This window comes from Marinobacter sp. EVN1, assembly GCF_000475375.1.
GTDB lineage: Bacteria > Pseudomonadota > Gammaproteobacteria > Pseudomonadales > Oleiphilaceae > Marinobacter > Marinobacter nauticus.
On the sequence record NZ_AXCB01000070.1, the window covers coordinates 570,010 to 627,680 of the forward strand.

General features: G+C 57.0%; 48 protein-coding genes and 3 pseudogenes (2 of these 51 only partly in view). 39 read left to right on the top strand and 12 right to left on the bottom strand.

What is annotated here, in order from left to right:
* Positions 1-966 carry the 3' portion of an HTH-type transcriptional regulator CysB gene (cysB, locus tag Q674_RS39835; RefSeq protein WP_014421354.1) on the top strand. The gene continues 12 nt to the left of window position 1, outside the view, so 966 of the gene's 978 nt are visible here — the last part of the coding sequence; its start codon lies off the left edge, out of view; the stop codon is at positions 964-966.
* Positions 967-1,045: 79 nt separating this feature from the next.
* Here the strand turns inward: cysB and Q674_RS39840 are convergent, their stop codons facing one another.
* On the bottom strand, positions 1,046-1,771 hold the full coding sequence (locus Q674_RS39840) for a phosphoadenylyl-sulfate reductase (RefSeq protein ID WP_023010090.1): 726 nt from the start codon (positions 1,769-1,771) through the stop codon (positions 1,046-1,048).
* A 206-nt stretch (positions 1,772-1,977) separates the two neighbouring features.
* On the opposite strand from Q674_RS39840, the gene thrH reads away from it, so the two are divergent.
* Positions 1,978-2,592 carry a bifunctional phosphoserine phosphatase/homoserine phosphotransferase ThrH gene (gene thrH / locus Q674_RS39845; protein ID WP_011785066.1) on the top strand — a complete coding sequence of 205 codons (615 nt, stop codon included), beginning with the start codon at positions 1,978-1,980 and terminating at the stop codon, positions 2,590-2,592.
* Between the two features lie 40 nt (positions 2,593-2,632).
* Here the strand turns inward: thrH and pabB are convergent, their stop codons facing one another.
* Positions 2,633-3,982, bottom strand: coding sequence for an aminodeoxychorismate synthase component I (pabB, locus tag Q674_RS39850; protein ID WP_023010091.1), 1,350 nt, complete (start codon positions 3,980-3,982; stop codon positions 2,633-2,635).
* A 183-nt stretch (positions 3,983-4,165) separates the two neighbouring features.
* Here pabB and Q674_RS39855 point away from each other — a divergent pair, with 183 nt between their 5' ends.
* Positions 4,166-4,747, top strand: a complete 582-nt coding sequence (locus Q674_RS39855) for a hypothetical protein (protein ID WP_227501047.1) — start codon at positions 4,166-4,168, stop codon at positions 4,745-4,747.
* Positions 4,748-4,906: 159 nt separating this feature from the next.
* Positions 4,907-5,728 carry a DUF6160 family protein gene (locus Q674_RS39860; protein ID WP_023010092.1) on the top strand — a complete coding sequence of 274 codons (822 nt, stop codon included), beginning with the start codon at positions 4,907-4,909 and terminating at the stop codon, positions 5,726-5,728.
* Positions 5,729-5,855: 127 nt separating this feature from the next.
* Here the strand turns inward: Q674_RS39860 and Q674_RS39865 are convergent, their stop codons facing one another.
* Positions 5,856-6,467: a hypothetical protein gene (locus tag Q674_RS39865; RefSeq protein ID WP_022991160.1), complete on the bottom strand. Its 612-nt coding sequence runs from the start codon at positions 6,465-6,467 to the stop codon at positions 5,856-5,858.
* 254 nt (positions 6,468-6,721) lie between these two features.
* Here Q674_RS39865 and Q674_RS39870 point away from each other — a divergent pair, with 254 nt between their 5' ends.
* From Q674_RS39870 to Q674_RS39915, 10 genes are all read left to right on the top strand, one after another.
* The gene (locus Q674_RS39870; RefSeq protein WP_036148520.1) at positions 6,722-7,744 is read left to right on the top strand and encodes a DUF58 domain-containing protein; all 1,023 of its coding nucleotides are present in this window, start codon (positions 6,722-6,724) and stop codon (positions 7,742-7,744) included.
* A complete protein-coding gene (locus tag Q674_RS39875; RefSeq protein ID WP_023010093.1) occupies positions 7,741-9,828 on the top strand; it encodes a DUF3488 and DUF4129 domain-containing transglutaminase family protein in 2,088 nt (695 codons plus the stop codon). Before Q674_RS39870 ends, Q674_RS39875 begins: the two co-directional genes overlap by 4 nt.
* On the top strand, positions 9,821-10,852 hold the full coding sequence (holB, locus tag Q674_RS39880) for a DNA polymerase III subunit delta' (RefSeq protein WP_023010094.1): 1,032 nt from the start codon (positions 9,821-9,823) through the stop codon (positions 10,850-10,852). Before Q674_RS39875 ends, holB begins: the two co-directional genes overlap by 8 nt.
* Before the next feature lie 65 nt (positions 10,853-10,917).
* Positions 10,918-11,268, top strand: a complete 351-nt coding sequence (locus Q674_RS39885) for a PilZ domain-containing protein (protein WP_008171779.1) — start codon at positions 10,918-10,920, stop codon at positions 11,266-11,268.
* Positions 11,269-11,280: 12 nt separating this feature from the next.
* Positions 11,281-12,201, top strand: coding sequence for an alpha/beta fold hydrolase (locus Q674_RS39890; RefSeq protein WP_031210536.1), 921 nt, complete (start codon positions 11,281-11,283; stop codon positions 12,199-12,201).
* The gene (locus Q674_RS39895) at positions 12,194-13,102 is read left to right on the top strand and encodes a DUF4892 domain-containing protein (protein WP_023010096.1); all 909 of its coding nucleotides are present in this window, start codon (positions 12,194-12,196) and stop codon (positions 13,100-13,102) included. Before Q674_RS39890 ends, Q674_RS39895 begins: the two co-directional genes overlap by 8 nt.
* 4 nt (positions 13,103-13,106) lie before the next feature.
* Positions 13,107-14,315: a patatin-like phospholipase family protein gene (locus Q674_RS39900; RefSeq protein WP_023010097.1), complete on the top strand. Its 1,209-nt coding sequence runs from the start codon at positions 13,107-13,109 to the stop codon at positions 14,313-14,315.
* Positions 14,316-14,390: 75 nt separating this feature from the next.
* A complete protein-coding gene (prmB, locus tag Q674_RS39905) occupies positions 14,391-15,296 on the top strand; it encodes a 50S ribosomal protein L3 N(5)-glutamine methyltransferase (protein ID WP_023010098.1) in 906 nt (301 codons plus the stop codon).
* A gap of 37 nt (positions 15,297-15,333) precedes the next feature.
* The gene (aroC, locus tag Q674_RS39910; RefSeq protein ID WP_023010099.1) at positions 15,334-16,428 is read left to right on the top strand and encodes a chorismate synthase; all 1,095 of its coding nucleotides are present in this window, start codon (positions 15,334-15,336) and stop codon (positions 16,426-16,428) included.
* 18 nt (positions 16,429-16,446) lie between these two features.
* On the top strand, positions 16,447-17,601 hold the full coding sequence (locus tag Q674_RS39915; RefSeq protein ID WP_031210538.1) for an MFS transporter: 1,155 nt from the start codon (positions 16,447-16,449) through the stop codon (positions 17,599-17,601).
* On the opposite strand, the gene Q674_RS39920 is transcribed toward Q674_RS39915, so the two are convergent.
* Positions 17,595-18,482: a LysR family transcriptional regulator gene (locus Q674_RS39920; protein ID WP_023010101.1), complete on the bottom strand. Its 888-nt coding sequence runs from the start codon at positions 18,480-18,482 to the stop codon at positions 17,595-17,597. The two genes, Q674_RS39915 and Q674_RS39920, sit on opposite strands and share 7 nt — an antisense overlap.
* Before the next feature lie 512 nt (positions 18,483-18,994).
* On the opposite strand from Q674_RS39920, the gene leuC reads away from it, so the two are divergent.
* The 21 genes and pseudogenes from leuC to cobA form a co-directional block, all read left to right on the top strand.
* Positions 18,995-20,413 carry a 3-isopropylmalate dehydratase large subunit gene (gene leuC, locus Q674_RS39925; RefSeq protein WP_023010102.1) on the top strand — a complete coding sequence of 473 codons (1,419 nt, stop codon included), beginning with the start codon at positions 18,995-18,997 and terminating at the stop codon, positions 20,411-20,413.
* A 17-nt stretch (positions 20,414-20,430) separates the two neighbouring features.
* A complete protein-coding gene (leuD, locus tag Q674_RS39930; protein ID WP_023010103.1) occupies positions 20,431-21,078 on the top strand; it encodes a 3-isopropylmalate dehydratase small subunit in 648 nt (215 codons plus the stop codon).
* A gap of 18 nt (positions 21,079-21,096) precedes the next feature.
* Complete coding sequence (gene leuB / locus Q674_RS39935; RefSeq protein ID WP_023010104.1) at positions 21,097-22,170, top strand: 3-isopropylmalate dehydrogenase; 1,074 nt, start codon at positions 21,097-21,099, stop codon at positions 22,168-22,170.
* A 126-nt stretch (positions 22,171-22,296) separates the two neighbouring features.
* Positions 22,297-23,412 carry an aspartate-semialdehyde dehydrogenase gene (gene asd, locus Q674_RS39940; protein ID WP_031210539.1) on the top strand — a complete coding sequence of 372 codons (1,116 nt, stop codon included), beginning with the start codon at positions 22,297-22,299 and terminating at the stop codon, positions 23,410-23,412.
* Between the two features lie 313 nt (positions 23,413-23,725).
* A complete protein-coding gene (locus Q674_RS39945; RefSeq protein ID WP_023010107.1) occupies positions 23,726-26,899 on the top strand; it encodes a FimV/HubP family polar landmark protein in 3,174 nt (1,057 codons plus the stop codon).
* Positions 26,900-26,983: 84 nt separating this feature from the next.
* Entirely contained in the window at positions 26,984-27,892 is a 909-nt protein-coding gene (truA, locus tag Q674_RS39950; protein ID WP_023010108.1) for a tRNA pseudouridine(38-40) synthase TruA, read from the top strand.
* Positions 27,889-28,518: a phosphoribosylanthranilate isomerase gene (locus Q674_RS39955; protein ID WP_023010109.1), complete on the top strand. Its 630-nt coding sequence runs from the start codon at positions 27,889-27,891 to the stop codon at positions 28,516-28,518. Before truA ends, Q674_RS39955 begins: the two co-directional genes overlap by 4 nt.
* Positions 28,511-29,719: a tryptophan synthase subunit beta gene (gene trpB, locus Q674_RS39960; RefSeq protein WP_198324822.1), complete on the top strand. Its 1,209-nt coding sequence runs from the start codon at positions 28,511-28,513 to the stop codon at positions 29,717-29,719. Before Q674_RS39955 ends, trpB begins: the two co-directional genes overlap by 8 nt.
* A 17-nt stretch (positions 29,720-29,736) precedes the next feature.
* Positions 29,737-30,549 carry a tryptophan synthase subunit alpha gene (gene trpA, locus Q674_RS39965; protein ID WP_023010110.1) on the top strand — a complete coding sequence of 271 codons (813 nt, stop codon included), beginning with the start codon at positions 29,737-29,739 and terminating at the stop codon, positions 30,547-30,549.
* A gap of 38 nt (positions 30,550-30,587) precedes the next feature.
* The gene (accD, locus tag Q674_RS39970; RefSeq protein ID WP_023010111.1) at positions 30,588-31,517 is read left to right on the top strand and encodes an acetyl-CoA carboxylase, carboxyltransferase subunit beta; all 930 of its coding nucleotides are present in this window, start codon (positions 30,588-30,590) and stop codon (positions 31,515-31,517) included.
* On the top strand, positions 31,498-32,814 hold the full coding sequence (gene folC, locus Q674_RS39975) for a bifunctional tetrahydrofolate synthase/dihydrofolate synthase (RefSeq protein ID WP_023010112.1): 1,317 nt from the start codon (positions 31,498-31,500) through the stop codon (positions 32,812-32,814). The genes accD and folC overlap by 20 nt, the downstream gene beginning before the upstream one ends.
* Positions 32,815-32,906: 92 nt before the next feature.
* Positions 32,907-33,587: an SPOR domain-containing protein gene (locus Q674_RS39980; protein WP_023010113.1), complete on the top strand. Its 681-nt coding sequence runs from the start codon at positions 32,907-32,909 to the stop codon at positions 33,585-33,587.
* A gap of 92 nt (positions 33,588-33,679) precedes the next feature.
* Positions 33,680-34,249 (top strand): CvpA family protein, encoded by a 570-nt coding sequence (locus Q674_RS39985; protein WP_023010114.1) that lies wholly within the window; start codon positions 33,680-33,682, stop codon positions 34,247-34,249.
* 34 nt (positions 34,250-34,283) lie between these two features.
* The gene (gene purF / locus Q674_RS39990; protein ID WP_023010115.1) at positions 34,284-35,807 is read left to right on the top strand and encodes an amidophosphoribosyltransferase; all 1,524 of its coding nucleotides are present in this window, start codon (positions 34,284-34,286) and stop codon (positions 35,805-35,807) included.
* Between the two features lie 27 nt (positions 35,808-35,834).
* Positions 35,835-37,058 (top strand): O-succinylhomoserine sulfhydrylase, encoded by a 1,224-nt coding sequence (locus Q674_RS39995; protein WP_023010116.1) that lies wholly within the window; start codon positions 35,835-35,837, stop codon positions 37,056-37,058.
* A gap of 160 nt (positions 37,059-37,218) precedes the next feature.
* Positions 37,219-37,617, top strand: a pseudogene (locus Q674_RS41715) (DNA translocase FtsK 4TM domain-containing protein); the annotation flags it as partial.
* A 552-nt stretch (positions 37,618-38,169) separates the two neighbouring features.
* A pseudogene (locus Q674_RS41720) lies at positions 38,170-39,681 on the top strand (DNA translocase FtsK); the annotation flags it as partial.
* Positions 39,682-39,691: 10 nt separating this feature from the next.
* Positions 39,692-40,342, top strand: coding sequence for an outer membrane lipoprotein chaperone LolA (gene lolA, locus Q674_RS40005; RefSeq protein WP_023010118.1), 651 nt, complete (start codon positions 39,692-39,694; stop codon positions 40,340-40,342).
* Positions 40,342-41,676: a replication-associated recombination protein A gene (locus tag Q674_RS40010; protein ID WP_023010119.1), complete on the top strand. Its 1,335-nt coding sequence runs from the start codon at positions 40,342-40,344 to the stop codon at positions 41,674-41,676. Before lolA ends, Q674_RS40010 begins: the two co-directional genes overlap by 1 nt.
* Positions 41,677-41,790: 114 nt before the next feature.
* Entirely contained in the window at positions 41,791-43,065 is a 1,275-nt protein-coding gene (gene serS / locus Q674_RS40015; protein ID WP_023010120.1) for a serine--tRNA ligase, read from the top strand.
* A gap of 41 nt (positions 43,066-43,106) precedes the next feature.
* Positions 43,107-43,913: pseudogene (gene cobA / locus Q674_RS40020) on the top strand (uroporphyrinogen-III C-methyltransferase); the annotation flags it as partial.
* 16 nt (positions 43,914-43,929) lie between these two features.
* On the opposite strand, the gene Q674_RS40025 reads toward cobA, so the two are convergent.
* Positions 43,930-45,009 carry a 3-deoxy-7-phosphoheptulonate synthase gene (locus Q674_RS40025; RefSeq protein ID WP_011785031.1) on the bottom strand — a complete coding sequence of 360 codons (1,080 nt, stop codon included), beginning with the start codon at positions 45,007-45,009 and terminating at the stop codon, positions 43,930-43,932.
* A 183-nt stretch (positions 45,010-45,192) separates the two neighbouring features.
* Here Q674_RS40025 and Q674_RS40030 point away from each other — a divergent pair, with 183 nt between their 5' ends.
* A complete protein-coding gene (locus Q674_RS40030; RefSeq protein WP_031210541.1) occupies positions 45,193-47,019 on the top strand; it encodes a DUF1631 family protein in 1,827 nt (608 codons plus the stop codon).
* Positions 47,020-47,027: 8 nt separating this feature from the next.
* The gene (locus tag Q674_RS40035; RefSeq protein WP_023010123.1) at positions 47,028-47,444 is read left to right on the top strand and encodes a PilZ domain-containing protein; all 417 of its coding nucleotides are present in this window, start codon (positions 47,028-47,030) and stop codon (positions 47,442-47,444) included.
* 56 nt (positions 47,445-47,500) lie between these two features.
* Here the strand turns inward: Q674_RS40035 and Q674_RS40040 are convergent, their stop codons facing one another.
* The 7 genes from Q674_RS40040 to gloB form a co-directional block, all read right to left on the bottom strand.
* Positions 47,501-48,286, bottom strand: coding sequence for an enoyl-ACP reductase (locus tag Q674_RS40040; RefSeq protein ID WP_011785028.1), 786 nt, complete (start codon positions 48,284-48,286; stop codon positions 47,501-47,503).
* 67 nt (positions 48,287-48,353) lie between these two features.
* On the bottom strand, positions 48,354-49,952 hold the full coding sequence (locus Q674_RS40045; RefSeq protein WP_023010124.1) for an ABC transporter ATP-binding protein: 1,599 nt from the start codon (positions 49,950-49,952) through the stop codon (positions 48,354-48,356).
* A 1-nt stretch (position 49,953) separates the two neighbouring features.
* Positions 49,954-50,976, bottom strand: a complete 1,023-nt coding sequence (locus Q674_RS40050) for an ABC transporter permease (RefSeq protein ID WP_023010125.1) — start codon at positions 50,974-50,976, stop codon at positions 49,954-49,956.
* Between the two features lie 2 nt (positions 50,977-50,978).
* Positions 50,979-52,064, bottom strand: coding sequence for a microcin C ABC transporter permease YejB (locus Q674_RS40055; protein WP_023010126.1), 1,086 nt, complete (start codon positions 52,062-52,064; stop codon positions 50,979-50,981).
* Positions 52,065-52,107: 43 nt separating this feature from the next.
* Complete coding sequence (locus Q674_RS40060) at positions 52,108-53,937, bottom strand: extracellular solute-binding protein (RefSeq protein ID WP_031210542.1); 1,830 nt, start codon at positions 53,935-53,937, stop codon at positions 52,108-52,110.
* A 12-nt stretch (positions 53,938-53,949) separates the two neighbouring features.
* Positions 53,950-55,692, bottom strand: coding sequence for a LysM peptidoglycan-binding domain-containing protein (locus Q674_RS40065; protein WP_023010128.1), 1,743 nt, complete (start codon positions 55,690-55,692; stop codon positions 53,950-53,952).
* A gap of 169 nt (positions 55,693-55,861) precedes the next feature.
* The gene (gene gloB / locus Q674_RS40070) at positions 55,862-56,653 is read right to left on the bottom strand and encodes a hydroxyacylglutathione hydrolase (protein ID WP_031210543.1); all 792 of its coding nucleotides are present in this window, start codon (positions 56,651-56,653) and stop codon (positions 55,862-55,864) included.
* 122 nt (positions 56,654-56,775) lie between these two features.
* On the opposite strand from gloB, the gene Q674_RS40075 reads away from it, so the two are divergent.
* Together Q674_RS40075 and rnhA are read left to right on the top strand one after the other, a co-directional pair.
* Positions 56,776-57,585 (top strand): class I SAM-dependent methyltransferase, encoded by an 810-nt coding sequence (locus Q674_RS40075; RefSeq protein ID WP_023010130.1) that lies wholly within the window; start codon positions 56,776-56,778, stop codon positions 57,583-57,585.
* A protein-coding gene (gene rnhA / locus Q674_RS40080) for a ribonuclease HI (RefSeq protein WP_011785020.1) crosses the window boundary here: on the top strand, positions 57,585-57,671 show its start. It continues 357 nt past the right edge of the window; the window shows 87 of its 444 coding nt (coding positions 1-87); its start codon is at positions 57,585-57,587; its stop codon lies off the right edge, out of view. Before Q674_RS40075 ends, rnhA begins: the two co-directional genes overlap by 1 nt.

Below are 57,671 nucleotides of genomic sequence, written 5' to 3' on the forward strand. Positions count from 1 at the left end.
CAGCTGCGTTATATCTGGGAAGTTGCGCACCACGACCTGAATGTGTCCGCCACCGCCCAGAGCCTGTTCACCTCACAACCGGGCATTTCCAAACAGATTCGTTTGCTCGAGGACGAGCTGGGGCTTGAGGTGTTTGCCCGCAGCGGCAAGCACCTGACCCGCATTACCCCCGGCGGCGAGATCATCATCCGGGAGGCAGGGGAGATCCTGCGTCGGGTCGAGGGCATCAAGAAAATCGCCCAGGAGTTCAGTAACCAGCGTAAAGGCGACTTGAGCATCGCGACCACCCACACCCAGGCCCGCTATGCGCTGCCGCCGGTGATCCGGGGCTTTATCGAGGAATACCCGGATGTGTCCCTACATATGCATCAGGGCACGCCGATGCAGATCTCAGAGATGGCCGCCAACGGGGCGGTGGATTTTGCCATTGCCACTGAAGGCATGGACCTGTTCAACGATCTGATCATGATGCCCTGCTATAAATGGAACCGCTGCGTGATCGTTCCCAAGGATCACCCTCTGGCAAAAGGTCAGGAACTAACGCTTGAAGAACTGGCAGAGTACTCCCTGGTTACCTACGTATTCGGGTTCACCGGTCGGTCCAAGCTGGATGAGGCATTCCAGTCACGGGGGCTGACCCCGAAAGTGGTGTTCACTGCAGCTGATGCCGATGTCATTAAGACCTACGTGCGGTTGGGGCTGGGTGTCGGCATTATTGCCAGTATGGCGTTCGATCCCAAGGTTGATACCGATCTCGTGGCGCTGGATGCCAGCAAGCTGTTCAGGCCCTCGGTCACCCGTATCGGTTTCCGTAAAGGCACCTTCCTGCGGGGCTATATGTACGACTTCATGGAACGGTTCGCGCCCCATCTCACCAAGGAAAAGGTGGATGAAGCCGTGGCCCACCAGGGTAGTCGTTCCGAGATTCAGGAACTGTTCAAGGATATCGAGCTTCCTACCTACTGAGCACTGAGGTTGGGCCAATGAAAAGCCCGCGGGCCGTTAAGGCGACGCGGGCTTTTTTGTGGGCGCAGCTTCGGGACGTTCAGCCAGACTTGCCGATCAGGTTGCCGGCATGCAGACCACATTCCTTGTGTGTGGCTTCTTCCCACCACCAGCGTCCTTCGCGCTCGTGCTGGCCAGGGAGCACCGGGCGGGTGCAAGGCTGGCAACCAATACTGACGAAGCCCTGCTCGTGTAGCCGGTTATAGGGCGCCTCAGACATGCGGATGTAATCCCAGACTTCTTTGGAACTCCAGTTTGCCAGCGGGTTAAATTTTATCAGTGGTTTTGCATCAGTTGAGAAGGCGGTGTCCAGCTGGACCACCGGCACTTCATTCCGGGTACCGGGGCTCTGGTCCCGACGCTGGCCTGTAACCCAGGCATCCAGCGTGGCAAGCTTACGGCGCAGCGGGTTAACCTTTCGGATACCACAGCATTCCGAATGACCCTCTTCGTAAAAACTGAACAGGCCTTTGCGGTTGACCATGTCCTGAACTTCTTTGGCATCCGGGAACAGGACTTCAATATCGATGCCGTAGTGTTTTCGCACCCGATCGACAAACTCGTAGGTTTCCGCGTGCAGTCGGCCGGTATCCAGGGTAAACACCCTGAGATTGTCGGTCAGTTTGTGAGCCATTTCGATCAGCACGACGTCCTCGGCGCCACTGAACGAAATGGCAATGTTGCCATAGTGGGCGAGGGCGGCTTTCAGGATCGCCCTGGGGCTTTGACCATCCAGTTCGGCCCGGAGAGAGTCGATATCAGTCATAATCATCCAGTCTGTACCAATAACTTGTGTGGCTAGCTTAGCAGTAAACCTTTAATGCCCTGAAGGAATGAGGATCTATATCTTTATGCCATCAAAGATGGGCAACACCGGATACACGATGCATTTGGCCGCGCTTTTTCATATCATACGCCCACCAACCGGGGCGCAGGTGCCTCATCTTTTTATTTATCGTTCAGGAGACCGTTGTGGAACTCGCATGTCTTGACCTTGAGGGCGTACTCATCCCGGAAATCTGGATCGCCTTTGCAGAAAAAACCGGCATTGAAGAACTCAAGGCAACCACCCGGGATATCCCTGATTACGATGTCTTGATGAAGCAGCGCCTGCGTATTCTGGACCAGCACGGCTATGGGCTGCCGGAAATCCAGGAAGTCATCGGTACTCTGGACCCGCTGCCGGGCGCCCGGGAATTCCTCGACTGGCTGCGTGAGCGTTTCCAGGTGGTGATTCTGTCGGATACCTTTTACGAGTTCGCCATGCCGCTGATGAAGAAGCTCGGTTATCCGGCGTTGTTGTGTCACAAACTGGAAGTGGCGGAGAGTGGCCAGATCACCAATTACCTGCTGCGTCAGCGGGATCCGAAACGCCAGTCTGTGCGTGCATTCCAGTTGTTGAACTACCGGGTGATTGCCGCTGGTGACTCCTACAACGATACCACCATGCTCGGCCAGGCAGAGGCGGGCATTCTGTTCCACGCGCCCCAGAACGTTATTGATGAGTTCCCGCAGTTCCCGGCGGTGCACAATTTTGACGATCTGAAACAGGAATTTTTGAAGGCGAGCGCGATTCACAGCGCCTGATCCTTCGAATCGCTGATCTGTGCCGCGGCTGTGGTGCAGATCAGAGCTTCAGCTCTTCCAGAAAGTCCATCAGTGGTTTGACCTTCGTGAGTGTTTCCTGATACTCGGCCTCCGGGTCAGAATCCGCCACAATGCCTCCGCCCCCCCAACAACGAATCGTACCGTTGGACTCGCACAGCAGGGTTCGTATTGCGATGTTGCTGTCCAGCCGGCCATCAAGTCCGTAATAGAAGACAGAACCACAATAGGGCCCTCGCCAGTGAGGTTCCAGTTCGCGAATAATTTCCATCGCCCGAATTTTCGGAGCGCCGGTGATGGAGCCGCCAGGAAAGGCATCTAACAACGCCTGAAGTGGGCTGATTCCCGGTTTTAAACTGGCCTTGATATGGCTGACCAAGTGGTGGACATTGGCGTAAGATTCAAGGGCAAACAGCTGCTCAACCTGCACGCTTCCGGCCTCAGCATGGAGGCTGAGATCATTCCGCAACAGGTCCACAATCATCAGGTTTTCGGCCCGATCTTTCTCGGATGCCTGAAGTTCATTTGCCAATTTGATATCGGATTCCGGCGAGGAGCCCCGGGGGCGTGTACCTTTGATGGGGCTGGTCTCGACTACGCCCTGGTCTATTTTCAGAAACCTCTCTGGCGATATGGAAAGAATCGAGTCGTCTCCGGCTCTCAGGAAGGCGCTGTAGGGCGTCGGGTTGGCTTCCGTGAGCTTCTCGAAGGCGAGCCATGGATAGCCGCAGAATTTGCCAGAGAATGCCTGGGACAGGTTGGCCTGATAACAATCGCCAGCTTCTATGTAGCGCTTGACGGCTTCGACACCCGATTTGAATTCTTCTGGCGTTTGTACTGGAACAAACGGGGCTTTCATGTGCCAGCGCATCTGGCGGTTTGCCGGGGCCGACAGCCATTGTTCAATCTGATCCTGAATCGAAGCAGGGCATGCCGGGTGAATCCAGAGCCAGTAGCGACCGCTATTCCGGTCAAAACTTGCGGTCCAGAGATAGAGCCCGGCGTGCATTAACGGAACGGTGGAGGCCTCGTGCAATTGCGCCAGCCGCCGTTCCCGGGCGTAGCCCAGTTCGTACCCCAGATAGCCAATCCAGCCGCCAGTGAGATGATACGGGTCGGTACCGCGCTCTACCTGAAATGGTGCGGCAAGCTCTTCCATTTCCCGGGCGAGACTGGCGGTATCAACGGCGGCCGAACTGGCACCAGGCAGTTCCTGCGAGCATACGGCCATGGCCGAGAAACCACATAAGGTGCCGCGACCGGAGCCATAGCCTGCGCTACCCAGAAAGGCGAAATCTGGTGCCCGGCAGGCATGCATCATAAGCTGGTGGTAGGTCGCCCGGGTAAGTTCCCGTGTTGTTGCCCGGCCCAAGGGTCCTCCGGAATCTTGCTGAAATGATAAACAGGCCACAAAAACAGCGTTGTAGCGTTTGCGGCGGCACTGATCTAATGAAATAGCGTCCTGTTCGGACGGAGAGAAAAAGCCGGTGGCTATTCTAACCGAGATAGCAGGGCACCCCCAGCATAAAAACAATGTGAAAGCCGCGCGCTCCTGTTGCGCGAGCTTTTTGAGGAAAGTGGAGTAGGTATGACACAGTTAAAATCCCGTTTGATGACCTTCCTGATGTTTCTGGTTCCCCTGCTCATGGCACCCGGATACGCCAATGCCCAGCAGCCGTCTGAAACTGAAATCAAGGAGATGATTCAGGAGCAGTTTGTGCGGATGTACCAGAAGGGGGTCGATGACCTTGAAAACCGGATCGTGGTGACTGGCGGGGTAAAACCGTTTGCCGTGGTAACCGACACTGGAGACAAGACCAAAACGATTCGGATCAAGCAGATTGAGGAAATGCCGGCAGATTTGGCAATTGAAGTGCTACGGCGCTCGCTGATTGCCCTGGTGAAGAAAGGCAAGATTGGTGCGACGGCGGTATTTTACACGGCGGCAAACCCCAACAAAGAGTCTGAAGCTGATCGGGTTTTGGTGGTTGAAATGGAACATATTTTCGGTCCAACGCTGGCTCAGCTTGTACCTTTTAACGTCACCGATGGAAAAGCTCGTTTTGGCGAGCAGGTTGTTGTTGAGATGGAGAAAAAGATTTTTAACATCAATGTCGGGGAAGAGTCTGAGGAATAGATGTCAGGTGTCCGACAATCCAGGTATCGATTACGTGAAGGTGGTCACGGAACATTCAGTTACTCCTGCAGTACTCTGTAGCCGTGCAGATACAAAAGTACAGCAAACAGTCTGCACGAGATGGAAATAACAACAAACTGTTCCAATTAGGAGAACGTTATGAAAGGCCTGAAAAAAATCGCACTGGCAACGGCCGTTGCTGCAGCTCCTTTTGCCGCTCAAGCTGATCTGAAAGCGCTTGACGACACCACCATGGGTAACGTGACCGGTCAGGCCGGTGTGACCATCGAACTGGAAACCGAAGTTTCCATCGGTGAGTTCCGCTACACTGACGAAGGTTACCTGGCAGTTAACGACATCTCCATCGGTGGCGGCTCCGTTGAGCGTGATGCCAACGGCGCGGTAACTGGCGTATCCGGCATGCTGGACGACCTGCTGATTGACATCGATGTTGAAGCAGACGGCGATGCCGTGATTGATGTTCACAGCATCTCTGGCGCTCCGATCGACTTCGCCGTGGCTGTTGGCTCTGTCTCTCTGAACGCCACTGACGGCAGCGGCGACTCCACTCTGCTGGCCAGCAACATCGGTATCGAGGGTAACATCGGCCTGCTGAACATCCGTGTGGATACCGCCACTGACGACCTGATCATGAACGTTGGCTTCAACGTGACTGATATGGATATGGACGTGGACTTCCGGGGTGTTAACGTGCGTGACCTGACCGTAATGGGCGCGCAGTTCTATGAGCAAGATGGCCAGCCAACTGATGCAGCGGGTATGTTTGCCCAGGCACAGATCACTGTTGGCAAGGGCACTTCTGCCGCTACTGGTGGCGACGCTCTGGAAATCAGCATTCCTTCCTTCGTAGCTGACATCGGTGTAGGCGCGGTTGAGATCGGCGGTGAGTCCATCGGTTCCTTCCGAGTGGACAACCTGGCTGTGACCAACACCACCATGAAGGTATACGGTCACCAGTAAGTTGACCTGACACCGTAAAATGGTGATAACGCCCCGCGCTGCGGGGCGTTTTTTTTGCGCTGATTCAGTCAGACAAAAAAACGGCGACCGCTCTGGTCGCCGTTTTTCATTCCAGGGGCTGGATCAATTACTGATCGGGTACCTGAATGGAAAGGTCAAACCCACCGCCCGGGCGCGGCGTCAGGGTAATTGGGCCTTCGTTAATCGCTTCCGGGATCTGGATTTGGTCAATGCCCGGCGGATTGCCGATACTGAAATTCAGATTCTGGCCATCGAAGCCAATGCCCAACTGATCGTTCAGGAAAGTCTGGGTGAAGGGGTCGTCCGGAATTTCCGGTTGCTGACCAAAGATAATGGGAAGTGTTCTCGGGGTGAAGTCGGCAGGTGGCTGTGCTCTGGCCAGTTCGTCGACCGGGAGCAGCAGGGCTCTGCGCAGAAACTCCTCCTCGGCATCGGACAGCGCATCTTTCTTGCCCTCATCAAGATAGCGCTGAAGGGCTTCCCGATACGCTTCCTCTTCCGCTTCGCTCAGAACGGGCTCGCCCGGCGAGATGGTGAGGGCGCGGATGATCTTTTCCCGATCCGCTTCGGACTTCTGTTGCTGGCGTGGGACAATAATAACGGCGGAATCCTCCACGTAGGTTTCTACCATCTCGTCGGAGGTCATGGTTTGTACGCCGGCCCAGGCCGGTGTGAATGTGGTGGCCGTGATCGCGGCTGCAAGCAGTGTGCGACGCATTTGTGAATGCCTCATGCTGAATCGGTTCAAAAGAGGCGCTGCTGAGTGTACTGCTTCAGCCAATACGCTTCATACTATCACTTTTCAGTATTCGGTTTGTCCGACAGTTTTTCAACCGTAAAGTGCCTGGTGTGTGATCAGAATCCGGTGCTCGAGGGTAAATAGTTAAGGAACCATTATGTTTATGGTTTTATGTCCGGATTACTTGCAACCACATTCCATGAACTTTTGGGCCTGAACCCAGTCGCAGGAGCATGATGCGAAACTCTTTAAACGCCCGTTGGCGACGATGGATCAATCGCCGAATCCCGAGAGCAGACAGCCAGACCCTCAGCCAGAAGAACATCTTCATTCTGCCCACCGCGGCCGGCGTGGTGTACGGCTTGTTGCTGCTGGTCATGCTGATTACCGGAATCAATTACCAGAACAGCCTTATCTATCTGCTTACGTTTATTCTCGGCGCCTTGTTTGTGGGAGCCATGCACCAGACCCACAGAAATCTGTCCGGTCTTTCTGTTGCCCTGGTCCGTCCCGGTGAAGGTCGGGCGGGTGATGACATTCCGTTTGTGCTGCGGGTGACTGCAGGGAAGGATTCAGGCCTTGGCCTGAGCCTGTCGGTTGAGGATTCATCGGTTGAGAGCGTGCATGTGTCGCCGGGTGAATCCCGGGACGTGGTGCTGCCAGTGCCGTCTGCCCATCGCGGCTATCTTCGTCCGGATCGGATCCGTATCGAAACCCGTTTTCCGTTCGGGCTGTTAAAGGCCTGGTCCTGGTTGCGTCCTTTGTCTGCCGGAGTGGCCTTTCCCAGGCCTTTAGCGGCACCCGATGCTGCCGGAACCGTGCAGGATAGTAGCGAAGCCGCGTCGTCTGCGCCTGTGGCCGGCCAGGACAATGCCGACCTTCGTCCCTGGCGTGAAGGCGATATGAGTCAGCGGGTCATGTGGAAGCGCTTTGCCCGTACAGGCCAGATGATTGTGGCCGACTGGCAGGGCGAGCAGGGCAGCCCGCACTGGCTGGATTTCCAGGCTTTTCCCGGCGTTGATGCCGAGTTGCGGCTGAGTTATCTGGCCTGGATGGTGGCAGATCGGGTTCAGAAAAACGCAAGGTTCGGTCTCAGTTTGCCCGGCGATACCATTGAGCCGGACACTGGTTCACTGCATGGAGAGCGTTGTCTGCGCGCGCTAGCGGTGTGGGGCGAGCAACCGCCGAGGGATCCTGACGGTCAGCCTTTTGGTACCCGTCAGGCCGAGAATGCGAAAGCGGGAGTGTCGGCATGAGCACGATCATGGCCAGAGTTTTCTCCGCAAAACCGGCAGAACAGGCACCGATCGAAGCCATCCCCGGTAACGCGCTTTTGTGGTTGATTGCCAGTTTTGCACTGCTCCTGGTTCCCCAATGGGATCGCCTGCCCTGGTGGCTCATCGCGGCCTGCGCTGTGCTGGCAAGCTGGCGCTGGTTGGCACAAAAGGGCCGGGTGAAACTGCCAGGGCGGCTGCTGCGCACAGGAATCATGGTGACTTTGATTGGTGTTTATGCGGCCACCGTGCAGGGGCGATTCACCGTGGATACCGCCGCGTCGTTCTTTGTGTTGGCCGTTGGGTTGAAATGGCTCGAAACCCGGTCCGCCAGGGATTTCTATGTGCTGTTTTTTATTCAGGTTTATCTTGCGGCCGTGAACTTCCTGTTCAAACAGGACATTGCCTGGGCATTGCTGACGTTCGCCGCCATTGGGTGCCTGATGGTGGGCCTTCAGATTCTCAATGCACCTGATCTACCCGGCAGCCTGAGGGCTGGCTGGAAGCGCCTGGGTTTGCTGCTACTGAAAACCCTGCCAGTGGTTGTCCTGCTGTTTGTCTTTTTCCCACGTATGGCGCCACTCTGGAGTGTTCCGTTGGTGTCCGGCCAGGCCCGCAGCGGGATTTCGGATACCATGCGACCAGGCGATATTTCCAATCTGGCCCAGAGTAGTGAAAGGGCGTTCCGGGTAACCTTCGGGGGCGAGTCGCCACCATATCGGGAGCGTTACTGGCGGGGTCTGATTCTCGATTATCTGGATGATGAAACCTGGCGCCAGAGCGACCCCGACGGTTTCCGGCGGCCAGCCAGGGTAGACAACGACGGTGGTGTCGGGCCGTTGCGAAGTAATGAATACGATATCCTGCTGGAGCCAACAGACCAGCGGTGGGCGTTTGCTCTTGATAACTCGGTAGCAGTCTCGGGCAACGTGGTAAGTACGCCGGAGGATTTGTTCCGCTTTCAGCGCCCCGCCGACAGCCCGGTGCGTTATCGCCTGGCCCGGGTTTCCGCTGTGCCAGCGCCGGCTGAAGCCCTTTCCCCGGCAGAAACTCGGCGCTATCTCCAGCTTCCTCCATCCGGGAACCCCCGGGCCCGGGAGCTGGCACGAGAACTGTCTCAAGATCTGTCCCATTGGGAAGTCGTCAACACGTTGCTCCGCCGTTTTCGGGAGCAAGCCTATTTCTATACGTTGCGCCCGCCCACCATGCCAGACGACGGTGTTGATGCGCTGTTGTTTGATGAAAAACGGGGCTTTTGTGCTCACTATGCCGGTGCGGCGACCTTTGTCTTCCGGGCAGCCGGGATTCCTGCCCGAATTGTGGTCGGCTATCAGGGCGGCGACGCCGGGGCGGGCGGAGATTACCTCATTGTCCGTCAGTACGATGCCCACGCCTGGGTGGAGGTGTGGCTGGAAGGCCAGGGCTGGGTGAGGGTAGACCCGACAGCTGCCATTGCGCCAAGCAGGATTGAATCCGGATTGCGGGATGCGGTGGCCGATGAGGGCTCGTTCCTGGAAAATGATTTGACCTCGCCGCAGCGCTACGGTGATGTCGCGATCCTGCAATGGGCGTCGCTCCAGCTCGATCGCATCAATTATCACTGGCAGCGATGGGTTGTAGGTTACCAGGGGCAGAGTCAGATGGATCTGATGTCCCGGTTGCCGGGCAATTTCGGACTCAAGGAACTTGGCTACCTGGCGGCCGGATTGGTTGGCGTCGCCCTGCTGATCGCAGGTGTCGTCTCGGCTCTTTCGATTCGCCGCGCCCGTAAGGATGCTTTCGGCCGGGTGGTTTTGGCCTGGCATCGGCTGTGCGAACAGGTGGGCGTGCCGGTCCGTACCGGTGAAACCCCCACGACGCTGGCAGAACGCCTAGCGGATGCGCGCCCGGAAGTCGAATCTTCGGCCCGCCTCTTTGCCCGGGCCGTTAACAGCCATTACTATACGGCCTCAACTCAGGAAGTTTCCGCGCACGAAGCGCGCAGGCTTGCCCGGCTATTGAAAACGATGAAACGGCAGTTGCGCCGTAAACCTGAACCCGCTTCACGGACGCTCCGACATGACTGATATTGCGAAGGACATGCCCTGGCTCGGCCGCGCCTGGAACACGGTTCAGCAACGCCTTGCCCAGGATCGGTTGCCTCACGCGCTGCTGGTCGTTGGTGAGCAGGGCGTCGGGAAAAGGGCGTGGGCAGAAGCGGTCGCTGGGCTGCTGTTGTGCGACCAGCAGGTCGGGCTCGACAACGGAGCACCGATTGCGTGTGGTCAGTGTCGCCAGTGTCAGTTGATCGCGGCGAACAGCCATCCCGATGTCCGGGTGTATTCACCGGAAAAGTCCCGGATGGTGAAAGTGGATCAGATCCGCGCGCTGTCGACGTTTGCCGTGGCCTCGCCGCAGGTTGCACACCGCAAGGTGGCCATAGTCGACCGGGCGGATCAGCTCAACATCAACGCCGCCAACGCATTGCTGAAAACCCTGGAAGAGCCTTTGCCGGATGTGACCCTGTTGCTGCTCCAGGAATCCGGGCGGCCGGTACTTCCCACCATACGATCCCGCTGCCAGGCCCTGACCATACCGTTACCTGATGCCGAGGATGCCGGGCGATGGCTGTCTGCCCGGGTATCCGAGTTGGAGGAATCCACCCGCCCGTCGCCGGACACTCTGGCCAAAAGTCTGATGCTGGCGGGTAATGCTCCCAGGCTGGCGCTGGAGTATGCCACTGGCGAGTTTCTTGCGCAGAGGGATGAGGCCTTCGAGGCATTTCGACAGTTCATGAAAGGCCAGATGACGGTAGGAGACGCCGCCCGCCGCTTTAAAACGCTGGGACTGGACGATACATTATGGCTGTTTGAAAGCTGGGCTGCGGACCTGGCCCGGTGTGGTGCCGGGGGCGAAGTTCAGGACCCGGAGGCAGCAGACATGTTGGGCTATCTGGCCAGATCCAACCCGCCGTGGCGCGCTCATCAATTGCTGGAGCGGGTTCGGGAAAGCCGGAGTGCGGGCATATATAACGCAAGCCCGGAGCTTGAGGCCACTCAGCTTCTACTGGCCTGGCGGGAGTTGATGCCCCGGAAGCGGCAGACAACGTGAGCGTTGTTCAGGATCAACTGCTATCATTGCGAAATATCAGTAAATTTGCGTAAAAGGTATTTGATATGGGGCCCGGATTCGGAGCACGCAGCGGTATTCTAACCCTGACGATCAAGGACAAGGCGGTTCTCTATGCGGCGTACATGCCCTATATCCGCCAGGGAGGCCTGTTTATTCCTACCCAGAAGCAATATCAGCTGGGCGATGAGGTGTTTCTGCTGCTCAACCTGATGGATGAGCCGGAGAAAATTCCGGTGGCTGGCAAGGTGATCTGGATTACCCCCAAGGGTGCGCAGGGAAACCGGGCCGCAGGCATTGGCGTGCAGTTCAATGGCGATGACGAAACTGCCCGCACCAAGATTGAATCCTACCTGGCCGGCTCGCTGAGTTCCGATCGTCCCACTCACACCATGTAAGGCCGCTACCGAATGACGGAGACCTCGTTACCCGGTAGCGTTCCAGAACCACAGGCCGGTTGCCATGAAATGCACTGGCCCCTGGATAACATAACTCTTTCGGGTCTGACCTGGCCGAACTCCAGCGAGGAAAGCTCTCGACCACCGGCTATCCTTCTGCACGGCTGGCTCGACAACGCCATGTCCTTTGACCGACTGGCGCCGTTGTTGGCCGAGAACACCACGGTACATGCGGTGGATATGGCAGGGCACGGACACTCGGGCCACCGGCCGCCGGGTTACAGCTACTGGTTAATGGACTACGTTGGGGACCTTTCCGAACTGGTGGAGCGGCACTTTCCGGAAAGCGAGCGTTATCCTCTGGACCTGGTGGGCCATTCTCTGGGCGGGATCGTCTGCGCACTCTACGCCGCCGCATTCCCCGAACGGGTGCGTAGATTGGTGATGATTGACAGTCTGGGCGCTCTCAGTCGGCCAGCCCGTGAGACGATCCCCCAGTTGCGGCGGGCATTACAGAAACGCAGGGCCGGTTCTGCTGCCCCGGCGGTCTATCCGGACGTTCAGAGCGCGGCCCGAATCCGTGAGGGCGGGCTGAGCCCCCTGAGCCCCGAGGCGGCAAGAACGCTGGTGCCCAGAAACATGCGCATGGAAACTGGCGGGTTTATATGGCGCACGGATGCCCGTTTACGCCACCCGACACCGCTGATGATGACCGAAGAACAGGTGAGGGCGTCTTTGTCTGCCATCCAGACACCCACTTTATTCGTAAGGGCAGAAGAAGGGTTGCTGGTTTCCCGCGGCGGGCTCGATAGTCGTGCCGGTCTGGTCCCCAACCTTGAAACAGTAGATGTGCCCGGTGGGCATCATTGTCATCTTGACGGGGAGGTGACTCCCGTTGCCGAAGCGATTAACAGGTTTCTCTTACATGATTGATCGTGGTAATTTCTCGTTGGTCGGTGGGCTGGCCGGCCTTGTGTGGTTATGTTTTACCATTCCTGCAATGGCGGCGTGGCCTGAAGACGCGCCAGCCCCTTTTCCGCAGTCAACGCTTGAATCCACGGTCGAGATACAGTCTGCTGGCCATCTGGTGCTTTTTAGTCCGGTTCGGGAAATCCGTGATGAAATCCGCTCCGAGACCATGGCTCGTTTGCCGGTGCAGGGGCAGGGCCAGCTGTTTGAAATCTCCAGGGATGCGAATCGTCAGGCTGCGCGGGCCCACTACTACCAGCAATTGTCTGCCGGTGGTGCGAAAATTCTATTTGAGTGTGCCGGCATCGCCTGTGGCCGCAGTAATGTCTGGGCCAACCAGATTTTCCAGCAATCCCGCCTTCTGGGGCGGGACGCCACTCAGGATTACCTGGTTGCCGCCACAACGGCAGAGGACGGACAGCAGTGGTTGACCCTTGTCTACACCGTGACAAGAGGCAACCTGAGAGAGTATGTCTGGGTTGAGCATCTGAATGTTGGTTTCGGTGAGGCCATTCCCGGGTATACCATTGGAGTTGGCCCGATTCAGGGGCCTTTGGTGATCCCCTGGTCCGGCGGAGTGACGTTTCGTTTTGAGTGGTCAGCGGATGATCGGCGAACCCTGAATGACTGGGCTGGCGATGATGCCGAAGTGGTGCTGGCCTCGTTCACCGATCTCGAACAGAGTGAGTCGCTCGAGGCAGCTTTGGAACGTTCCCGCGCTGCGGCGGAAAGCCTGGCTGCCTTGCTGGGTAAATCGGGGATATCGGGAAGTCAGATACGCATTGTTCCGGTTGGGCCGGCCGTCCAGATGAATGACCCGGCCCGGCAGGGTAACCGGGTCGAAGTGCTGGTTATCAAGAGGTAAGGAAATGGCAGATAAGGACAACCCGGAAAAGGAATCTTCCGGAAGCACGGCAGCCGCACAGGACGGCGTCACGTCGGTGGTGAGCAGTTCTGGCATTTCTCCGGCATCAGCGCCGGCCAGCACCGAACGCATGGAGCCGTTGCCGGGCAAGGGCAAAACCGTTGCGCTGACCCTTGGGAGCGGTGGGGCGCGTGGGTACGCCCATATTGGCGCGATTGAAGTCCTGCAGGAGCGGGGGTACGAGATTGTTGCCATCTCCGGCTGCTCCATGGGCGCCCTGATCGGTGGCATGTACGGTGCCGGCAAGATGAAAGACTACAAGGACTGGGTGACCGGGCTCGGCCAGTTTGATGTCTTGCGGTTGCTGGATGTGACCTTCACTTCCGTCGGCGCTATTCGTGGAGAGAAAGTCTTTTCTGTGGTGCGGGATATTCTGGGCGATACGCGTATTGAGGATCTGCCCATTGCTTACACCGCCGTAGCAACAGATCTTCTGGCCCATAAGGAAATCTGGTTTCAGGAAGGCCCGCTGGACCAGGCTATCCGCGCCTCCATTGCCATACCCAGCGTGGTGACGCCTCTGGTGCTCAACGGCCGGGTATTGGTGGATGGCGCACTGCTAAATCCGTTGCCTATTATTCCCACCATCTCAGCCCATGCAGATCTGGTAATGGCCGTTAACCTGAGCGGTGAGGATGACCAACAAAGGCGCATTCCAGACGCCGCGTTTGCTCCGGAAGAAACCAGTAGCGATATGGATGAATGGGTCGATGCCATTCGCGAAAAGGCGTCCCGCTGGTTTGATTGGGATACCCTGAAAACCTTGGGTTCACGAAAATCCGAGAGCGGCGAGTCGCCGGAACAGAAAATAAGCCGGGAAATGGCAAAAAAGACGGCGCCCGAGAAAAAGCGTGAAGACGAATCGGGGCGGTCCAGACATCGTGACGAGCACGAGACCATCGACTGGGACAAGCTGGGCATTGGCAAATTCGATGTAATGAACCTGACCATCGAGACCATGCAAAGCGCGTTAGTGCAGTACAAGATTGCCGGCTACCCACCGGATCTGTTGGTTAACATTCCCAAGAATGCCTGCAGAAGTTACGACTATCACAAAGCCCCGGAGCTGATACAACTGGGCCGGGAGCGAATGTTGGCCGCTCTGGACCGGTTTGAACAAAGCCGCAGCAGCTCCGGCCCGTTGGCTCTCTGAGCCACAAGAGCTGCAGCCCGCGCCGCAATGCGCGTATAATGCCGCGCACCATTAGCCAGACCAGGAAGCTAAGTTTTGACCAGTCCCGTTGACGACCTGCACTCCATCCGTGACCTGCTTCGGTTCACGGTTTCCCGTTTTGCGGCTTCGCCAATCTACTTTGGCCATGGCACTGATAACGTCTGGGATGAGGCCGTTCAGCTGGTATTGCGCAGCCTGCATCTGCCGCTGGAAAACAACAATCTGTTTCTGGATGCGCGACTGACCCGTTCAGAGCGGGAACTGATTCTCGAGCGCGTAGAGCGTCGGGTCAACGAGCGTATTCCGATTGCTTACCTGCTTGGCGAAGCCTGGTTTATGGGGATGCCGTTCAACGTTGATGAGCGCGTTCTGGTTCCCCGTTCGCCGATTGGCGAACTGCTGGAGAACGGTCTTCAGCCCTGGTTGGGCGCTACGCAGGTTCAACGAATTCTGGATTTGTGTACTGGCAGCGGCTGTATCGGTATTGGCGCGGCGACGGTTTTTGACGAGGCGGAAGTGGATCTGTCTGATATTTCGGCGGATGCCCTCGCCGTAGCTGAGTCCAATATTGAACTTCATGGACTGGAGGGTCGCGTACGCGCGATTCAGTCGGATGTTTTCGACAACATTGAAGGTCGCTACGACGTGATCGTCAGTAATCCGCCTTATGTGGATGCGGAAGACCTTGCAGACATGCCGGCCGAGTATCACCATGAGCCCGAACTGGGCCTGGCCGCCGGAGACGATGGGCTGGACATTGCCCACCGCATAGTTGCCCAGGCTGCCGATTACCTCACCGACGACGGACTCCTGATTGTGGAGGTTGGCAACTCCTGGGGTGCCATGGATGATGCCTACCCGGATTTGCCGTTAACCTGGCTGGAATTCGAGAACGGCGGCAATGGCGTATTCCTGGTCACTGCCCGGGATCTGCGTGAATGGCAGGCCCGAAAAAGCTAAGATCGTAAATTACAAAACCTGTATAAAGTGCTGAATTATGTCGGGAAATACATTCGGAAAGCTGTTCACCGTCACCACCTTTGGTGAGAGTCACGGCGCGGCCCTGGGCTGCATTATCGACGGTTGCCCTCCGGGCCTGGAGCTGTCAGTAGAAGATATGCAGCGGGACCTGGATCGCCGCAAACCCGGTACTTCCCGGCATACGACCCAGCGTCGTGAGGCGGACGAGGTTCGGATTCTGTCTGGTGTGTTTGAGGGCAAAACCACGGGCACACCGATTGGTCTGATTATCGAAAACACCGACCAGCGTTCCAAGGACTATTCCAAGATTGCTGCCCAGTTCCGTCCGGCCCACGCAGACTACACCTATCACCACAAGTACGGTGCCCGGGATTATCGTGGGGGTGGCCGCTCTTCCGCCAGGGAAACCGCCATGCGGGTTGCTGCCGGCGCCGTCGCCCGGAAGTTTCTTGAGCAGCGTCTCGGGATCAAAGTGCGGGGTTATCTTTCCCAGTTAGGGCCAATCAAGACAGACAAGCTGGATTGGGAGCAGGTTCACCAGAATCCGTTCTTTTGTCCGGATGCAGACAAGGTCTCCGAAATGGAAGCCTACATGGATGCTTTGCGTAAGGAAGGGGATTCGATTGGCGCCCGCATCAATGTGGTTGCGGAGGGAGTTCCCCCAGGCCTCGGTGAGCCGATTTTTGATCGTCTGGATGCCGATCTTGCCCACGCCCTGATGAGCATCAACGCGGTCAAGGGTGTGGAGATCGGTGCCGGTTTTGATTGCATCGAGCAGAAAGGAACAGAGCACCGGGATGAGATGACGCCAGAAGGCTTCCTTTCCAACAATGCCGGTGGTGTTTTGGGCGGCATTTCCTCCGGCCAGCCGATTGTTGCCAGTATCGCCCTTAAGCCAACATCAAGCTTGCGGTTGCCCGGCAAGGGTATTGATGTAGACGGCAACCCGGTGGAGGTGATCACCACTGGTCGGCACGACCCCTGTGTAGGTATCCGCGCGACGCCCATCGCCGAGGCCATGATGGCGATCGTCCTGATGGACCATTACCTGCGTCATCGCGGCCAGAACGGCGATGTAGAAGTCACCACGCCGGTCCTCGGCCAGCTCTGATCCAGGGGAGGCGCTACCATCTACTGGCGGCTGTCGAACCTCTATTTCTGGTTTTTCGCCCTCCTTGGAGGGTTTTTGCCCTATTGGTCCCTCTATCTTGAGGGGCAGGGCTACTCCTATCTCCAGATTGCCACATTGATGGCGACCATCCAGCTAACCAAGATCGTCGCACCCAGCGTTTGGGGTTACATCGGTGACCGGACCGGCCAGCGGGTCCGCCTGGTACGATTTGGTGCTATTTTCGGCTCGCTGTTTTTCGCCGGCGTGTTTCTGGAACCCGGATTCTACGGTCTGTTGCTGGTCATGCTGGTGTTCACCTTTTTCTGGAACGCCATTTTGCCGCTGTATGAAGTCATTACCCTGCGGGTACTCGGCAAGCATCGGGACAAGTACGGCAAGGTTCGTCTTTGGGGCTCTGTAGGATTTATCGGCGCAGTGGCTCTGGTCGGCGGGCTACTGGAGTTGGTGGAGATTCAGTACTTGCCGTGGCTGTTATTGCCGGTATTTGCAGGGATTGCCGTCTCGGCATTTCTGGTGCCTTCCGAGCGTGGCGAGCGCAAGCAGCAATCTGCACCTGTCGGTAGCCTCAAAGCAATTGTCACCCATCCGGCTGTGATCGCTTTTTTCGCGATGAATTTTCTGCTTCAGGTATCACATGGTGCCTACTACACCTTCTTCAGTATCCACCTGGAACAACATGGATACGGCAAACTGGCCATCGGGTTACTGTGGTCACTCGGAGTCATCGCGGAGATCGGCCTGTTTCTGATTATGCACAGGCTATCCCGGCGTTTTAGTGTACGGCAGGTGGTGCTGGGGGCGCTGGTGCTGACGATGATCCGCTGGGGCCTGATTGCCGAGCTTACGTCGGTATTGCCGGTGCTGATCTTTGCCCAACTGTTGCATGCGGCTTCTTACGGCGCATTGCATGCAGTATCCGTCCAATACATTCAGGGCTTCTTCGGTAAGCACCATCATGGCCAGGGTCAGGCTCTTTACAGTGGCCTGACCTTTGGCGCCGGCGGGGCGCTCGGTGCATGGTTATCAGGTTTCCTGGTGGATGGTTTCAGTACCTCCGCGGCGTTCTGGGGTGGTGCCGCCGCAATGGCCCTTGCGATTATCGTAACTTGGCGGGGTTTGCAGCCGCCACCTCAGCTCCAGCACGATCATTGACTGGACTCTGGTCGCGTTTCTTCCTCTTCTACTATCTGCAGCAATGCCTGCGCGGCACTACCCAGTTGTCGGCGGGAGAGCGCCACGGCACCCAGAACCCGGGTAACAGGGTGGGGCACTTCAAGCACTTTCAGGCTGTTATCGAGCATGCTAACCGGCAAAATGCTCCACCCAAGGCCAACGCTTACCATCATTTTGATGGTTTCCAGGTAGTTGGTTGGCATCAGGGGTCTCAGGGTGAGGTTGGCTTCCAGAAACAGACGGCTGACCACCCGGTAGGTGGCGGTACTGGTGTCCGGTAGCAACGCCGGGTGTGGCGCGAGGTCAGAAAGTTCAGGACTCGCCAGTGCTGCGAGAGGGTGTTCTTTCCCAACCACGAAGGCCATTGGGTCTGGCCACTGGGCGAGGATGGAGAACTCCGGATTCATGCTGTCGCTGAGGGTCACAAAGGCCAGTTCAGCATTGCGTTTATTCATCTGGTCGTAGGCGGCATCGGACTCCATGAATTGCAGATGCAGATCTACTTGAGGGTATTCCCGGCGGTAGCGGCGCAGCCAGTTGGGCAGGTGGTGCAGGCCGATGTGGTGGCTGGCGATGGCGTGGAGTTCGCCTCCGATGCTGTCGGCGCTGGTGGTGAGGGCCATGCGGGCGTTGTGGATTTCGTCGAGGATTTTGCGGGCATGGGGGAGGAGTCTTGTGCCGGCTTCGGTCAGACGGATTTCGCGGTTGCTGCGGTCGATCAGTCGGGTGCCTAGTTGGGTTTCGAGGGCGGCCAGGCGTTTGCTGATGGCTGGCTGCGTCAGGTGCAGGGTCTCGGCGGCTTCCGAGAAGGAGCCTTGGTCGACTATGGTCAAGAATGCTTTTAAGGAGTTTGCGTCCATTTTCTGTGCCCATCTTTGATCGGAGTGTTCCGATGCCTTGGTGCAGGTCCCGGCTTGCGGGGCACCTTTCCAAAAACCGCTACAAGCACGTCCGTGTGCGCTTCTCTCCGGCCATCCATGGCCTCCGACATTTTTGGAAAGGTGCCCCACAAGCCGGAACTCGAACTTTGGGTTACAGCAGATCGACTAATTGGTTATGGGAAATCCCGACCATTGTATGGGGCACGACTGGGCGGAAAGGCTTTTCAAAACCGTTGAGGGCCATGGACGGCCCGAAACGAGCCTACAGGGACGTACTCGTGGGCGTGTTTTGAAAAGCCTTTCCGCCCAGTTGTGCCTGGCACCAGGCTTGGGGAATTCGTTCTAGCTGATCGCCGTCCATTGGTAATTTAAATATATGCCTTACGGGAATGCAAAGCATAAAAAACATGAATTGAGGTTATTCGTGGCGCAGGGGTATGATGTCATCATTCGAAGCAGAAACAGAAACCCCCAGAGAGTGAGAGAGAATCATGGCGGGCAAGACCTTATACGACAAATTGTGGGACGACCATTTGGTCAAGCAGCGGGACGATGGTTCCGCGTTGATTTACATTGATCGTCAATTGTTGCACGAAGTGACATCACCTCAGGCCTTTGAGGGCCTTCGTCTGGCTGGCCGCAAGCCTTGGCGGATTGATGCCAATATTGCCACTCCGGATCATAACGTTCCGACCACGGATCGTGACAAAGGTATCGACGGCATTGTGGATCCGGTGTCCCGCACTCAGGTGGAGACGCTGGACAAGAACTGTGACGAATTCGGGATTCTCGAGTTCAAGATCAAGGATCAGCGCCAGGGCATCGTGCACGTGATTGGGCCGGAGCAGGGTGCGACGTTGCCGGGCATGAGCATTGTCTGCGGTGATTCTCATACTTCTACTCACGGCGCTTTTGGCTGTCTGGCTCATGGTATCGGCACGTCTGAAGTGGAGCATGTTCTGGCGACCCAGTGCCTGGTCCAGAAGAAGATGAAGAACATGCTGGTAAAGGTGAACGGCAAGCTGGGCGCGGGTGTGACCGGCAAGGATGTGGTTCTGGCGATCATCGGCAAGATCGGCACCGCTGGTGGTACCGGCTATGCCATTGAGTTTGGTGGCGAGGCGATCCGTGATTTGAGCATGGAAGGCAGGATGACCATTTGTAATATGTCCATCGAAGCCGGTGCCCGGGTGGGTATGGTGGCAGTGGATGACACCACCATCGAGTATGTCAAAGGTCGTCCGTTTTCGCCCAGGGGCGAGACCTGGGACAAGGCGGTTGAATACTGGCGCACGCTCCACAGCGACGATGATGCGGTGTTCGACAAAGTGGTTGAGCTTGATGGTTCCGCCATTCAGCCTCAGGTGAGCTGGGGTACGTCGCCGGAGATGGTGGTTGGTGTAGAGGGCGCGGTGCCGGATCCTGCGAAGGAAGAGGATCTCATTAAGCGCGAGGGAATCGTCCGCGCGTTGAAGTACATGGGGCTTCAACCGAATCAGAAGATTACCGATATCAAGCTGGATCGCGTGTTTATCGGTTCCTGCACCAATAGCCGGATTGAGGATCTGCGGGAAGCTGCGGCGGTGGTTAAGGGCCGCAAGGTGGCTGCGAGCCTCAAGCAGGCGATGGTGGTTCCGGGTTCCGGTCTGGTCAAAGCCCAGGCGGAGCAGGAAGGTCTCGACAAGGTCTTTATCGAGGCGGGTCTGGAGTGGCGTGACCCGGGTTGTTCCATGTGTCTGGCCATGAACGCCGACAAGCTGGGGCAGGGCGAGCATTGTGCGTCTACCTCCAACCGGAACTTCGAAGGTCGTCAGGGCTTTGGTGGCCGTACCCACCTGGTGAGTCCGGCGATGGCCGCCGCGGCAGCGGTAACTGGCCACTTCGTTGATGTCCGTGAATTGATGAACTGAGCCACAGGAGAGAGACCATGCGAGCATTTACGCAACACCAGGGCATTGTTGCCCCCATGGACCGTTCCAATGTGGACACGGACATGATCATTCCCAAGCAGTTTCTGAAGTCCATCAAGCGCACGGGCTTTGGTCCGAACCTGTTCGATGAGCTGCGTTATCTGGACGAAGGCAAGCCGGATCAGGATTGCGCCAACCGTCCCCTGAATCCAGACTTCGTGCTGAATCAGGATCGCTACAAAAACGCCAGTGTGTTGCTGGCCCGGACCAATTTTGGTTGTGGCTCCAGTCGTGAGCACGCGCCCTGGGCGCTGGATGATTTCGGTTTCCGGGTGATTATTGCCCCGAGTTTTGCTGACATCTTCTACAATAACTGCTTTAAGAATGGCCTGTTACCCATTGTTTTAGATGAGGAAGTGGTTGATAAGCTGTTCCGGGAAACCGAAGAGAATGAAGGCTATCAGCTGACGGTCGATCTTGAAGTGAAAACGGTGACGACGCCTGGTGGCGAGTCGTTCAGCTTCGATGTGGACGATTTTCGCCGTCATTGCCTGCTGAACGGTCTGGACGACATTGGCGTGACCCTGGAAGATGCGGATACCATTCGCGCTTATGAAGAATCCCGGCGCAAGACCGCTCCCTGGTTGTTTAATACTGGAAACTGATTAACAAGGAATTGGATTATGTCCCGTAATGTATTGCTCCTGCCGGGCGACGGCATTGGTCCGGAGATCGTGGCAGAAGCGGAGAAGGTTCTGCATAAGGTGAATGACCAGTTTGGTCTGGGGCTGAGTTTTGAATCTGCCCTCGTTGGTGGTGCGGCGATTGATGAGACCGATACGCCGCTGCCTGAAGAAACCCTGGAGAAGGCCCGTAAGGCTGACGCGATCCTGCTGGGGGCCGTAGGTGGCCCAAAGTGGGACAGCCTGCCGATGGCGAAGCGCCCGGAGAAGGGGCTGCTGGGTCTGCGTTCCAATCTTGAGCTGTTTGCCAACCTGCGTCCGGCCATTCTGTATCCTCAGCTGGCGTCTGCCTCGTCCCTGAAGCCGGAAGTGGTTTCAGGGCTGGACATTCTGATCGTGCGCGAGCTGACCGGTGGTATCTATTTTGGTCAGCCTCGTGGTGTGCGTGAACTGGAAAGCGGTGAGCGCCAGGGCTACAACACCTACCAGTACACCGAGTCCGAGATTAGGCGTATTGGCCGGGTTGCCTTCGAGGCGGCCCAGCAGCGGGGCAAGAAATTGTGCTCGGTTGACAAGGCCAACGTGCTGGAAGTAACCGTGCTGTGGCGGGAAATCATGGAAGACCTGAAGCGCGAGTACCCGGACGTGGAGCTTTCCCATATGTACGTGGATAACGCGGCCATGCAGTTGGTCCGTGCGCCCAAGCAATTCGACGTGATTGTGACTGGCAACATGTTTGGTGATATTCTTTCTGACGAAGCGGCAATGCTCACCGGTTCTATCGGCATGCTTCCCTCAGCGTCACTGAATTCCGACAAGCAGGGTATGTATGAGCCGTGTCACGGCTCGGCGCCGGATATTGCCGGGCAGGGCATTGCCAACCCGCTGGCTACCATCCTCAGTGCTGCAATGATGTTGCGTTACAGCCTGAATGAGGAAAAAGCTGCCCAGGCCATCGAGGCGGCGGTCAGCAAGGTACTGGACCAGGGGCTGCGTACCGCCGACATTATGTCGGAAGGCGGTCAGAAGGTATCCACCCGCGACATGGGTGAGGCGGTTCTGAACGCGCTTTAAAGCACCACTGGTTTGCTTGATCGAGACCCGACAACGGCAGGATGCAGCCGTTGCGGGATCATCCATCCTGTCCCTGCCAGCGATAACGGTAGAGGGTGGGCATAAAACGAGGTTCAAAGGTCGCACATGAAGCGAGTTGGACTTGTAGGTTGGCGTGGCATGGTGGGCTCGGTCCTCATGCAGCGCATGCGCGAAGAAAATGATTTTGCCGACATTGATCCGGTGTTTTTTACCACTTCCCAGGCAGGGAAGCCGGCTCCGGACGTAGGCAAAGATGGTGTTCCTCCACTGCAGGATGCGTTCGATATCGACATCCTCAAGGGGATGGATGTGATCGTTACCTGTCAGGGCGGCGATTACACCACTGAGGTTTACCAGAAGCTGCGTGATGCAGGCTGGGACGGTTACTGGATTGATGCGGCATCCACCCTGCGTATGGTCGATCACTCTGTGATCGTGCTGGATCCGGTTAACCGTAATGTGATCGACGCGGCTCTGGACAAGGGCGTAAAGGACTATATCGGCGGTAACTGCACCGTCAGCCTGATGATGCTGGCCCTGGGTGGCCTGCTGGAGCAGGATCTGATCGAGTGGGTGTCTCCGATGACGTACCAGGCCGCTTCCGGCTCTGGTGCCCAGAATATGCGGGAACTGTTGAACCAGATGGGTACGCTGAATGAGAGCGTCAAATCTGAGCTGGCTGATCCGTCTTCCGCCATCCTCGAAATCGATCGCAAGGTAACCGACACCATGCGTTCTGGCGATTTCCCCACCGAGCATTTCGGTGTGCCGTTGGCAGGTAGTCTGATTCCGTTCATCGACAAGCAGCTCGATAACGGCATGAGCAAGGAAGAGTGGAAAGCGGGCGTCGAGACCAACAAGATTCTGGGTCGTAGTGACAACCCGATTCCTATTGATGGTATCTGCGTGCGGATTGGCGCCATGCGCTCTCACAGTCAGGCTCTGACCATCAAGCTGAAGAAAGATCTGTCGGTTTCCGAAATCGAAGGCATTCTGGCCAAGGCAAACGACTGGGTGAAAGTCATTCCCAACGATCGCGATGCCACCATGCAGGAGCTCACTCCGGCGAAAGTGACCGGCACGTTGAGTATTCCGATTGGTCGTATTCGCAAGTTGTCCATGGGGCCGGAGTATATTTCCGCTTTCACGGTGGGTGACCAGTTGCTGTGGGGTGCCGCAGAACCGCTGCGTCGGATGCTGCGAATCCTTCAGGAACGTTAAAAAGTGTTACACAGCGGTAATTAATGCCAACTGTGTCCGGTTTTTTGCAAGCCGGTCAGGGGCGGAGGCTGATTTCAGCGTCCGCCCCTGTTATTTTCAAGGGCGCTAAGGAGTTCCGCCCGATAGATAAAAAAACGGTGCAAGGATTGCAGCTGATTGATTGATAAAACGGGTTTTATCAACAATACTTGCCAAACCGAACGGTATAATTGCGATATAAAAACGAGAAATAACAAGGCGAAAGTCATCCAACCTCGTCCGATTCTGTTGAGATACGGCAGTAAAGAATAACGGAGACTGGAAAGGAATAAGCATGAAGGTACGCAAGCTTGCGGTTGCCCTGGCGCTGGCGGGAGGGCTCGGCTCTGGAATGGCTCAGGCGCTTGGACTTGGAGAAATTGAGCTCCAGTCCTGGCTGAATGAGCCACTGGATGCAGAAATATCACTGAATCAGAGTCGCGGTGTTGATCCCGGTGAAGTGTTCGTCAATGTGGCACCGGAGGCCGCCTATGAGCGCGTCGGCCTGGACCGCCACCAGTTTCTGAGTCAATTAAGGTTTGAAGTGGTTACCGGGACGGATGGCAACCTGGCCATCAATGTTTCCTCCCGGGCGCCAGTACGCGAGCCGTATCTGAATTTTCTGCTCGAGCTGACCTGGCCCAATGGTCGCCTGATGCGGGAATATGCCGTGCTGGTCGATCCTCCGGTCTACGCCGAGGAATCTGGTATTGAGGAGCAAGTCAGTGCTCCGGCCACGACAGCCACCCGACAGCAGCCGGCGCGCAGCCAGGAATCTGTTCGCCGTCAGGCGGCAGCAGAAGGCTCCATGTCGCGGGGCTATCAGGCAGATACGTTTGGTCCGACAGGGCCCTCCGACACACTCTGGACCATTGCCCAGCAGGTACGTCCGGATGGTTCGGTTTCCATGCAGCAGGTTATGCTCGCGATTCAGGATCAGAATCCTAACGCGTTCATTGGTGGGAATATTAACCGCCTGAAGCGTGGTGAGGTGTTGCGGATTCCTTCCCTCGATCAGATTCGGAGCCGTAGCCGCGCTGAAGCCAATCGGGTAGTTGCACAGCAGAACCAGGAATTCCAGTCTCCGAGAACCGTTGATGCAACGGATACCGCCCAGGCTGCGGCAGGACAGGGTGCTACTCAGGCGGCAGCGGGTGATGAGTTGCGCCTGCTGGTTGCCGATGAATCGGAATCCCGGTCTACCGAAGACGGTGGTTCTGCCGGTGGTGACGGCGATCTGCCGGGCGGTGTTGATGCCGGTTCCGCAGTTGCGATGGAAGAGCTGGAGGCCGCAAAACGCGAAAATGACGAACTCAATACCCGTGTCCAGGATCTACAGGACCAGGTTGAGACCCTGCAGCGGTTGCTGGAACTGAAGAACAGCCAGCTTGCGGATATGCAGGGTATGGTGTCGGAAGAAGAGTCTCCGGCCCCGACCGACACTGGCGTGACCGAGTCTGACGCTGACCCGGCGACAGCACCTGTAGAAGGTGATCTGGGTGCCGGCACCGGAGAAGAACCGGTAGCAGACGGCCAGGTTGATGAAGCCGCTGATGGTGAATCGGCCGACACAGCGATGGCGGAAGAAGATAGCGCCATGGCTCCGGACGAAGCCGATATTGCAGGTGAAGAGCCGTTTGGTGGTGATGTCGACGCGGGCGCTGCGGATGAGGTGGTGGCAGAGCAGCCTGCCGTTACCGAGCAGGAATCATCATCTGAACCTGACCCAGCGGCCGTCCCCCAGGCCCAGCAGCCAAAGCCGCAGCAGCCAGTAACGGCCCCTGAGAAGGCGTTTCCGGGTAATATTATTGACGGCATCCTGAACAACCCGATGTATCAGATTGCACTTGGTGGTGGTCTGATCCTTCTGCTTCTCTTGTTGCTGCTCGTGGCACGACGCAACGCCAATCGAGAGAAAGAGTTCTACGACCAGTTGAACAGTGATGAAGGTGAAGGCGGTGATTCGTTCGACCTCAGTCTCGAAGATGAGGATGAGGCAGAAGCGGAAGCCGGTGATGCCATTGCCGAAGCAGAAACCTATGTTGCTTACGGTCGTCACGATCAGGCAGCCCAGGTGCTCGAGAACGCCATTTCACGTGAGCCCAGCCGTACTGATCTGCGCCTGAAGCTGTTGTCTGTGTATGCGGACAATCAGGACCGCGACGCGTTTGAAAAGCAGTACCGTGAAGTTGAAGCGCTGGATGATGAGGCAGCTATCCAGGAAGCTGAATCCCTCCGGGAGCGCCTTGCTGAAGCTGAAGCGATGCCCAGCATCGACGACCTTGAATCCCAACTGCGCTCGGATTCGTTCGGCAGTCAGCCAGAGCAAGAGCCGGCCACCGAGCAGGCTTCGGATGACTGGGATATCTCTGACGAGCTGAAAGCTGACGAATTTGAAGCCACTTCAGAGCCCGCTGATGAAAACGAGTTCGGTGAGCTGGAATCCGATGTCAGCAAAGAATCCGATGGCCGGGATGACATGATTGAGTACGATCTGTCCGGCATTGGTGAAGAACCGGAGTCTGAAGACGAGTCCGCCACCGAAACGGATTACGCTTCACTTGATCTGGATTCCGGTCTGGATGAGGCAGCCGGGACTTCCGAATCCAAAGAAGAGGACTTCAGTCTGGATTTCGAGTCGGCCTTTGAAGACGACGCACTCGCCGGTTCAGATGGGCCCTCCTTCGAAGCCGATGAAGCGGCGCCGGTTGAGGCGGATCTGTCTGGTACCGGTTCGGATCAGGAAGACGATCTTGAGCTGGGCTTCGATCTTGATGACGACCTTGAGTCGACGGAAGAAGAGCCAGTTAAGCCGGAGGACACCGAGGTATCGGATCTGGACCTGGAGTCTGATTCGCTTGACGAGTCCTTCCTGGACGAGCTTGATGCGGAGCTGGATAAGGTTGCCGGCGAGGATGAAGACCCCTCTGAACTGGAGCTCGGCGAATCTGATCTGGATGACCTGGAGCTGGATGTGTCTGATGAAGATCTGGCGCTGATGGAAGAGTTCTCTGATAACGGAGAGCCTGCAGGTCCTCAGGAAGACGAACCATCCCTGGAAGATGAGCTTGGGCTGGAAGATGCGCTCAGCGAATCCGAGGCTGATGAGCCGGGCGTTGACCAGCAGAATCCGGAAGAGCTGGCGGAGCAGACAGAAGAGGTTGCTGAGGCCGAACCGGCTCCTGAAGAGCTGGAGGACGAAGTAGTGCCTGTGGCGTCAGACTCACTCGATGAAGGCTCCACTCGCAGTGATAGCGGGTTGGATATTGATGAGAGCGCTCTGGACGACGAGGATGACTTTGATTTCCTCGCCGGTACCGATGAAGCCGCCACCAAACTTGATCTGGCACGGGCCTACATCGAAATGGGTGACAGCGACGGTGCCAGGGATATTCTGGAGGAAGTTGCTCTTGAGGGTAACGAAGAACAGAAGGCAGAAGCACAAGAGCTTCTTAAAAATCTCTCCTGATTCGTTATAATCAACTAACCGCGGCAAGCGCCGGCCATTGAGCCGGCGTTTTGCTTTTTCAGTGGACAGCAATCGGGTCAGCACTTGTTCCTCACGCCTCAGCCTCTCACCACAGATAACGCCATTGGTAATGGACGGGTTGCCATCATCTTTGAGTACGACGGTCAGGCCTTTCATGGCTGGCAATTGCAGAAGAGTGGCGTGCGTTCGGTGGAGGCAGAACTTTCCCGGGCCGCGGCCCGCGTTGCCGACCATCCGGTCGACCTGGTGTGTGCAGGCCGCACCGACGCCGGCGTGCATGCCAGTTTTCAGGTAGCCCATTTTGACACGCCATCGGTTCGAAACCTTCGTTCCTGGGTCATGGGAATGAACACGGCATTACCTGATGACATTTCTGTGCACTGGGCAGGGAACGGTCAGGGCGATTTTCACGCCAGGTTTTCCGCGATTTACCGACGTTACCGGTATGTGATCTACAATCATCCGGTGCGCCCGGGGATCCAGCGTGGACAGGTGTCCTGGACCTTTCGTCCGTTGGATGCCGAAAGAATGCATCGTGCAGCCCAGGCACTGGTCGGCGAGCATGACTTCTCCTCATTTCGCGCTGCCGGTTGCCAGTCCCGGACTCCGGTTCGGTTTCTGGAGCAGATTTCGGTAACCCGATGCGGAGAGTTTGTCGTAATAGATGTGCAGGCCAACGCCTTTCTTCATCATATGGTACGCAATATTGCCGGTGCCTTGATGGCGGTTGGTAATGGTCAGCAGCCTGAAGGCTGGATTGGTGATATTCTGGAACGCCGTGATCGCAAACTTGCCGGTGTGACCGCCCCTCCTTACGGGCTCTACCTGGTGGATGTCGGTTATCCTGAGTCCTTCGGGATTCCCAAGGCATTGTGTGGACCGGCGTTCGTTACTCCCTGGTTTGACCCGGCCAGCAACGCGCCGATCACACCAACTCACATACACCCGAAACAGGGAAAGGCTCCTGCATGACAGCCCGCGTAAAAATATGTGGCCTGACGCGCCCGCAGGATGTGGAAGCCGCGGTAGCCTGTGGCGCCGATGCCATAGGTCTGGTGTTTTATGCGCCGAGCCCGAGAGCGGTCGATCTGGAGCAGGCCCGAATCCTGGCCGCCAAGGTTCCTGCGTTCGTGGCGGTTACCGGACTGTTCGTGAATCCTGAGCGGGATTATGTCGAAGCCGTTCTGGATGCTGTGCCACTGGATCTCCTGCAGTTCCATGGCGATGAGAGTCCGGAGTTCTGCCAGTCTTTTGGCCGGCGCTGGATCAAGGCCGTCAGGGTGCGTGAGCCCGGACAGATCGAACAGGCGTTTGCCGATTATCATCAGGCTTCCGGTTTGTTGGTGGACGCCTGGGATCCAAACCGCTATGGCGGTACCGGCCAGTCGTTCAACTGGTCACTGATTCCTGAAAGCAGGCCCTTGCCCCTGATATTGGCCGGTGGGTTGTCATCTGATAACGTAGCCCGCGCGATTGAGCAGGTACGCCCCTGGGCTGTTGACGTCAGCGGTGGGGTGGAAGAGAGCAAGGGTAAGAAAGACGCCACCAAATTGTCTCAATTTTTCAAAGAGGTTCACCGTGTCTGTAAAACTGACTGAAGAAATGTTGAAGGCGCTTCCTGATGCGAGAGGTCACTTCGGTGCCTTTGGTGGACGGTTTGTTTCAGAAACCCTGATGGATTCTTTGATGACCCTGGAAAAGGAATACCTTCGCTTGAAGGAAGATCCTGAATTCCAGGCGACTTTTGATAATGACCTTGCCGACTATGTTGGCCGCCCCAGCCCGCTCTATTTTGCAGAGCGCCTGACCCGGGAAGCCGGTGGTGCACAGATCTGGCTCAAGCGCGAAGACCTTAACCACACCGGTGCCCATAAGGTGAACAACACCATTGGCCAGGCCCTGCTGGCCAGTTTCCTGGGCAAGAAGCGCATCATTGCGGAAACCGGGGCCGGTCAGCATGGTGTGGCCACGGCAACGGTGTGCGCCCGTCTCGGGCTTGAATGTCACGTATTCATGGGGGCAGAGGACGTCAAGCGTCAGTCCCTCAATGTGTACCGCATGAAACTCCTGGGCGCGACCGTACATGCTGTCCAGAGCGGTACAAAAACACTGAAGGATGCCATGAACGACGCCATGCGCGATTGGGTCGCGAATGTAGATGACACGTTCTATATCATTGGTACCGTCGCGGGCCCGCACCCCTATCCGCTGCTGGTGCGCGATTTCCAGTCGGTGATCGGGCGTGAAATCCGCAAACAGGCCATGGAGAAGGTGGGTAAACTGCCGGACGCACTGGTGGCCTGTGTGGGTGGTGGTTCCAACGCCATTGGCATGTTCTACCCGTTCCTCGCGGATGAATCCGTGGAACTCTATGGTGTTGAGGCCGGTGGCCTGGGTATCGAGACCGGCCAGCATGCAGCGCCACTGTGCGCCGGTCGTCCCGGTGTGCTGCACGGCAACCGGACCTACCTGATGGAAGATGAGAACGGTCAGATCGCCGGAACACATTCTGTCAGCGCCGGGCTGGACTATCCCGGCGTTGGGCCTGAGCATGCCTGGCTGAAAGACATTGGCCGGGCCAATTATGTGTCCGTGACCGATGATGAAGCCCTCGATGGCTTCCGCAAACTGACACGCGTTGAGGGTATCATGCCGGCGCTGGAAACTGCCCATGCCGTAGCCTATGGCGTAAAGCTGGCCGCCACCATGGACAAGGACAAGATGCTGGTTATCAACATCTCCGGCCGGGGCGACAAGGATATTCACACCATTGCCCAACTGGATGGCATTGAGATCTGAAGGTATCAGGAGCAGGCATGAGCCGAATTGAAGGTGTATTGAACGCATTGAAAGAGCAGGGTCGCAAGGCGCTGATTCCCTATATTACAGCTGGCGACCCACACCCGGACGAGACCGTCAGCCTGATGCATACTTTGGTGTCTGCAGGTGCCGATATTATCGAGCTGGGCGTGCCGTTCTCGGACCCGATGGCTGACGGCCCGGTGATTCAGCTTGCCTGTGAACGGGCGCTCAAGCACGGTACGTCGCTCCGTCAGGTGATTGCGATGGTCAAGGAGTTCCGTAATTCCGATCCGGATACTCCAGTGGTACTGATGGGCTATCTGAATCCGATGGAAGCCATGGGCTATGAAGCGTTTGCCAATGCGGCGGCTGACGCCGGCGTAGATGGTGTTCTGACGGTTGATTTGCCTCCGGAAGAGGCTGATCAGGTAGCGCCGCTGTTTGCTGATAGCCATCTCGATCCGATTTTCCTCCTGGCCCCGACGACCACGGATGACCGAATCAAGGCAATCAGCGAGCACTCATCCGGCTATGTGTACTATGTTTCTATCAAGGGCGTGACCGGGTCCGCAACCATTGATGTTGATGAAGTCGCGAAGAAAGTAGCCCACGTGCACGAGCTCACCGCGTTGCCGGTGGGTGTGGGCTTTGGTATCCGGGATGCGGAAACTGCCGCCGCAGTAGGCAGAGTATCCGATGGTGTAATTGTTGGCAGTGTGCTGGTCGATACAATAGCCCGACATCAGACAGATCCGGACGCTTTGCGTAAGGCTTTGACGGATCTGCTGCACCCGATGCGCGAAGCGCTGGACAGCCTGGCTCATTGACCGGGCAAAATCCAGGCATCAAAGGACAGGACGAGAGCATGAGTAACTGGCTGGACAAGATCATGCCGAGCAAGATTCGCTCGGAATCACGGCAACGTACCGGAGTGCCGGAAGGTTTATGGAAGAAATGCCCAAAATGCGGTGCATTCCTGTACAAGCCGGAGCTCGAGAAAAACCTGGACGTTTGCCCCAAGTGTAATCACCATCTTCGGGTGTCTGCACGCCGTCGACTGGATATCTTTCTGGATAAAGATGGGCGTGAGGAGCTGGCAACCCACCTTGAGCCTTCAGACCGGCTGAAGTTCAAGGACAGCAAGCGTTACAAGGATCGCCTCGCTGCGGCGCAGAAAGCCACCGGCGAAAAGGATGCGCTGATTGCCATGCGTGGGACAACCATGGGCGTGCCCCTCGTTGCCTGCGCGTTCGAGTTCAACTTCCTGGGCGGTTCCATGGGGCAGGTAGTTGGTGAGAAGTTCGTCCAGGCAGCGAATGTTGCGCTGGAGCACCGGATTCCCCTGGTCTGCTTTTCAGCCAGTGGTGGCGCCCGCATGCAGGAAGCCATCCTGTCATTGATGCAGATGGCCAAGACCGCGGCGGTACTGGAGAAGCTCAAGCAGGAAGGCATACCCTACATTTCGGTGATGACCGATCCGGTCTTCGGTGGTGTCTCGGCCAGTCTCGCCATGCTGGGTGACCTCAATATTGCTGAACCTTATGCCCTGATCGGTTTCGCGGGCCCCAGGGTTATCGAACAAACCGTGCGCGAAAAACTGCCGGAAGGCTTCCAGCGCAGCGAGTTTCTGCTCGAGCATGGTGCCATCGACATGATTCTGCACCGTCATCAGATGCGTGAGCGCATCGCCCACCTGCTGGCCAAGTTTACTGCCCAGGAAAAACCTGGCACTGAAGCCCCCATCGAGTTTGAAGTCACTGAAAAGCCGGACGTTGATGAACCAGAAGGACAGTGAATCCATCCCCGCTCCTGTCGGGCCTCCGGCCCCCGGGGCGACGGTTGAAGAATGGCTTCACTGGCTGGAGGCCATTCATCCCACCGAAATAGATCTTGGCCTGGACCGTGTCCTGGTGGTTCTGCGTCGGTTGTTCCCGCGCAAGCCTCAGGCCCGCATCATTACCGTTGCAGGAACCAATGGTAAAGGCACCACAGTTACGGCGCTCGAGTCCATTTTGCTGGCCGCCGGCAGGAGCACCGGTGCCTATATGTCACCTCATCTGTTTCGCTATAACGAGCGGGTTCGGATCGGTGGCGAGGAGATATCCGACGCAGCATTGGTGTCCGCGTTCGAGCGGGTTGAGGCGGCTCGCCGAGGGGTGTCTTTAACCTATTTTGAGTTTGGAACCCTGGCCGCTTTTGTGGCGTTTGCAGACGCCGGCGTTGAGGATTGGGTGTTGGAAGTCGGGTTGGGAGGTCGCCTGGATGCAGTCAACGTGCTGGATCCGGACTTTGCGGTGATCACCTCGGTCGATATCGATCACATTGGTTTTCTCGGGGATAACCGGGAAGTCATTGGTTTTGAAAAAGCGGGCATTCTCAGGCCGGGTATTTCCGCGGTTTGTGCCGATCCCAACCCTCCGTCCTCGGTCCTTCAACAGGCGGCGGCTCAGAAGGTGGGCCTGAAGCTCACCGGTCGGGATTATACGCTTGTGCCCGGCACTCCCGGGCAGGTTTTGCTTCATATCGGCGACGAGCAGATTGAGTTGCCGGCCGGTCCCTTGCCTGTGCAGAGTGTAGCGGCTGCGGCGGTACTCTCCCGTCAACTGGTACCTGAGTTGTCACTGGACAGCCTCCGGCATGCTGTGCGTAGCGTTCAAGTTCCCGGCCGATTTGAAACCATTCATCACAACCCGGATGTGATCATAGACGTTGGTCACAACCCTCATGCTGCAGCCTGGCTCGCTGATAATCTTCGCAACCTCCGGGGTGATAACCCCGGGCGCATTCTGGCCGTCTATGGGGCGCTGGGAGATAAGGACGTAGAGGGTGTGGCCAGTTCCATGTCATCAGTCGTTGATCAGTGGTACCTCGCGGGCCTGGATATTCCCAGAGGGCTCGACTCCGACCGTCTGATGAAGCGTATATCAACCGTTCCGCTTAAAGGGAGACCCGGGGCTTTTGGTTCGGTGTCCGGGGCGCTTGCAGCGGCCATGGGCGAGGCAAGATCCGGTGATCGGGTTATCGTGTTTGGTTCGTTCTTCACGGTGGCTCTGGCCAGGCAAGAACTGTTGCCGGTTTCGGAAGCGCCTTAAAGTTTGTCCATAGGTTCCCGGGAAGCTTTGAGTTCTGGCCAGTGGCCGGTTAGTATCGTGATCAAACTGGTTGTTAACGGGAGCCCTCTCAGGTGGATGGACTGAAGCAGCGGATCATTGGCGCACTGGTGCTGGTTTCACTCGCGGTTATTTTTGTGCCGATGATTTTTGACGAGCCCCATTCCCAAAGACAGTCAACCCCTATCACCATTCCTGAGGAGCCTCCATTCCCCGAAGTTGAAATGCCGGAAACGCAGTATCCGGACAATGAGAATGTCGGCGTAGAGGCGCCCAGCGGCTCAACTCCAGCGACGACTGACGAGCCTGCGGCAGGTTTCAGAATTATCGAGGAAGACTCTGTTGCCGAAGAAGTACGCGCGCCAGAGGTCAATTCCGAACGGGTGGAACCGCAAGTGCCGGGGGAATCCACAACTCAGCCAGAACCTGAACCTGTGGCGCCAACGGGCCAGCAGGATGTAGCATCGACCACCGGTTCTGAAAGTGCCGACAAGGCCGAGTATAGCGGTTCGCTTGAAGGTGCCTGGGTAGTGCAACTTGGTAGTTTTGGCAACCAGGACAACGCCCGGCGTCTGCGGGACAAGGTTCTCGGCATGGGGTACGGCGCCCACCTGCAGCAGGTCGAGCGTGGCGATAGCACTCTGACCCGGGTATTCAGCGGTCCGTTCGTCAACAAGGACGATGCCCAGACAGCCAAGGCGGCGCTTGATAAAGCCTTCGGCCTGAACAGCCTGGTCACCACCGGCGATAAATAACTGGCTGTTGCCGGATTTATCTGGCTTCGGCAGTTTGGTGTCACCAGGTTTCCTGTTAGAATCCGCCTTTCGTTTTCTCCACCGGGTTTTCCATGGAAGCGCTGATCTGGATCGACTGGGTCATCATTGCCCTCATTGCCGTCTCCACGCTTATCAGTCTGAAGCGGGGCTTTGTTCGTGAAGCTCTGTCACTGGTTACCTGGGTAGGTGCGTTTATCATCGCCCGGACGTTTCACCCCCAGATGCAATCTCTTCTGGAGTCCACGGTGGAAACACCGTTGGTACGGCTGATTGCAGCGTTTGCCATCCTTTTCTTTGGTACTCTGATCGTTGGCGCGATTATCAACAATATGATCGGCCACCTGGTGCGTGCCACCGGTCTGTCAGCGACGGACAGGGTGCTCGGCATGGGGTTTGGTCTTCTCAGAGGGGTTGTGGTTGTGATCGTGGCCATTGCCTTCACGCGCTATACGCCGCTGGCCCAGGATACCTGGTGGAGAACCTCGGTCATGATCGAACGCCTTGCGGTGGTTGAGGACTGGTCCAGGCGCACGCTCGGCGATGAATTTGCCCGCTTCCTTGGTCCGGAGCAGGGTGCTCAGGCCACCCCGGAGGCGTCCGCAGGACCTGAAGGCGTGGAACCCGCGTCTGCATCCCGTTAACATTCAGTTTTAACACTCGGAGATATTTCCAGCCATGTGCGGCATTGTCGGTATCGTCAGTACTTCCAACGTCAATCAGCTTCTTTATGATGCACTGACCGTTCTTCAGCACCGTGGCCAGGATGCGGCGGGTATTGTTACCTTTCAGGACAACCGATTCTTTCTGCGTAAAGACAACGGGCTGGTGCGGGATGTTTTCCATACCCGCCATATGCGCCGGTTGGTGGGCAACGTGGGTATCGGGCATGTTCGTTATCCCACGGCGGGCAGCTCCAGCTCAGCGGAAGCCCAGCCGTTCTACGTAAACAGTCCTTACGGTATCACCCTGGCTCACAACGGTAACCTGACCAATGCCGACGAGCTGAGCAGTGATCTGTTCCGCACCGATCTGCGCCACATCAACACCAATTCGGATTCTGAAGTTCTGCTGAATGTGTTCGCACATGAACTCCAGAAGCTGGGCAAATTGAATCCCACCAAAGACGAAATTTTTTCGGCGGTGCGCGCAGTGCACAAGCGTTGCAAGGGTGCCTATGCCGTGATTGCCATGATCACCGGTTATGGCATCGTTGGCTTCAGGGATCCGAATGGTATCCGGCCAGCGTGCTACGGTGTCCGGGAAAATGAAGATGGCCACAAGGAATACATGATCGCGTCGGAAAGCGTCGCGCTCAATGCTGCTGGTTTTACCATCGTTCGTGACATCGCTCCCGGCGAGGCTGTCTATATTGAAACCGATGGTACCTTGTATTCAGAGCAGTGCGCCGAATCACCCAAGCTCTATCCGTGCATCTTTGAACATGTCTATTTTGCCCGTCCGGATTCGATCATGGACGGCGTTTCCTGTTACAAGGCCCGGCTCCGGATGGGCGAAGTGCTGGCAGACAAGGTTCTGCGCGAGCGGCCCGACCACGATATTGATGTGGTGATTCCGATTCCGGACACCAGCCGGACGTCCGCCATGCAAATGGCCCATCAGCTGGGCGTGAAGTACCGCGAAGGCTTTATCAAGAATCGGTACATCGGCCGTACCTTTATCATGCCCGGCCAGAAAATGCGCAAGAAATCGGTACGCCAGAAGCTCAATCCAATTGACCTGGAGTTTCGTGGCAAGAACGTCATGCTGGTGGACGATTCCATCGTCCGGGGGACTACCTGCAAGGAAATTGTGCAGATGGCCCGGGATGCTGGAGCGCGCAATGTCTATTTTGCGTCAGCGGCTCCCCCCGTGCGCTATCCCAACGTGTACGGCATCGACATGCCCTCGGCCAGCGAGCTGATTGCCCACGACCGCACTGTGGAAGAAGTGCGTGATCTGATCGGAGCTGACTGGTTGGTGTATCAGGATCTGGAAGACCTGATTTCCTGTGTCAACGATGTCAATGAAGACATCGACGGTTGGGAATGCTCGGTGTTCACCGGGGATTACATTACCGGCGACGTGGATGAAGCTTACCTGACCAGGCTGGAAGATCTTCGCAAGGATGAGAAGCGCTCAACCAGTCAGGTCGCGAATGACGACAACGCCATTATTGACCTGCACAATGATGAAGACTGACACCCGCAATTACGCCAGGAGACTGTCATGACGTTCGGCCGAGAAGAACACGTTTGGATTCCCGAATCGGACCTGGACGGCATGTCGGTCGATACCCTGGCCGTGCGGGCAGGGCAGATTCGTACCGGGCAGCTCGAACACAGCGATGCCATCTTCCCGACCTCCAGCTTTGTCTATGGCAGCGCGGCCCAGGCGGCTGCCCGTTTTGGCGGCGAGGAGCCCGGCAATATCTACTCCCGGTTTACCAACCCGACCGTGCAGGCATTTGAAGCCAGAATTGCCGCCATGGAGGGGGGTGAACGTGGTGTTGCGACTGCCTCGGGTATGGCCGCCATTCTCAGTACCTGCATGTCGCTGCTGAAGACCGGCGACCACGTAATCTGCTCCCGAGGTGTGTTCGGGACGACCAATGTACTGTTTCAGAAGTACATGGCCAGATTTGGCGTCGAAACCAGCTTTGTCAGCCTGACCGAATTGGATGAGTGGAAAGCGGAGATTCGCCCCGCCACCCGGATGCTGTTTCTGGAGACCCCGTCCAATCCCCTGTGCGAAGTGGCGGATCTTGCCGCCTTGTCTGCCATCGCCCGTGAAAACGATGCGTTGCTTGTGGTCGACAATTGCTTCTGTACGCCTGTGCTGCAGCGGCCACTGGAGCAGGGCGCCGACATCGTTATCCATTCGGCCACCAAGTATCTCGACGGCCAGGGCCGTTGTGTCGGTGGCGTGGTGGTTGGGCCGGCCAAGTACCTGGACGAGATTTATGGTTTCATCCGTTCCGCGGGCCCGACCATGAGTCCGTTCAATGCCTGGGTGTTCCAGAAGGGTCTGGAAACCTTACCGATTCGTATGCGCGCCCACTGCGACAATGCGTTAGAGTTGGCTTTGTGGCTGGAACAGCAGGACTGTGTGGAAAAAGTTTACTATGCAGGCTTGCAGAGCCATCCACAGCACGAGCTGGCGAAAAAACAGCAGGACGGCTTTGGTGGCGTACTTTCCTTCCTGGTGAGGGGTGGCCGGGAGCAGGCGTGGAAGTTTATTGACGCGACCCGGATGATTTCTATCACTGCCAACCTGGGGGATGTGAAAACCACCATCACTCATCCGGCGACAACCACTCATGGACGCCTCTCTCCCGAAGACAAGGCGAGGGCAGGCATTACCGAGAACCTGATTCGCCTGTCCGTCGGTATCGAATCCATCAGGGATCTGAAAACCGATCTGGACAGAGGTTTCCAGGCGTTGAAAGACTAACAACCGGACGGTTTGAGCATTCATGGCGGAATCCGCGAAAGCGAAGAAAGCATTAGCCACAGAACTGACCGACAAGCAGAAGCGATTTCGTCGCCTGATGGCCCAGGGGGCCAGGGAAGGCGCGGTCATTGCGCTGATTGTGCTGTGCATCTATCTCGCCATGGCCCTGTTTACCTTCAATCCGGCTGACCCTGGCTGGGCCAGCATTGGCCACGATATCCGTGTCCAGAATTACGCAGGTCGCACCGGTGCCTGGCTGGCGAGCCTTTTCATGGACTTCTTCGGCTATGTGTCCTGGCTGTTTCCGGTGATGGTTGCGGGTTACGCGATCATGCTGATTCGTCGTCGGCATCAACCGCTGGATATGCACTGGCCGTTGTTCATGGTCCGCTTTGGCGGTTTTGTTCTTATTCTGCTGTCTGCCACCAGCCTGCTTTCTCTCTACTCCGTATTTGGCCTGGGCGCTTCCTCTGGCGGCGTATTGGGTACTGCGGTGTCTGAAGCCATGGTGCGGTTTTTTAATCTTCCGGCGACCACGCTATTGCTGATTGCCATCTTTCTATTTGCCCTGACGGTGACTATCGGCCTGTCTTGGTTCCGGTTGATGGATCAGGTGGGAGGCCTGACCCTGAAATTTGCCCTGGCGGCCAAATCGCTGGTCGCCGGGGCAGGGAAGAAGGCTGAAAAGACCGCCGGCCAAAGAACCCCGGCAGCCAGGGCGGAAGCACCTAAGCCGGAACCGGAGCCCCCGGTTGTGCGTGACAAAGTCCGGGCTCGCGAGAAGAGTAAAAATGACCGAAAGTCAGGCCAGCAGAGCTGGTGGCGACGGTTGTTTGGTCGTCGTGCAAAACCCGCAGAGGATACCAAGGCTCGGGAGCCCCAGCGCGAACGGAAAGAACCCGCCATTGAGGGGTTGCCGGCATCCATACCAGAACCTGAGCACCTGGAGAGTTTCAGCTCTCGGGATGTGAAGGCAGAGCCATCGCCTCCCTCGGTTGAAAAGGCAAAGGCCCGCTCCCTCAAGATATCGCCGTTCAAGAAGGAAGAGCAGGATAAGGCACCGAACAGGGCTGACGACCGCCAGGGCTCTCTGCTGGAAGACATTGAAAGCCCGATTCCACCAATTTCATTGCTGGATCCCCCTGAGGAGCACAAAGAACGAGGTTATTCGGAAGAGTCTCTGGAGCATATGTCCCGTTTGCTCGAAGAGAAGCTCAGTGATTTCGGGGTATCGGTTGAGGTGGTCGAGGTTAATCCCGGCCCCGTGATTACCCGCTTCGAGATCAAGCCGGCCCCCGGGGTCAAAGTCAGCAAAATCTCCAACCTGGCAAAAGACCTGGCCCGATCCCTGGCCGTACTCAGTGTGCGTGTGGTTGAGGTGATTCCGGGCAAGTCTGTGGTTGGCATCGAGATTCCCAACGAAGAGCGTGAAATTGTTCGCCTGAGCGAAGTGCTGGGTGCGAAGGTGTTCACGGAATCTTCCTCACCACTGACGTTGGCGCTGGGTAACGATATTGGGGGCAACCCCATGGTTGCCAACCTGGCCAAAATGCCCCACCTGCTGGTAGCCGGCACCACCGGTTCCGGTAAGTCGGTGGGGGTGAACGCCATGCTGTTGAGTATGTTGCTGAAGGCAACACCGGATGAAGTCCGGTTCATCATGGTTGACCCGAAGATGCTTGAACTGAGCATCTACGACGGCATCCCGCACCTGTTGGCACCAGTGGTCACAGACATGAAAGAGGCCGCCAATGCCTTGCGTTGGTGTGTGGCCGAGATGGAGCGCCGCTACCGGCTGATGGCAAGCCTGGGTGTGCGCAATATTGCCGGTTATAACAAGAAGGTGAAAGATGCCCGGGCCGAGGGTGAGCCGCTGCTGGACCCGCTCTGGAAACCGGATGAATACCTGGCCAATGATGAGCAGGAACGCCCGGAGCTGGATACCCTGCCGTTCATTGTGGTGGTGATCGATGAATTCGCCGACATGATGATGATTGTCGGCAAGAAAGTTGAAGAGTTGATTGCCCGGATCGCCCAGAAGGCACGGGCGGCTGGTATTCATCTGGTTCTGGCAACCCAGCGCCCGTCCGTGGATGTGATCACCGGTCTGATCAAGGCCAACATTCCCACCAGGATGTCGTTCCAGGTGTCCTCCAAGATCGACTCCCGCACCGTTCTCGATCAGGGCGGGGCTGAACAGTTGCTGGGCCACGGCGACATGCTGTATCTGCCGCCTGGGTCAGGTTTACCCGTGCGGGTGCACGGAGCCTTTGTCGATGACGACGAAGTGCACCGTGTGGTCAGCGCGTGGAAAGCCCGGGGTGAGCCTGAGTACGTGGACGATGTGCTGAATGGCGCCGAGGGTGAGCACCTACCCGGGGTACCCACGCTCAGCGAAGGCGGACCCGGTGGTGCCGAAGAGGGTGACGCCCTGTTTGACGAAGCAGTGGCGTTTGTCACGGAAAACCGGCGGGTGTCTATTTCGTCGGTCCAGCGTAAATTCAAGATCGGCTACAACCGTGCCGCCAATCTGGTGGATGCCATGGAAGCTTCGGGGGTAGTCAGCCCGGCGGGCCACAACGGTGCCAGAGAAGTTCTTGCACCGCCGCCTCCCAGAGACTAGGAGTTATCAGATGATCAGAATGTTTTCAGGAATCCTGTTGGTACTGGCAGCAACGTGGTCTGGCCTGTCCCAGGCTGATAGTGCACAGGCATCCCGGGTCGCAGCCGAACAGTTGACATCGATTCTGAAAAGCTACGAAACCTATCAGGCGGACTTTATACAGATTGTGGTCAATGAGAATGGCAGCCAGGTTCAGGAAACCCGTGGATCGCTCAAAGCCAAGCGGCCTGGTTTGTTCTACTGGGAGACCGGAGCACCCCTGTCCCAGTTTATTGTCAGCGATGGCGATAAAGTGGAGGTGTACGATCCGGATCTGGAACAGGTAACCATTCATTCCCTTGATGAGCGGGTTCAGACCACGCCAGCACTGTTGTTGAGCGGCGAAGTAGAGAATCTGGATGAGAGCTATGAAGTGAGTGTCCGGGATCTCGGTGAAAGCACCCGTGAATTCACTCTGGTACCCCGTAGTCAGGATTCTCTGTTTACCTCTCTACGGCTGAGCTTCTTTGACGGCGAGCTGCAGGAAATGCGCATGCAGGATTCCCTGTCTCAGATGAGCATTCTCAGCTTTGACCGTATTGAACTGAATCAGGCACTCGATTCCAGTGTCTTCCGCCTCGACTATCCGGAGGGCGTTGACGTGATTCGGGACGGTGCCTGATGCAGGACAGCCTGTTTCAGACTGAGACCGGCTTTCAGCCCCTGGCCGCTCGTATGCGGCCGACCTCTCTTGAAGGTTATGTCGGCCAGGCTCACCTGGTCGGCCCCGGCAAACCTCTGCGACGAGCCGTGGAACAGGGCCAGCTGCATTCCATGATTCTCTGGGGCCCGCCCGGAGTCGGAAAAACCACCTTTGCTCGCCTGCTGGCCAATGTCGGAGACTTGTCCTTCGAAACCATCTCTGCAGTCCTCAGCGGAGTAAAGGAAATCCGGGAGGTGGTGGAGCGGGCTCGCAACCGTAAACAGTCCCAGGGCAGGGATACCCTGTTGTTTGTCGATGAAGTGCATCGCTTCAACAAAAGCCAGCAGGATGCCTTCCTCCCCCACATTGAAGACGGTACCTTTATTTTTGTTGGCGCAACCACGGAAAACCCATCCTTCGAACTGAACAGTGCCTTGCTGTCCCGTACCCGTGTTTATGTGCTGAAAAATCTGGAAGCGGCGGATATACGACGGTTGCTGGACAGTGCCCTGGAGAGCGAGCAGGGTTTTGCCGGCCAGTTGCGGGTAGATGAGGCGGTGCTGTCGACCATGGCGGAAGCGTCAGGTGGCGATGCCCGGCGGGCACTGAACATTCTTGAGGTGGCCGCTGACCTGGCCGAGCCGGATGATGATGGTGTTAACCAGGTTACCGCGCAAACTCTTGAACAGGTACTGCAGACCAGCCTCCGCCGTTTTGATAAAGGCGGGGATGTGTTCTACGACCAGATTTCCGCATTGCACAAATCGGTGCGTGGCTCTAACCCGGACGGTTCACTTTACTGGCTTTGCCGGATGCTCGACGGCGGTTGCGACCCTTTGTATGTCGCCCGGCGCCTGGTTCGTATTGCCAGTGAAGACATCGGTAATGCCGACCCGAGGGCGCTCCAGATTACCCTGCAGGCCTGGGATGCTCAGGAACGTCTGGGCTCCCCGGAGGGTGAGCTGGCATTGGCGCAGGCCGTTACGTACCTGGCCCTTGCCCCCAAAAGCAATGCCGTTTACAAAGCTTACAATCAATGCATCGCGGATATCCGCAGCGATCCGGACTATGAAGTTCCGGTACATCTGCGTAATGCGCCCACCAAATTGCTGAAAAGCATGGGGCACGGAGAAGAGTACCGATACGCCCACGATGAGCCGGATGCCTATGCGGCAGGAGAAGCCTACCTGCCGGAGGCGATCCACCAGCGCCGCTATTACCAACCGGTCCAGCGGGGGCTGGAAATCAAGCTGGCTGAGAAGCGCGAACGACTGGACTCGCTGGATGCCAACAGCTCGAAAAAGCGGTACTAAGCCCCATCCCTTGCCAATTTTCCTGCCTGTGCCCGGCCGGTGGTGGTCAGCGCATTCACGGCAGGTATAATGCCCGCATAACCATTCATTCGTTAACCGGAAATCAGGAACAACATGCTCGATCCGAAACGTGTCCGTACACAGACTGAAGAGATCGCCCGTCGGCTGGCTATCAAGAATTTCGAGTTTGATATTGCCACCTTCGAGCAGCTTGAGGAACGCCGCCGGGCCATTCAGGTTCGTACGGAAAACTTGCAGAGCGAGCAGAACAAACGGTCGAAATCCATCGGCAAAGCCAAGGCGGCCGGTGAGGATATCAAACCGTTGCTGGAAGAAGTCGAAAGCCTGAAGCAGCAACGTGGTGACGCCGAGGACGAACTGCGTTCCGTGCAGGAATCCCTGAATGCCTTCTTTGCCGGTATACCCAATCTTCCCGACGACGACGTGCCACCGGGCGCCAGTGAAGACGACAACGTCGAGACGCGTGTCTGGGGTACGCCCCGTGAATTCGATTTTGAGCCTAAGGATCACGTGGCCCTGGGTGAGCAGCTGAAAGGCCTGGACTTTGAGAAGGCCACTCAGCTGGCCCATTCCCGTTTTGCTGTTATGCGCGGACAGCTGGCGCGCCTGCACCGTGCACTGGCCCAGTTCATGCTCGATCAGCATACTCTGCAGCATGGTTACACCGAGGCCTATGTTCCTTACCTGGTGAATGCCAACACTCTGTTTGGTACGGGCCAGCTGCCGAAATTTGAAGAAGATCTTTTCCGCACAGCCGGCGACAATCCCCTATACCTGATTCCTACCGCGGAAGTGCCGGCCACGAACCTGGTTGCGGATACCATTCTGGATGATGCTGAACTGCCGTTGCGCCTGGTTTGCCATACGCCGTGTTTCCGGAGTGAGGCAGGGTCTTATGGCCGGGATGTGCGGGGCATGATTCGTCAGCATCAGTTCGACAAAGTGGAGCTGGTGCACATCGTTCGGCCGGATGAATCCACGCAGGCGCTGGAGGAACTGACCGGACACGCCGAGAAGATCCTGCAACTGCTCGAACTGCCTTACCGCGTCGTCACCCTCTGTGGCGGAGACATGGGCTTTTCCGCCGCGAAAACCTATGACCTGGAAGTCTGGCTGCCGGGGCAGGATAAATACCGTGAGATTTCTTCCTGTTCCAACACCCGTGATTTTCAGGCACGGCGTATGCAAGCCCGCTGGCGTAATCCGGACACTGGAAAGCCGGAGCCGGTCCACACCCTCAATGGTTCCGGCCTGGCCGTAGGTCGCGCCATGATTGCGGTAATGGAGAACTATCAGCAGGCGGACGGCAGTATTCTGGTGCCCGAGGTACTCAAACCCTATATGGGAGGCGTCGAGCGTATTCAATGAATGATCAATCCAGGGATGCACCAGTAAAGGGCGTACCCGTCGGCTCTGCACCGGCAAGGTACCGGACCAACCCGGTTACGGATAACCCCAACAACTCGGCCGGGGAAGTTGCCCTGGTCGGTGCCGGCCCTGGTGATCCGGAACTGCTTACCCTGAAAGCCTGGCGTTTGATCGAGTCGGCGGAGGTGGTGTTGTACGACCGCCTGGTTTCCCCGGAAATCATGGCTCTTATTCCTGAAAACGCCCAGAAGATCCACGTTGGCAAACAACGTTCGAACCACACGTTGCCACAGGATCAGATCAATCAACAGTTGGTGGATCTGGCCCGGGAAGGCTATCGGGTGGTACGCCTTAAAGGCGGCGATCCGTTCATCTTTGGCCGTGGTGGCGAGGAGATTGAAACCCTGGCCTCGGCCGGCGTCCGTTTCCAGGTTGTGCCGGGTATCACTGCCGCCTCAGGTTGTGCTGCTTATGCCGGTATTCCGCTGACCCATCGGGATCACGCCCAGTCGGTGCGGTTTATTACCGGGCACCTGAAGAATGACACCTGTGATCTACCGTGGAAGGATTTTGTCCAGAATAACCAGACGCTGGTGTTTTACATGGGCCTGGTCGGTTTACCGATCATCAGTCGGGAACTGATGGCACACGGCATGCCGGCGGATATGCCTGTGGCACTGGTATCTCGCGGCACCACGCCGGAACAGGAAGTGATTACCGGCACTCTGGAAACGATTGTGGATCGGGTTCAGGAGAAGGGGGCTCAGGCGCCGACGTTGGTGATTATCGGCAATGTGGTTTCTCTTCGAAACCGTCTGGACTGGCTTGGAGCAGAAGCCGGGCGCTGAGGCCCGGCTTCAGACTTCAGGCAGAGGCGGTCCGCTTGGGCAGAACGTCTTTCAGCTTCTCACGCATGTCGCGAATGGCTTTTTCGGTGGTTTCCCAGTCGATACAGGCGTCGGTAATGGATACGCCGTATTTCAGGTCAGCCAGGTTTTCCGGAATAGACTGACTACCCCAGTTAATGTGGCTTTCCACCATCAGGCTCTGGATAGACTGATTGCCTTCCAGAATCTGGTGAGTCACATCCTGCATTACCAAAGGCTGAATAGCCGGATCCTTGCTGGAGTTGGCGTGACTGCAATCCACCATGATGGATTTGCGCAGCTTGGCCTTATCCAGTGCCTGTTCACACAAGGCTACGCTGACGGAGTCGTAGTTTGGCTTGCCGCCACCACCACGAAGCACGACGTGGCCGTAGTTGTTGCCCTTAGTGCGAATAATGGCAACTTTGCCCTGCTGGTCGATGCCCAGGAAGCTGTGGGGATGAGAGACTGACTTCATGGCGTTTACCGCAACGTCGAGGCTGCCATCGGTGCCGTTCTTGAAGCCGATGGCCATGGACAGGCCGCTGCTCATTTCCCGGTGGGTCTGGGACTCGGTGGTACGGGCACCGATAGCAGACCAGGCTATGGTGTCCTGAAGGTATTGGGGAGATATTGGGTCCAGGGCTTCAGTGGCGGCCGGAAGGCCCATCTCATTGATGTCCAGCAGCAGGCGGCGACCAATGTGCAGTCCCTGCTCGATATCAAAGGTATCATTCAGGTGCGGATCGTTGATCAGGCCTTTCCAGCCTACGGTGGTGCGTGGCTTCTCGAAGTACACGCGCATGACGATCAACAGTGTATCGCTGACTTCATCGGCGAGCTTTTTCAGTCGGGCGGCATAATCGCGGGCAGCTTCTACATCGTGAATCGAGCAGGGGCCTACGACAATGAACAAACGATGATCCTTGCCATCCATAATGTCGTAGATGGCTTGCCGACCATTGGCAACGGTTTCGGCTGCCTTGTCTGACAGTGGCATCTCTTGCTTCAGTGCTTCAGGAGTGATCAGTGTTTCCTGGCTGGCCACGTTCAGGTTTTCCAGTTTCTTACCCGACATCTTGTTGTGCTTCCCCGAATCTTGTCGTTACCTCACCCGGTATGTTCATTCTTTTGTCCGGATGATTGAATAATAAGTGCGAGTGGGATACTAGGTTGCAGTAAACCCCGGCGAGTTGGTTATACTGCGTTATTTGCAGGCCCTTTTCAACGCTTCTCAACGCTTCAGGACAACAGGTAACGGATGTCGCCCTCATCAACGAAACCACAGGCTGTCGCTCCCTCCCGAAAGGTGGTTTCAGAAAGGATTACCCAGGTTCTGTCCGGGATCCGGGTGCCCGATCTGCCATACCCCGCCAGTAAGTCTTCTCCGGAGCAGGAACCGGACTGGCGTCCCTTATTGATGTCCTGCTGGACGGAACAGCGGGATGAGCGGGTAACCAAAGTGCTGCGTTCGGTTCAGATTGAGTGGACCGTCCGACAGGTGAATGCGGCCTACCTCTCCGACCGGATCATGGATGTCTTCCTGAAAACCTCAGGCCTGCATGCCGCCCTGGTGGGGCGCATAGCGCGCTTGCGGTTCTGGCTGGCATGGCAACTGGATCTGTGTGGTGCGGAGGTTTTCAGCGGGGTGCTTCTGGACTGGCTTGATAACCTTCAGGAATGGCGTGGCTGGAGTGATACCGGTGGTCGATCATCCCGCGTATTGCTGGATCAGCTCGATAGCCTGGTTATTACTGTATCCGGCAGCTTTGAGGCTGGCAGCCGTGATCCGCTGGAGCACTACTGCAGCCAATGGCTTGCTGATACCCGAAAGCGGGATGATCAGGTGGCGCGGCTACGGGAACGTTTGTTGGAAACCGAGCAGGGGGCTTCACGCCAGCGTTTGTCAGATCAGGTGGCCAGGGCTCTGATCGGCCGCGCCTTGACGGGCCGTCAGCTACCGCCGGCCATTACCCGCTTTATCCTGACCGACTGGCACAAGGTGTTGAAACAGAGTGTCTGGGCCGAAGGCGCGGACAGTGAAGTGCATCGGCACGCCAACAAATTACTGGAGTGGCTGGTCTGGGTGGGCGACCCCCAGCTTTCTGATCGGGATCGTAACCGGTTGTATCACGTCGGGGAACAACTCGGCGACCGTGTCCGCGAAGTCTGGACTCGCGCTCTGGGTGAGGATGCTCCTGAACAGGCATTACACGAGATCCAGGCGGTAATTGTGGCTCGAATTCGAGGGGAGACACCAGAACTGGAGCCTGCGCTCGCCACCGGTTCAGATTTTTCCTGGGACAGCACCTGGCTGGCAAATGAGCCGGTCTCGGCCGACCACGCCAAACCTCTGGTCGGTCAGTGGTTTGTAGAGGGTGAAGGGGCAAGAGAGCAGCGACGTTTCTTCTTTGCTTTGTTGTCTGATAGCGGGGAAGTGCTCTGGACCAATGGTGCCGGCGTTAAACTCGGACTGCAGCCGTGGGCCGAGTTCCAGGCCGAGCTTGGCCGCGGTGCGCTCAGGCCGCTTCCAGAACCAACGGCCTTCGGTCAGGTACTTGTAGAAACCCTCGAAGTGCTATCGAAAGTCTGCGCCAGGCAGCTGGAACAACGGGAAAAGGCGGCTAAGGAAGCCCGTGCCCGGGCCGAAGCGCTTCGGAAGGAACGGGAAGCGGCCGAGCAGCGCCGTCGGGAAGAAGAGCTCGCACGTCAGCAGGAACTTGAACGGGAGCGTGAAGAGGTTGAGCGCCAACGGGTGGCGGATGAGAAGGCGGAGCAGGAGCGTTTGCGAAAAGAGGCCGTGCTGGTGGCCACCAAACAGGTTGAAGGTATCGCTCTCGGTGGCTGGATTGTGCTTACCCAGGAAACCCGGGATGACGACCCTGTCCGGCTCAAGCTTGCCGTCAAGATTTCTGCCTCGCGTAAATATGTGTTTGTGGATCGCCTGGGGCTCAATCGCCGGGAATTTCTCCAGGACGAACTGGTTAACGGGATCGTGGAAGGGCGTATTCGTGTGCTTGGCAGTTCGGCCGAGTTTGATGACACCCTGAGCCGTGTTGTCGGGCGTATCCGTGTTGGTCGGAACTGAGGTGAACGATGATCGATGATGATTATGCCTTCGGATTAGAGGACGAGTTGCCGTCAGGGAAAGACCTTCGTGAGGACTACCGTCTAACGGCCCGGGCGCGTGCCTGGATACTCCCGGAATCGCCCGAACCGGAGTCGGAGCCGTCGACACTGGATGGTGTATCCGGCAGGCTGGAATGTCAGGTGCGCGACATATCGGCCCGTGGAATCAGTCTGTTGTGCGAGGCATCGCTTAGCATCGGGTCGATTTTGGTTGCGGAGGTAAGTCTTGGGGAACACGCAGAGCACTTCCGGCTGAGTGTCGAGGTCATGTGGTGTCGCGAGGCGGAGTGGGGGTATCTGATTGGAGTCCGGGTACTTGAGTCAGATGAAACTGACTATCTGGACTGGATCGAGGCGGTTGCCAGAGCACTCTCGGAAAGCTGAACGAAAAGAGCCGGCATCGCGCCGGCTCTTTTGCTATGGCTGATGTTAGCAACCCATCAGGCGTCCATCTCCGCCATGCCGGTGATATTGAACCCACCGTCCACGTACAGGATTTCACCGGTGATACCAGAGGCCAGGTCGGACGACATGAAGGCGGCGGCGTTGCCAACTTCTTCTGTGGTCACGTTACGACGCAAGGGGGCCTGCTTCGCGTTCTCGGCCAGCATGCGGCGGAAGCTCTTGATGCCCGAAGCGGCCAGAGTTTTGATCGGGCCCGCTGAGATACCGTTCACCCGGATGCCTTCCTTGCCCAGGCTGGCGGCCATATAACGTACGTTGGCTTCCAGGGATGCCTTCGCCAGTCCCATCACGTTGTAGTTCTGCAGCACCCGCTCGGCGCCCAGATAGCTCAGGGTCAGCAGACTGCTGCCTTCGTGCATCATCTCGCGCGCGCCCTTGGCGAGGGCCACGAAACTGTATGAGCTGATATCGTGGGCAATCCGGAATCCGTCACGGGTGGTGACGTCCACGTAGTTTCCATCCAGCTCATGGGCCGGCGCATAACCAACCGCATGGATGATGATGTCGATGTTGTCCCAGTGTTTGCCCAGTTGCTCGAATACCTGGTCAATCTGCTCGTCGCTGGCGACGTCACAGGGGAAAGTCAGTTTGCTGCCCCACTGTTCCGCAAACTTCTCAACGCGGGACTGCAGTTTCTCGTTCTGATAGGTGAAGGCCATTTCGGCGCCTTCACGAGCGAAGGCCTCGGCAATGCCGTAGGCAATGGAATGTTTGCTGGCGACGCCAACAATCAGTGCTTTTTTGCCACTGAGGATTCCCATGGGTTTCTGCTCCCTGTGTTCCGTGGTTTCGGCGCATTATCCCCGACCTGTCAGGGTCGGGTAACGCTCAATTGGTCGTAGACTGATAGAAAAATGCGGCATTCAGCAGTTCCCGGGTATACGGCTGTTGCGGTTCCCGGAAAATGGTCTCTGCATCGCCGTATTCCACAATCCGGCCTTGCCTGAGTACCAGCAGTTTGTGGCTGAGTGCGCGAACAACGGCCAGATCATGACTTATAAAGATGTAGCTTAGCCTATATCGGGCCTGAATTTCCCGTAAAAGCTCGATCACCTGCTTCTGTACCGTTCTGTCCAGGGCGGAGGTGGGTTCATCCAGAATCATCAGGTCTGGCTGGAGAACCAGCGCGCGTGCTATGGCAATACGCTGGCGCTGGCCGCCGGAGAATTCGTGTGGATACCGATGCCGTGCGTCCGGATCCAGTCCTACATCCTTAAGGGCCTGGATAACACTGGCTTCGTGCTGCCCGGAACTCCCGGGCTCGTGGATTTCCAGACCTTCACGGATGATTTCTTCAACGGACATCCGCGGGCTGAGGCTGCCAAACGGATCCTGGAAGACAATCTGAACGCGTCGGCGCCAAGGCCGGAAAGCCTTCTGGGAGAGGGCGGATAGCTCTGTGCCGCAGAGGCTGAACTGGCCTGTGCTCGGAGTGAGTTTCAGCAAGGCGTGGCCCAGTGTGGTTTTGCCACTGCCACTTTCGCCGACAATACCGAGGGTTTCACCGGCACGCAGCTCGAAGCTGGCATCCTGTACCGCGTGGAAGCTTTCTTTTACCTTGCCCAGCAGGGTCTTGCGAATGGGGAAATGCACATTCACGTTGTTTACGGTCATCAGGGTTTCGGTACCACTGGTGGCTGGCAGAGGGTGCTCCGGTGGTTCCGCGTCAATGAGTTTACGGGTGTAGGTATGAGAGGGCGACCTGAACAGCGCTTCTGTCGCGCCTTGTTCGACCATTTTTCCCCGTTCCATGACCACCACGTAATCGGCATACCGGCGGACGATGCTCAGATCGTGGGTAATTAACAGCACTGCCATGCCCAGCTTCTGCTGCAATGATTTCAGCAACTCCAGCACCTGTTTCTGAACCGTCACATCCAGTGCCGTGGTGGGCTCATCCGCAATCAGCAGATCGGGTTCATTGGCCAGAGCCATGGCAATCATTACCCGCTGTTTTTGCCCACCCGATAATTGGTGTGGGTAGCTCGTCAGGCGGGTCTCCGGGGCCGGAATCCCGACCAGTTCCAGTAATTCCAGGCAGCGTTTACGGGCCTGGGGGCCGCGCATGCCTTTGTGTAGTTCCAGGGTCTCGCAAATCTGCTTTTCAACGGTATGCAACGGATTGAGCGAGGTCATCGGCTCCTGGAAGATCATGCTGATATGCCGGCCACGAATCTGACGCAGGCGCTTTTCCGGCGCCTGCAGCAAGTCTTCGCCCTTGTAGCGGATGTGTCCGGCGGGATAAGCCGCATGACGTTCATCCAGCAGCCGAAGTATCGACAGGGCAGATACCGACTTGCCGGAGCCGCTTTCGCCAACCAGCGCGAGAGTCTGGCCTTTGTCGATGCTGAATGACAGCCCGTCAACCACCCGTGGGCCGTGGTCGAAGGTGATGGACAGGTCCGAGATGGAAAGCAGGTCACTCATATCAGTTCTTTCTCGGGTCAAAGGCATCGCGAACCGCTTCTCCCACAAATACCAGCAGCGTAAGCATGACGGCCAGTGACACGAATGCGGAAATACCCAGCCAGGGTGCATGAAGGTTGGCTTTACCCTGGGCAATCAGCTCGCCCAGTGACGGTGAACCCGAGGGCAGGCCGAACCCCAGGAAATCCAGAGACGTGAGCCCGGTTATGGCGCCGGTGAGAATAAACGGCATGAACGTGAGGGTTGCCACCATGGCATTGGGCAGAATGTGCCGGAACATGATTCTGCGATTGTCCAGGCCGAGCGCTCTGGCGGCTTTCACATACTCGAAGTTACGGGCGCGGAGAAACTCAGCCCGCACGACATCCACCAGCCCCATCCAGCTGAACAGCAGCATGATGCCCAGCAACCACCAGAAATTGGGCTGAACAATCGAAGACAGAATGATGAGCAGGTACAGCATAGGCAAACCAGACCAGATCTCGATAAAACGCTGGCCAAACAGATCGATCTTGCCACCGTAGTAGCCCTGCAGTGCGCCAACGGCAATGCCAACGATGGAGCTGGCGATGGTGAGCGTCAGGCCGAACAACACCGAAATGCGAAAACCATAGATCACCCGGGCGGCCACATCCCGACCCTGATCATCGGTTCCCAGCCAGTTCTCGGCGCTGGGCGGCGCAGGTGAGGGAACAGTCAGATCGTAGTTGATGGTGTTATAGCTGAAGCGAATGGGAGGCCAAAGCATCCAGCCATTGCTTTCGATTTCGCCCGCTATGAAGTCATCGCGATAATCGGCTTCCGTGGGCAGAAACCCACCAAAAGTTTCTTCGGGCACCTGCTGAATGACGGGAAAGTACCAGTTGCCGTGGTAGGAAACCACAAGGGGTTTATCGTTGGCGATCAGTTCGGCACATAGCGAAAGGCCAAACAGCACCAGAAAAATCCAGAGACTCCAGAAACCGCGCCGGTTGGCGGTAAAGTTACTGAGTCGTCTGCGCTGAATCGGAGAGAGGGTTGCCATGATTACGCACCCTCCCGGCTTTCAAAATCGATGCGCGGATCAACAGCGACATACGTGAGGTCGCTGATCAGCTTCATGACCAGCCCCATCAGCGTCAGGATGTAGAGAGTGCCGAAAATGACCGGATAATCCCGGTTGAGGGCAGCTTCAAAACCAAGCAGGCCGAGGCCGTCCAGCGAGAAGATTACCTCAATCAACAACGAGCCGGTAAAGAACAGCGCCACCAGAACGCCGGGCATACTGGCAATGACAATCAGCATGGCATTGCGGAACACATGGCCATAAAGCACCTGCTTTTCTTCCAGGCCCTTGGCTCTGGCGGTGACCACATACTGCTTGCTGATTTCGTCCAGAAACGAGTTCTTGGTCAGCAGCGTGAGGGTAGCGAACCCGCCGATCACGTTTGCGGTCACGGGCAGGGCGAGATGCCAGAAATAATCAGCAACCTTCTGGTACCAGGTCATCTGGTCAAAATCCGGCGAGGTCAGGCCCCGGAGCGGGAACAGATCGAAATAGCTACCGCCGGCAAACAATACGATCAGCAGGATGGCAAACAGGAATCCGGGAATGGCGTAGCCGACCACGATCGCAGAACTGGTCCAGACATCGAACCGGGAGCCATCTGTGACCGCCTTACGGACGCCCAGTGGAATGGACACGAGGTAGATAATCAGCGTGGACCAGAGGCCGAGTGAAATGGAGACCGGCATCTTGTCGAGAATCAGTTCGACGACGCTTCTGTCCCGGAAAAAGGAATCGCCGAAATCGAAGGTGGCGTAATCGCCCAGCATTTTGAAAAAGCGTTCGTGCGCAGGCTTGTCAAAGCCGTACATGGCCTCAAGTTCTTCCAGAAGTTCGGGCGGCAGGCCCCGGGAGGCCCGGCTGTCTCCGGAACTGCTTGCCACTTCACTGCCGACATCGCCACCACCGGCGCGCGCCAGAGCGCTGCTGCCGTGGCCTTCCATCTCCGCGAGAATCTGTTCAATGGGGCCACCGGGAGCGGCCTGAACAATGACAAAATTCAACAGCATGATCCCCACCAGGGTGGGGATGATCAGGGCGAGGCGGCGGAGTATGTAAATGCCCATTCAGGGAGCAGTCCTTACTACAGCGTCGTGATAGCGAACGGTATCAGCGTTCAGTCCACCAGTTGTTAAGGTCGATGCCGTTCTTGGGCGTGTTGGCCGGGCGTTTCAGATGGTTCCAGTAGGCCACCCGATCCTTGCGCAAATGCCAGTGCGGGATCACGTAATGGCCATTCAGCAGTACACGATCCAGCGCGTGCACCCGGTGTACAAGCTCTTCCCGGTCCGGCGCCTGAATGACCATGTTGACCAGTTCATCGATGACGGGATCGCTAACGCCCATGAAATTGCGGGAGCCGGTTACATCGGCATTACTCGAGTGCCAGTAGTCCCGTTGTTCGTTACCCGGAGAATCAGATTGAGGCAGCACCTGGGTGATCATGTCGAAATCAAAACTCCGAACCCGCTGAACATACTGGTTGCTGTCGACCAGGCGCACCGACACGTCGATGCCTAACTTTCCAAGATTCTGTTTGAAGGGCAGAACCACTCGTTCAAAGCTTTTCTGGAACAGAAGGATCTCGAATGCCAGTGGTTTGCCGGTCTCCTGATGGACCATTTTGCCATTTTTGATCTGATACCCGGCTTCCGTCAGGAGTTTCAGTGCGGTACGCAGATTGTCCCGCAGGCTGACGCCGTTTCCGGTATCCGGTGGGACATAGGCCTCTGTGAAAACGTCGGGGCTTAGTTGATCCCGATAGGCTTCAAGAATTTCAAGCTCTCGCCCTTCAGGCAAGCCCGACGAGGCAAGATCGCTGTTCTCAAAATAACTGCTGGTGCGAGTGTACTGGCCAAAGAACAGGTTCTGGTTGGCCCACTGGAAATCAAAACCGTAGGCCAGCGCCTCCCGAACCAGAGGATCCCGAAACACCGGTTTGCGGGTATTGAAGATAAAACCCTGCATGCCTGTGGGGCGGTGGTGTTCGATGGCTTCCTTCTCGATATCGCCGCTCTCGAATTGGCGGCCGGTATAGGCGGTTGCCCAGTTCTTGGCTGAGGTTTCCTGGCGGAAATCGAAGTTGCCCGCCTTGAATGCCTCGAGGGCGACGGTGTCGTCGTTGTAGTATTCGTAGGAAATGGTGTCGAAGTTGAAACGGCCCTTGCGTACACCCAGATCTTTGGCCCAGTAGTCGTCGACTCTCTGGTAGGTAATGGAGCGGCCTGCGTCAAAAGAGGCAATCCGGTAAGGGCCACTGCCCACCGGGATGGTCAGGCCGCTGCTTTCAAACTCCCGATCCTGCCAGAAATGTTCTGGCAGGACGGGCATCTGACCAAGAATCAGGGGTAGTTCCCGATTGTTGGTTTGCGCAAAGTCAAAGCGGATCCGGTGACTGTTTTCAATGGTGACCTTGTCTACATCCGCGTAGTAGTTGCGGTAAAACGGGTGGCCTTCGGTGGTCAGAATCCGGTAGGAAAACTCCACGTCTTCAGCGGTGATTGGTTCACCGTCCTGGAAGCGGGCCTCTTTATTCAGATTGAAGATGACAAAGCTGCGGTCTTCCGGCACTTCAACGGACTCGGCAATCAGCCCATATTCGGAAAACGGCTCGTCGGCAGAAGACTCCAGAAGGGTATCGTACACGTAGGCGTTAATACCCGCCGCAGAGATGCCCCGGATGACAAAGGGGTTAAAGCTGTCGAAGCCGTTGGCAACCACAGATAACTTCAGTTCGCCGCCTTTCGGGGCCTCCGGGTTGACGTAGTCGAAGTGACTGAAATCCGCAGGGTACTTCAGTTCACCGTGCATGGCGATGCCATGCACAGGAGTGGGGTTTTCGGTGACGCCTTCATCGGCTGAGGCGAAACAGGCAGACGCTGCCAGAGCCAGCGTCGCGGTAATTCTGGTCAGCAAGGGTGCTTCTGGTTTTTTTGTCATGGTTCTCGCACGTTACGGACTGTTTCTTATGTCCACGTAGAGTACCAGACTTTGGCCGGGTTGGAGATAACGGTCCGTATTAAGATCGTTCCATGATGCGATGTCACGCACATTCACCGAAAACCGGCTGGCGATGGCGGACAGGGAGTCGCCGCTGCGAACCCGGTATCCCACCTTGCGCACCATGGCCTTGCCACGGGTATTCGAAGCTACCATGGTCGGCTTTGAAGTTTTCGACCAGATCACCAGCTCCTTGCCTGGAATCAGGGGGTCTCCCGGTGCCATGCCATTCCAGGCAGCCACTTCCCGAACCGAAACCCGGTGCTCCCTGGCGATATCCCAGAAGGTATCGCCCCGGCGCACGGTGTACCGTACCTTGTTGCCGCTGCGCTTGCGATCCTGTGTTCGCTCCAGTCGCTGGGCCTGGCTTAGCGCATAGGCGTCGGAGCCCTTGGTGGAAGACGGAATCAGCAGTTGCTGGCCAATCCGGATCAGGTCACTGTTGAGTTTGTTGACCTGTTGAATGACCGATGGGGTAGTGGAGAACTTGCGGGCAATGGTGTTCAGGCTGTCACCCTTGCGGACTTTATAGTTCTGCCAGGATACACGCTGTTCGCTTGGGAACTCTGCCAGTGCGGTTTGGAATGCCTCGGCCTGTTGCTTGGGTACCAGCAAGCGATGGGGGCCATCCGGATTGGTTGCCCAGCGATTGTAGGACGGGTTCAGCAGATAGATTTCATCAATATCCACGCCAGCTAATTCCGCGGCCTGGGCCAGATCCAGCTGGGAGCCGGTATCCACCACTTCGAAATACGGTTCGTCTTTTAATGGTGGCAGGTCGATACCGTAGGCTTTCGGATCGTCGAAAATTTTTGCCAGGGCAATCAGTTTGGGCACATAGTGGCGGGTCTCCGTCGGTAATGTCAGAGACCAGTAATCTGTGGATTTTCCGGCGTTGCGGTTACGACGCATGGCGCTGGATACGGTCCCGCCCCCGGAATTATAAGCGGCCAGGGCCAGGGTGTAATCGCCATCGAACCGGTTGGCCAGGCGCTCCAGGTAAGTCAGGGCAGCATCGGTAGCCGCAATCACGTCCCGTCGGTCATCATGCCACCAGCTTTGGGTCAGCCCGAAGTATTTGCCGGTAGACGGGATGAACTGCCAAAGCCCGGCAGCGCGACCGTGGGAGTAGGCAAAAGGATCAAAGGCGCTTTCTACCACTGGCAACAGAGCCAGTTCGCTGGGCAGGCCGCGTTTTTCGGTTTCATTGATAATGTAATGCAGGTACCGGGAGCCTCTTTCCACCACGCGATCGATGTAACGGGGGTGGCGCACGTACCAGTCCAATTGAGCCTGTACCCTGGCATTGTCGACGGAGTGATCCATGGTGAAACCGGCGCGAAGTCGTGACCACAGATCGTCTGTTCTGGTGGATGCGTCGGATTGCCGGGCGGGATTGTCCAGTTTTTCCCGAGCTTGCTGGGCCTTGGCCTGAAGTTCCGGGGAGATGGCGTCATCTAATGGTGCCCCGCTGGCACTGTCCTCTCCATTGCCGGCAGCGACGTCAGCCTTGAGGTCCTCATCGCCCTTGGCAACAACCACTTGCTGTGAGTCCAGGGGGTCTTTTTGCTGATTCTCTTCCTCGGTCCCGAACCAGGCCGAAGGTGTATGCCAGTTTTCGGCGATCTGACTGGTACTGCAGCCGCTGAAAAGGGTTGACGCGAGAAGGATGAAGGGCAGTCGTTTTACCGGCATAAACACAGGGTTCCGGGTGGAGCCGGCGGGTATCTGTAAAAATAGCCGGCATATTTAACAGGTTACGTTCGATAATTGCTCGAAATTCTATGGGAGCGTTTTCCGGGCGGTCAAGCTGAGCCTTGTTACGGCTGTGAGATAAATTGTTAAGCAGTGACCGCCCGCACGCTCAGAAGTTATCCTTGCCGTGCCGTACGGCTGCAAAAACCGCACAATCCGAGCCGGTGGCAAGGCGGTGTGTGGTGCTGTAATTCTCGGCGGCCTCTATGACCATGGCATCATCCCACCGAAGGAATGGGTTCAGCTGTTTCTCCTGGCCAATCGTGGTCGGCACGGTTGGCTTACCCCGTTCCCGAAGGTCTTTGCAGGCGTTCTCAAACTCGGCCAACGCCTTATCTTCGGGTAGCCAGTGACGGGCAAAGCGAAGGTTTGCCAAGGTGTATTCATGAGCACAGTATACTGCAGTGTTATCCGGAAGGTCCCGCAGGGTCTGGAGCGAGGTGTGCATCTGTTCCGGTGTGCCTTCGAACAGTCGTCCGCAGCCGCAGACAAACAGTGTGTCGCCGCAGAACAGAACGGGTTTGTCATTTACCTGGGTGTCGCTGTAATAGGCAATATGATCCAGTGTATGGCCGGGAACTGCCAGGACATCGAACGTGATGCCTTCCCAGACGACTTCATCGCCGGCATGAACCGTGTTTGTAGCACCCTTGAAGGGCGAATCAGTCGGGCCAACAATACGGATGTCCGGATACTGTTGCTGAAGCTCTTTCACGCCGCCGGTGTGATCCGGGTGGTGATGGGTGATCAGGATGGTGTCTGCTGAGAAACCGCTGTCACTGAGATAGTCCAGTACCGGCTTTGCCTGGCCGGGATCGACTATCAGGGTCTTGCCGGACTCAAGGTTGGTAAGGCACCAGATATAGTTGTCTGAGAATGCCGGAACCGGATGAATGCGCAAGGTGGCCACCCCATGTGTTCAATGAATGTGCCTGTTATGATAATGCAACAACGGGTACAGCCCAAGGAGCGGCAGGTTGCGCGAGCAATCAAGCCTTTAGTGGACCGGGTAGGGGAGCCAGCGTGACAACCAGCGGCGTGATTGACTATTCAGCACGACATGAGAGTTTTGAACGTTGGGTGCAGACCCCCCTTGGCCGCTCCCTGCTGGCCAGCCAGAGAGCAGTACTTGATAAGGAGCTGCAAGGCCTTACCGGGGCAAGACAACTTCAGGTTGGCCTGAGTCACCGATTGCCTTTGGCGAGTGGTACCGATTTTGCTCAGAAGATTATTACCTGCCCGGCCTGGCATGCCCATATGCCGGAGGGCGTGGCGGTTTGTGATGCAGACGAGTTGCCGTTTCCCGGTGATTCCATGGATCTTGTGATCCTTCATCATACGGCCGACTTTTCCCCGGATCCGCACCAGGTGCTTCGCGAGTCCGCCCGCGTATTGCGAGGTGAGGGGCGCATCGCTCTGGTTGGGTTCAACCCCCTCAGTCTCTGGGGCGTACGAAGACTGGTTTCCCGCCATCGGTTTGGCCCCTGGGGTGGTCGGTTCCTGATGCGATCACGAATGGAGGACTGGCTCAGGTTGCTGGGGTTCGAGCTGGAAAACAGTGGCACCTATTTCTGTACCCTTCCGCTGCAGCGAAAACACGGGGCATCCGGAAGACGGCAGCGTTTGGCCGCCAGTAGCCGCCCTCATTTACTGCCCACGGGCGCCTATTACTGTATCCTTGCCCGCAAACGCGAATACGCCCGGATCCGGACCAGGGCATCCTGGCGCAAGAGCAAGGTGATTTCTTTGCCCGGAACCGTGGGGGTATCCAGTGGCTGTGCCAGCCATAGCTCAGGCAGGGTGGACAGGCGTGGAACAGAACAGGAGCAGTAATGGCTGGTAAGGTAGTGATGTATACCGACGGAGCCTGTAAAGGTAATCCGGGGCCCGGGGGTTGGGGTGTTGTGTTGCGCTATGGC

Bases quoted from the DNA above. Each gene is read 5' to 3' on its own strand.
- leuC (WP_023010102.1), top strand. From the start codon at position 18,995: ATGGCGGGCAAGACCTTATACGACAAATTGTGGGACGACCATTTGGTC.
- Q674_RS39875 (WP_023010093.1), top strand. From the start codon at position 7,741: ATGAGCACGATCATGGCCAGAGTTTTCTCCGCAAAACCGGCAGAACAG.
- Q674_RS39895 (WP_023010096.1), top strand. From the start codon at position 12,194: ATGATTGATCGTGGTAATTTCTCGTTGGTCGGTGGGCTGGCCGGCCTT.
- Q674_RS39955 (WP_023010109.1), top strand. From the start codon at position 27,889: ATGACAGCCCGCGTAAAAATATGTGGCCTGACGCGCCCGCAGGATGTG.
- asd (WP_031210539.1), top strand. From the start codon at position 22,297: ATGAAGCGAGTTGGACTTGTAGGTTGGCGTGGCATGGTGGGCTCGGTC.
- Q674_RS40040 (WP_011785028.1), bottom strand. From the start codon at position 48,286: ATGGGAATCCTCAGTGGCAAAAAAGCACTGATTGTTGGCGTCGCCAGC.
- aroC (WP_023010099.1), top strand. From the start codon at position 15,334: ATGTCGGGAAATACATTCGGAAAGCTGTTCACCGTCACCACCTTTGGT.
- Q674_RS39870 (WP_036148520.1), top strand. From the start codon at position 6,722: ATGATGCGAAACTCTTTAAACGCCCGTTGGCGACGATGGATCAATCGC.
- Q674_RS39920 (WP_023010101.1), bottom strand. From the start codon at position 18,482: ATGGACGCAAACTCCTTAAAAGCATTCTTGACCATAGTCGACCAAGGC.
- folC (WP_023010112.1), top strand. From the start codon at position 31,498: ATGAACCAGAAGGACAGTGAATCCATCCCCGCTCCTGTCGGGCCTCCG.
- Q674_RS40055 (WP_023010126.1), bottom strand. From the start codon at position 52,064: ATGGGCATTTACATACTCCGCCGCCTCGCCCTGATCATCCCCACCCTG.
- Q674_RS39985 (WP_023010114.1), top strand. From the start codon at position 33,680: ATGGAAGCGCTGATCTGGATCGACTGGGTCATCATTGCCCTCATTGCC.
- Q674_RS40060 (WP_031210542.1), bottom strand. From the start codon at position 53,937: ATGACAAAAAAACCAGAAGCACCCTTGCTGACCAGAATTACCGCGACG.
- leuD (WP_023010103.1), top strand. From the start codon at position 20,431: ATGCGAGCATTTACGCAACACCAGGGCATTGTTGCCCCCATGGACCGT.
- serS (WP_023010120.1), top strand. From the start codon at position 41,791: ATGCTCGATCCGAAACGTGTCCGTACACAGACTGAAGAGATCGCCCGT.
- trpA (WP_023010110.1), top strand. From the start codon at position 29,737: ATGAGCCGAATTGAAGGTGTATTGAACGCATTGAAAGAGCAGGGTCGC.
- Q674_RS39890 (WP_031210536.1), top strand. From the start codon at position 11,281: ATGACGGAGACCTCGTTACCCGGTAGCGTTCCAGAACCACAGGCCGGT.
- Q674_RS39945 (WP_023010107.1), top strand. From the start codon at position 23,726: ATGAAGGTACGCAAGCTTGCGGTTGCCCTGGCGCTGGCGGGAGGGCTC.
- Q674_RS39860 (WP_023010092.1), top strand. From the start codon at position 4,907: ATGAAAGGCCTGAAAAAAATCGCACTGGCAACGGCCGTTGCTGCAGCT.
- Q674_RS40035 (WP_023010123.1), top strand. From the start codon at position 47,028: ATGATCGATGATGATTATGCCTTCGGATTAGAGGACGAGTTGCCGTCA.
- Q674_RS39995 (WP_023010116.1), top strand. From the start codon at position 35,835: ATGACGTTCGGCCGAGAAGAACACGTTTGGATTCCCGAATCGGACCTG.
- lolA (WP_023010118.1), top strand. From the start codon at position 39,692: ATGATCAGAATGTTTTCAGGAATCCTGTTGGTACTGGCAGCAACGTGG.
- accD (WP_023010111.1), top strand. From the start codon at position 30,588: ATGAGTAACTGGCTGGACAAGATCATGCCGAGCAAGATTCGCTCGGAA.
- Q674_RS40050 (WP_023010125.1), bottom strand. From the start codon at position 50,976: ATGGCAACCCTCTCTCCGATTCAGCGCAGACGACTCAGTAACTTTACC.
- Q674_RS39865 (WP_022991160.1), bottom strand. From the start codon at position 6,467: ATGCGTCGCACACTGCTTGCAGCCGCGATCACGGCCACCACATTCACA.
- Q674_RS40030 (WP_031210541.1), top strand. From the start codon at position 45,193: ATGTCGCCCTCATCAACGAAACCACAGGCTGTCGCTCCCTCCCGAAAG.
- Q674_RS39840 (WP_023010090.1), bottom strand. From the start codon at position 1,771: ATGACTGATATCGACTCTCTCCGGGCCGAACTGGATGGTCAAAGCCCC.
- Q674_RS39900 (WP_023010097.1), top strand. From the start codon at position 13,107: ATGGCAGATAAGGACAACCCGGAAAAGGAATCTTCCGGAAGCACGGCA.
- Q674_RS39885 (WP_008171779.1), top strand. From the start codon at position 10,918: ATGGGGCCCGGATTCGGAGCACGCAGCGGTATTCTAACCCTGACGATC.
- purF (WP_023010115.1), top strand. From the start codon at position 34,284: ATGTGCGGCATTGTCGGTATCGTCAGTACTTCCAACGTCAATCAGCTT.
- Q674_RS40025 (WP_011785031.1), bottom strand. From the start codon at position 45,009: ATGTCGGGTAAGAAACTGGAAAACCTGAACGTGGCCAGCCAGGAAACA.
- holB (WP_023010094.1), top strand. From the start codon at position 9,821: ATGACTGATATTGCGAAGGACATGCCCTGGCTCGGCCGCGCCTGGAAC.
- Q674_RS40045 (WP_023010124.1), bottom strand. From the start codon at position 49,952: ATGAGTGACCTGCTTTCCATCTCGGACCTGTCCATCACCTTCGACCAC.
- Q674_RS40065 (WP_023010128.1), bottom strand. From the start codon at position 55,692: ATGCCGGTAAAACGACTGCCCTTCATCCTTCTCGCGTCAACCCTTTTC.
- Q674_RS40010 (WP_023010119.1), top strand. From the start codon at position 40,342: ATGCAGGACAGCCTGTTTCAGACTGAGACCGGCTTTCAGCCCCTGGCC.
- leuB (WP_023010104.1), top strand. From the start codon at position 21,097: ATGTCCCGTAATGTATTGCTCCTGCCGGGCGACGGCATTGGTCCGGAG.